Origin of the sequence: Dyadobacter crusticola DSM 16708, assembly GCF_000701505.1 — a bacterium.
GTDB lineage: Bacteria > Bacteroidota > Bacteroidia > Cytophagales > Spirosomataceae > Dyadobacter > Dyadobacter crusticola.
The window spans coordinates 313,482-371,152 of record NZ_KL370786.1; the positions used below are offsets into that span (position 1 = coordinate 313,482).

The window sequence follows — 57,671 nt, forward strand, 5'->3', positions numbered from 1 at the left end:
AATAACCGGCCAAAACTTTCAGGTTGTGGTCACCAAAAGCTTTTTCGTAGGTAAGTAAATTGTTGATCGTGTACTCGCGGAGGCTGTTCCGGACTTCGGTAAGCGAGTTGATCGCGATTGTTTTAGTGATATTGGTATTCTTGTCGACGTTGGTGTATGAGTTGGTGAAGTTCTTTTGAGACACAAAAGTACCCCGGCCTGCAATCTGCGTGGAGAATGTCAGTCCCTCGGCAAGGTCAATGTCCGCTTTGAGATAACCTGCCAGGTAATCGGTATTTTGTCGTGACTGGCCGCCTATTTCATTAAACATCAATGGATTGTTACCCTGCGTGCTCAACCCGTAAGTGCCGTCGGGATATTTGGGAACTGCCCATAAGGTACCGTGAAAAAAGTTGTTCAGCGGCTGCGGGTTGTTCGCTGCATTGTTTACAGTCGGGTTCAATGCGCGGCTGTACCGGTAATTGATATCGCCGCTTACACGGATCCTTTTTGAAACATCATAGTCGGTATTCAGCCTGAACTCACCGATCGTATTGGAATAACCCGCGATCACGCCCTGCTGGTCCTGGTACCGCGCGCTCAATCTGGTGCGCAGCACATCGGTACCGCCTGCAACGGAGATCGTGTGGTTTTGCTGCGGTGCCGTGCGAAGCATGGTTTCAAACCAGGTGTTGGGCAGTGGATACTTTTCCCGGTCGGTCGCATTCACATAAGCCTGGATGGATTCTTCGGTAAAACGGGCCGGCAAATTCACTCCTGCATTGGTATAAGCCGCTACCTGCTCGCGCATGTAAGCTTCTATTCCCATCATTTTAGGCACATTGTTTGACCTCTGCAACGCATAGTAACCGTGATAATCCACCTGCACTTTACCGCCTTTCGCTCTTTTGGTTGTGATCAAAATCACCCCGTTTGTTGCGCGTGAGCCGTAGATCGCCGTGGAAGAAGCATCTTTCAGCACCGAAACAGACTCGATATCGTCGGGGTTAATGTCGCTCAGCCGCTGCTCAATGCCGTCGACGATCACCAATGCATCATTTTTCCCCAAATCAAACCCGCTTGTACTGCTTCCATTGATGTTGAATGTGGTTATCCCTCGAACACGGATGCTGGCGTTGGATTTACCCGGGGAGCCGCCCTGATCGAGCACGGTCACACCCGGCATCAATCCCTGGAACGATTGCTGGATGTTGGAAACCGGTCGCCGCGTAATGGCTTCGCCGCTGATCTGGGAAACCGAGTTGGTAAGCGCATTGCGCTTTTGCGTACCGTAACCTACCACCACCACTTCTTCAAGCTGCTTGGTGTCGGCTGCGAGCTTCACGTCAACAACGCTGCGGCCGTTGACGGCCACTTCCTGAGTTACGTACCCGATACCCGAGAAAACAAGGGTAGCCTCGCCGGGTGTGCTGATTTCGTACTTTCCGTCGGCATCGGTGGAAGTACCGGTAAGTGAATTTTTAATAACAATGTTAACACCAGGTACAGGTGATTTGTCGGTTGCCGACGTGACCGTACCTGATACGGTACCATTTTGTGCGAAGGCAGAAGATGCAAAAAGCACCATAACCGCCAGCAGCACACTGCAGGGAAACAGGGATTTTCGGGATAGATTTTGATACATAAAATAAGTTGGAAATAGTGGCCGGCCTCTTGTACAAGGACGGTTCAGGTTGGTGGTTTTGGTTAAAAAATACTTTCTAGTCCATTTAGCCTACTAAGTAGGTAGACAAAGTAAGGTACAGTTTTTCGAACAAGCAACCTCTTGCACCCGGTTTTCACTGATTTTTGTTAAAAATGCCAGCTTGCGAAATGCAGCGTTTACATGTAGTTGTAATTACATCGTATCCAACCCTGGGGTTTTATCCGAATAAAATGCCTATATTCGGCTGAAATGCAAAACTTTTTATAACCGGCTTTTCATTGTAAATTCTTCTAAATGGCTTTTTTCGATTACGTGCTGCAAGTCCCTTCTTACGGATGGAAGGATGAAAAAGGGGATCTGGTCAAGCCAAGTGCCGGACAGATACTGCACGAATTCTTTTCCAGGCTGAACGTGTTTCGGGATAGGAGAAACTGGCTTTCATTTTTCAGCTGGGCGAGAGTGCTGCTGCTGCTGATGCCTTTCTTTTTTCTGTTTGTGTTCAAATTTTTTAGTTTGTGGATGCTCGCCGCTGCATTTCTGTATAGCATGATCATCATGGGTACGCACGGTACCATCTGGCACCACCGCTATTGTACACACGGTGCCTATAAATTCCGCAATTCCTTCTGGCGCTTTTTTACCAAAAACCTGACGGTATCAGTTGTTCCCGAAGAGATTTACGCCATTTCCCACCACGTACACCATTTAAAGTCCGACCAGCCGGGTGACCCTTACAATGCGAGCGCGGGATTTTTGTACTGCTTTCTGGCAGATGTAAATCACCAGCCTATCGCGAAAAATCTCAGTGAAGCAGACTATCAGCGCGTCACCAAACTGATGGAGCACACCGGCGTGAAAGGGAATACTTACCAGCAATATCTGAAATGGGGTTCTTATGTCAATCCGGGCGATGCGGTAATCAACTGGCTGTTCAACTGGTCATTCTGGTACCTTGCATTCTATCTCATGGGCGGACATGCGCTGGCCTGCACATTGTTCGGCGCGGCCGGTTTCTGGGCGATCGGTGTGCGGACTTTCAATTACGAAGGTCACGGGAAAGGAGAAGACAAGCAGCGGCCGGGTGTTGATTACAATAATAAAGACAAGTCCATTAACCAGCTTTGGCCAGGACTGGTAGCAGGAGAGTGGCACAACAACCACCATTTGTTCCCGCAAAGTGCGCGCAGCGGTTTCAAGCCCCACCAGGTCGACCTTGCATTTTATTACATCAAACTGATGCGTAAGCTCGGCGCTGTAAGCAGTTACAACGATTCGAAGCAGGTTTTTTATGATCGTTATTACAAGCCTGTTGCAAAGGAAAAACAAGTCCATTGATCTTCTGACAACAGCCCGGCGCACTCAACTCCTGATTCCGCCGCGCAATGTTCCTTTTTTTGAAATTGACTGACGTTTATTGGTACGGAAGTTTAGCAAATTCTTTGTCGCCTACGCGCCGACAGCGAGAATTCCCGCTAAAATCCAGATCATGACACCAATTTTTGCCCGCATTTCTTTCTTCAATTTACAAAAAGTCAGGGGCTTTGTCCATGCGACTGCATTCTTGCTGCTCACCTGTATGTGGCCGCTGCTTGCTCAGAAGCCTGCGGAAAAAGAGACCCCCACTGTGGTAATACCGGACACGCTCTTGTTTAAGATCGAGAACGCGCAGGCGGTTATCACGCAGATCAATGCAGCCAACAAAAAGGGATATGGAAGTGCCGAAATCCGGCGCGAGCTCATTACCGCCAAAGCGAATGTACGCCAGATACAGGAGGCAATCAGCGTGGAAAACTCCGTACCTGATAATAAAAATCTGTCCAATTACCGGCTGATGCTCACCGACATTCAGCAGAAAACAAGTGCCTGGCGCAAGCAGCTGTCACGCTATAATGCGGAGTTGCAGAGTATGTCGTCGTCCGTGATCGAGTTTGGCCGAGATTCGCTGCTGACGATCAACAATGGAGATTCCACCCAGAAAAAATTTTACAAAGGCCAGATAGCCGAACTGAGAAGGAAACTGCAGGAAGCAGGGGAGACTACCACCGCTAATCTGGACACAGTAAGTAACCTGCTGGCGGATGTTTCGGAAGTGTATTTCGCCGCAAACGACCTGAGTGGCACGATCAACGATTACATTAAGGAATCCGGCAAGAACCTGCTGGGGCAAGAATCGAGCTATATCTGGAAAGCCCGGCAAAAAGACGGGAACGACAATATGAACCGGCTGATCAAGGTTTCCTACGCCGGCCAGAACAAGGTTTTGCGGTACTTTTTGCAATCTACCTGGGACAACCGAGTCTTTTTGCTGCTGCTTTGCATCGGCTTTTTCGCCTGGATTTACATCAACTTCAACTTTGCCAAAAGTGCGCGGCTGAGCAAAGAGGTAGGCCCGACGGATTTCAAGTTTATCGGGCACAAACCGTTTCTGGCGACACTCATTTTACTATTCAATATTACGCCACTCTTCGAGCCGCGCTCACCTTCCATCTACATCGAGCTCAACCAGTTTTTGCTGGTGATCACACTTACATTCTTCTTTTTGAAAATGCTCCCCCGCGAGCAGCTCGCCTGGTGGTTTTCGGTGATCGTATTGTACCTGCTGACGGTCGGTGCCAATGTGGTTGTGGACGGATCTTTCCTGCTCCGTTTCGCATTTATGGGGCTTAGTGCGGCTTCTATTGTATTTGGCTGGTGGTTTTTCAAGATCGTCAAAAAAGCCAAACTGGGTGAAAGGCTGATCAAACCGGTTGTGATTATCTACATTGTACTGCACGTACTGGCGATCCTGCTCAATGCATTCGGGCGGCTTTCCTTGGCCAAGGCATTCAGCATCACGGCGATCAGCGGGCTGATACAGGTAGTGGGCCTCACCGTTTTTGTGCACATGCTGACCGAGGCGCTCGATTTGCATATCCGCGTTAGTTCAGCGGCGAAAATGCTGTTCTCGCGTGTCAGCGCGGAGCGGACCCGGCTCTATTTTCAGCGGCTGCTGCTGTTTCTTTCCATTATACTCTGGCTGATGGTATTTTGCATTAACCTGAATATTATCGGAGCGGTATTTGATTTTGCATTAGTGATCCTTGAAAAGGAGCGGACTTTCGGCAGCGTCACATTCACGCTGGAAAACGTCCTGTTTTTCGGTGTCACAATCTGGCTGGCCAACAGTTTGCAGAAGAACATCGGTTATTTCTTTTCGGGACACGATGTGAGTTTTACAGCAGATTCAAGCCACAAAGGTTCCAAGCTGGCATTGATCAGGCTGTTGATTATCGTCGTCGGCTTTTTGATCGCGGTAACCGTTTCCGGCGTGCCGCTTACCAGGATCACCGTCCTGCTCGGTGCATTGGGAGTAGGTATCGGACTCGGTATGCAGAATATCGTAAACAATTTCGTCTCGGGTATCATCCTGATTTTTGAAAAACCATTCACAATCGGCGACTACATTGAGCTGGCCGACAAAAAAGGAAAAGTGCTCGACATCGGTATCCGGTCCAGCAGGATGCTCACGCCGCTGGGCTCAAAGGTTATTATCCCCAACGGCGACCTGCTCTCCGGCCGGCTGGTCAACTATACTACGAGCGACGCAAGATTAAAGGCAGAGATCACATTTAAAATCAGCATTGAAGCCGACATTGAACGTGTCAAGCAAGTGATTCACGATATTGTCGACAATGCAGAAGGTACCGTCAAGAACGCGCCTCGGCAGATCCTTTTTAATGCGATCGCTGCCGATAACATCGAACTGAAAATTCTGGTCTGGTTAAATGATGTATACCAGGAAACTACATTCAAGAGCTACGTGCTGGAACAAACGCTGGTCCGGTTTAAGGCAGAAGGTATTAAAATCATGTAGCCTGCCGCCGTCGCTCAGATCGCCTCCACACAGGATGTTTCTTCTGCGACCTGCGTGAAAAAGTGGGCAAGTACATCGGAGAGATGCCAGAGGTGCAGCAGGCAGATCCTGATCTTAGTAGGCAGTATCCCGTAATACTTCTTGAATGCAGCCGTGAAATGCGTCGCATTCTTGTAACCCGCACGCTGGGCGATCTCAGCCACCCGGCTGCCGGGCTCTTTCAGCATTTGCATGGAAGTCTCCATTCGCAGATCGTGCAGGTAAACGAAAACGGGCTTTCCGAAAACCTCTTTGAAATACTTTTTGAGGCTGAATTCATTGGTGCCAACCTGGTGCGCCAGCTCGCGCAACGACCACGGTTTGTCCAGGTTTTCTGAAAGGATTTTCCGCGCCAGGTGCATTTTGTCCTTGTCTGATTCTTTCAGGTTAGATGAAATATCCGGTACGGGAAGATGCTCAAACTGTTCAAACTGAAAGGCAAGCAGCTCGATCACTTTGGCTTTGATGAAAAGACTTTTGTAGTAGCCGCTGTAAGTACAATTCAGTATTTCAAATAATGAAGAAAGCATTTTGGTAGTAACAGGCAGGTTCCTCCTGATCATAAAAGCGGGCAGCGATCTGCTGATCCCGTTCCTGAAATGCGTACAGATCGGGTGGGCGGCCGGCAGGTTTTCGAAGAAGAATCCCGTATCCAGGCTAATCGCAAAAGCCTCCACTTCTTCCCCCGGCTTCCATTGGATCATCACATTTTTATTCGGTAGTAGAAACAGGTTGTGCTGCTGCGGCTTGAAGCGGACGAAAGGTTTGGAAGCGGTTTCCTGAAAGTAGGTAGCGGCACCTTGCAGGCAAAACAGCATTTGAATCCGGTCACCGGTCGCCTTTATCACCACCGGCCCTTCTGAATGCACCCGGAACTTACCGTACCAGATGTAAAAATCCCCGGATATCAGCTCCCGGCCGCTGCCGGTAGTACGCGCATCTTTGTAAGTCAGTGGGTTGTCTGTTACCGCGTCTTCTCGCAGCGGATCAAATTCAGGGAACGTCCAGCTATTGTTTTCGGATGTTGATTTCGCAGTCTGTTCAGCATTCATTTCGCCCTGATTCGTCATTTATTTACGCTTTGTTCCTATATGTCTGCGCCCGGCAGTACAACGTCGCAAAAGTAGCTTGTATTTAGACTGTTTTTAAACAATAATATAAAAAGTTGCATGAGATCCGCCCGGGCCTGACCTGCAAATTCCATAACAAATGCATAATGCAGGCTTAATATCCAGGCAGTAAGCGTCTGATATCTTTGGGGTTTAATAAATCAAAATGCCGGACGTCTCGCGCCGGCTATCTCACTAACCTCTGATAGAAGAATATGAAAACACGGTTACTGCTGGCATTTTTTGCCGTGCTGATCGGACTTTGCATGCCTTTGCGTTTGTCCGCTCAGTCTTTCACCATTAACGGTAAGGTTACCGCCCCAACGGGAGACCCACTACCGGGCGTCAGCGTGCTTGTAAAAGGCACCAGCTCAGGTACTACAACCGACGCAAACGGCGCATTCACTCTTAACGTGCCTTCGTCTGCCTCTACGCTCATTTTCTCTGCGATCGGTTTTCTTTCGCAAGAACAGGCAGTTGGCAACAAAAGTGTGATTGACATTACATTAAAGGAAGATACCAAAATCCTGAACGAAGTGGTCGTGACCGCACTCGGGATCAAGCGCGAGGAAAAATCGCTGGGCTTTGCTGCGCAGACGATCAATGAAAATGCGGTTAAGGATGCCAAATCCAACAACTGGGTTAATACACTTTCAGGTAAAGTAGCAGGGCTCAATATCCAAGGCGCAGGCGCCGGACCTATGGGATCAGCGCGCATTACCCTCCGTGGCGAATCGTCTTTGAACCTCGATAACAACCAGGCGCTCATCGTAGTAGACGGTGTGCCGGTAAGCAGCCGGATCACAGGAACCGGATTCAATTCACACCTTTCAGCAGATAGCCCGGTGGATTACGGTTCCAGCCTTTCGGACATTAACCCGGATGATATCGAGAAAGTTACTGTGCTGAAAGGACCGGGCGCGACCGCATTGTACGGCAGCCGGGCAGCAGGCGGGGCGATCATTATCACGACCAAAAGTGGTGTGCGCAAAGACAAAGGCATTGGCATAACTGTCAATTCCAATTTCAGCGTGGAGCAGATCAATCGCTATCCTGATTATCAGTTTGAATACGGCGAAGGAAGAAGCGGCGCTTACTTTTCTTACCTCGATAGTGAAGACGGACCCAATACAGCTACAACCGTAGCAGCCGGAAGAGCCTGGGGCCCGAAGTTTGATGGTCAGATGTACTATCAGTTCAACCCGAATGCACCGGACGGAAGGCCGACCGAACGTACTCCCTGGGTCGCCAACAAAGATTATATCTCAGGTTTTTTCCAGACAGGTACCACGTTCTCCAACAGTGTTTCCATTGAAGGAGGCAGCGAAAACGGTTCTGCGCGCTTGTCGCTGACGCATTTAAAAAACAAATGGATCATTCCCAATACCGGTTTCGAAAGGTTGAACGCGGCATTGTCGGTCAGTCAAAAAGTATCGAACCGATTGAAGATCAATGGTAAAGTCAATTATACCAACAAAAAAAGCGATAACCTGCCGATGGCGGGATATAACAACCAGTCGCTGATGTACTTTCTGATCCTGGGTACAACTCCTAACATCAAACCCGAATGGTTTAAGCCTTACTGGGAACCGGGACTGGAAAACGTAAAACAGAGAAGCCCCTTTAACCCGACGCCGGACAACCCTTACCTCGGGATGTACGAAATGCTGAACAAGATGAACAAGCATGGGGTGATTGGTAATCTTTCGGCTAACTACGAGATATCCAAAAAGTTTGATCTGCTTGTGCGCACTGGTCTGGATATGGCTTTTGAATTCCGCTCGCAGCAGCGCCCGTTCAGCATGACGCGCTACCCGCGCGGGATGTACCGCGAGCAGAATGTATTTACCTATGAATCCAATACCGACTTTTTGCTCAACTACAAAGACAAGATCGGCGGGCTGATCGATGTGACCGCTTCTGTGGGAGCCAATGCAATGCGCCAGTCGTACGATTTCGCAGGGATGTATGCTGACCAGCTTGCTCAGCCCGGTATTTACCAGATTTCCAACAGCCTTGACCAGGCAGTAGCGGATCCTTTGAAAACCAAAAAGGCGATCAACAGTATCTACGCTGCCACTCAGTTTTCGTGGGACGAGAAGATCTTTGTGGACGTAACAGGGCGGAACGACTGGTCGAGTACGCTGCCTTATGCCAACAACTCTTTCTTTTATCCGTCCGTAAGTTCAAGCTTTTTGTTAAACGAGCTCTTCACATTGCCGACTGCGATCTCCTTTGCGAAGCTGCGCGCTTCCTGGGCACAGGTTGGAAATGATACCAGACCTTACCAGACTGCCCGCTATTACGACCGCATTTACGGTAACAGCTTTACCAATTCAAGTACCCTTTTCAATGCCAACCTGAAACCTGAGATTACGGCGAGCTACGAGTTTGGTCTGGATGTACGTTTGCTCAAAAACCTGGTGGGACTTGACGTGGCTTACTACAACAATAACAGCCGCAACCAGATCCTGGCGATCCCATTGGACCCTGTGTCAGGTTATTCCAATGCACTGATCAATGCGGGATTGATCAACAGCCGCGGCGTGGAGATCAAGCTGACCGGCAAACCGGTTACTACGAAAAATTTCACCTGGAATACTACGCTGCTCTGGTCAAGAAACCGCAGCTATGTAAAGGAGCTTGCCTCGGGCATTACCAATCAGGTGATCTATGCGCATAATACCAACGTGAGCATTGAAGCGCGGGTAGGAGGGTTAATGGGCGATATGTATGGACGTGGATTCCAGCGCGCGCCTGACGGTCAGATCATTTACTCCTCAGTGGGACTTCCGGCTGCATTGGACCCGACCGCCAAAAAGTGGGGCAATGCATTTGCAGACTGGAAAGCGAGTTTGTCCAATGAATTTACGATCAAAAACGTGCGGGTAAGTCTGTTGCTCGACGGGCAAAAAGGCGGCAGCATGTACTCGCAAACCAATCACAAGAATAACACGCTGGGTAAAACGAAAGTAACATTGCCAGGCCGTGAAGACGGGATCGTGGGACAGGGCGTGGTGAAGCAGCCCGACGGAAGTTTTGCACCTAACACCGTGAAAGTTCCTGCCAGCTCTTACTACGACAACTACTATCAGATCGCTAATGCAGAGACCAATATTTTCGACGCTTCCTTCCTGAAAATCAGAGAGCTTCGTGTGGAATTCAACTTGCCGCAGGCGCTTCTGGGCAAAGTCGGGGTGCGGCAGACGAGCCTGGCATTCTTCGGCAGGGACCTGTTCAACTTTACCAAATTCCCGGGCTTTGATCCGGAAGGCGGAAACCTCAACAATGGAACGCTCACGCCGGGTGTGGAGCTCGCGCAGTTTCCTTCCACCAGAACAATGGGTATGAACCTTACATTAAAATTCTAATTGAAAGTGACCATGTTTAAGAAAGCATATATTCCTTTTTTAATGCTGTTCAGTCTGCTGGTATCCTGTACCAACGGTTTTGAAGAGCTCAACACAGATCCAAACCGTCCGAAGGAGATCACGCCGGGCGTTATGCTGGGCCAGCTGCAGTACCAGATTGTAAACAGCACCGTGAATGCGAGCCGCAATTTTACGCACGAGCTCATGCAGGTAGACGCCCCCCGCGCCAGTGCAGGAGGAGGCGGGCTGCACAGGTACCTGGTCAATCCGGGTACGGGAGTTTGGAGTAATTTTTATTCTTATCTCAATGATATAGAGGATATTTACATCATTGCCGACCGGCTTAACGAGAACAACTACAAGGCGATTGCATTGATCTACAAAACGTGGAGCTACTCCATTCTGACGGATCTTTACGGCGACGTGCCTTACTCGCAGGCTACCAAGGCGATCGAAGGTAATTTCAAGCCAACGTTTGACAAGCAGAAGGATATTTACATTGCATTGCTGAAAAATCTTGAAACTGCAAACGTGCTGCTGGACGACACCAAAGCGCTGACTTACGGCGGCGATATGTTGTACAATTCCAATGCATTGTCGGGAGGTAAAAACCTGGGTATCCAGAAATGGAAGAAGTTCTGTAACTCGCTTCGATTGAGATTATTGCTGCGGATTTCCAAAAGAGAAGGCGAGGTGAGTGTAAAGGAGCAGATCTCGGCCATACTGGCCAATCCCGCTGCAAACCCTGTATTTACCACCAATGCAGACGAAGCTATTTTCAGGTATCCGGGTACATTTCCATTTTATAATCCATTCTTCAATGCACGGCAGGTTGACTGGCGCGACGGGACTTACTATACGAAGTTCTTCATGGATTTCATGAACCAAACGGGAGATCCGAGACGCGGACCCTGGGCGACACAGGTGAAAGCGGGTACTGAGAATGTGTACCGCGGCATTGAAAGCGGCTACCCGACTACCCTCGAATATGCAGTAGGAAGCAATTCCAGCTACTCCGACGCGCTCAAAACATTGCCGCAACTTGGTGTGATGATGACACTGGCCGAAGTGGAGTTCATCAAGGCCGAGCTCGCGCTGAAAGGATATAACACCGGATCAACGCCCGACAAACATTATGAGGCAGGTATCGCAGCTTCGATGACGCAATGGGGCGTGACAATGCCGGCGGGTTTTCTGGCCCAGCCAGGAATTGCATTCAATACAGCCGCTACACCCGAAAAGCAGCTTGAACAGATTATGCTGCAAAAGTATTACGCTTACTTCTTTGTGGATTATCAGTCATGGTTTGAAAAACGCCGCACAGGTTATCCTGCATTGCCCCGCGGTGCAGGTATCCCGGCGGAGAACAAATTTCCTTCGCGCGTACCGTATCCGACTTACCTGCAATCACTGAATCCGGAAGCGCTGGCAGGCGCGGTGGCTTCCATGGGCGGCGATAATAGTGATATCAAGGTTTGGTGGGATAAATAATGCGATTTCAACTGCTCGCAAGCTTTAAATTGAGAATGATGTTTAAAAAAGATTTCAAATATGTTGCACTATCCCTGCTGTTTGTGGCGGGGATAGCTGCGCATGCACAACAGGTTAAGATGCCCGAACGCGGCTTGTGTGCACACCGCGGCTGCATGGATTCGCACCCGGAGAACACATTGCCTGCATTCAGGGAAGCTGTTCGTTTAGGGGCGCAAATGATCGAGTTTGATATCCAGCTCACGAAAGACAGCGCGCTCGTGATCATGCACGACGATGGGGTAGATCGTACTACAAACGGTACCGGCAAAGTTTCCGAGCTAACCTTCGCGCAAGTCCGCGCGCTGGACGCAGGCGTGAAAAAGGCAGAGCAATTCAAAGGAACGCAGGTGCCTACATTTGAAGAAACCCTGGCTATGATGCCGAATAACGTCTGGCTGAACTGTCATTTGAAAGGAGACGAAGCAGTTGGTGCGAAGGCTGCATTGATGCTCGCGAAATCAGGCAGGTTGCACCAGGCATTTCTGACTTGCTCAGAAAAAGCTGCGAAAGCGGCCAGGCAGGCAGTCCCCGGCATTCAGATTTGCAATGGAGAAAACAGCTACCGCAAAGACACGCCCAAGTATGCTCAGGCGACCATTGCGATGCGCGCCAACTTCATTCAGCTGCTGCGCCACCAGCCCGGCGAAGACCGCAGGCAAGTAATGCAGGATTTGAAAAATAACAATGTAAAGATCAGCTACTTCTACGCCAAAACGCCCGATGAACTCGGTAAGCTGTTTGAAGACGGGGTAGACTTTGTTTTGGTAAATAACGTCGCTGATTTTCTTCCTGAGGCCAAAAAGCTTGGTATAACGCCGGTGGTACCTGCATATACAAATGCGAAAGCACCAGCCGGGAAGGTTTTCGCGAATGAGAAAGCCAATAAAACGCTGATCGTGTTTTTTGACGGCTTGCGGCCGGATTACATTACCAAAGAGCAAATGCCCAACCTGTTTGCATTCAAGCAGAAAGCTTCTCACGGAAAGCAGCACCACAGCGTTTTTCCTACTGTGACGCGCGTCAATTCTTCTTCCTACGCTACTGGCTCTTATCCTGGAACGCACGGTTTGCTGGGTAATTCCATCTACTTTCCGAAAGTGAGTCCGAACAAAGCGATTGGTACTACTTATGAAGATCTGATGAAAGTGCAGGAGTCGGAGTCGGGGCAGTTGCTGACAGCGGTTTCAATGGGTGAAGTACTGGAAAAGGCAGGCGAGCGGATGATGGTTTTCAGCTCCGGTACCACGGGACAGGCTTTTTTACAAAACCATAAAATCGGCAGCGGAGGGATTATCAACCACGAGCTGATCCTGCCCGAATCGCTGAAAACGCAGGTAATGGCGGAACTTGGTCCCATGCCCAAAGGCACCGGCGACGTTTTTATCAAGCACAAATGGGTGGCCGACGCATTGCTCCATTACGGTTTGAAAAATGGAGGTCCGCTGGTAAGCGCAGTGTGGTTTTCGGATCCTGACGGCGCGGCTCACCGGTATGGTATCGGCTCAGAGCAGGCTGTTGCGGCAATCAAGTACGTCGATACGCAATTTGGCAGGATCCTCGATTCGCTGAATGCAAGGGGTTTGCGGGAGCGGTACAATATCCTGATTTCAACTGATCACGGTTTTGTAACACATAGCGGCAAGCAAAATCTGAGCGAGCTGCTGATTGCGGAAGGTTTGAAGAAAGATAAAGAGTCGGATGATGTAGTGATATCGGAAGGTGCTGTTTATGTCAAAAACCACGACGAGCAAGTGATCAGGAAGATTGTGGCGGCTTTGCATAAGGAAGACTGGATCGGCGCTGTTTTTACAAAACCCAAAAAGAAGGGAAGTATGACCGGCTGGGTTGATGGTACGTTGTCATTCGACGCGATCCATTACAATCACCCGACGCGCTCAGGCGACATTCTGGTTGCGCCCAACTGGAATGATGATAAAAACGATAAAGGTTACGCAGGTACCGACTTTTCCGGCGGCGTGGCTGGTCACGGCGGATCCAGTCCGTACGAGATCAACATCGCATTTTTTGCCGACGGCCCGGATTTCAAGGATGCATTCACAGGTGAGCTGCCCACTTCCAATGTCGATATCGCGCCTACCGTGCTTGGCCTTTACGGCTTGCAGGTGCCGCCGCAAATGGACGGCAGGGTGATGAAAGAGTTTTATACAAAAACATCGAAAAGCAGCGGACCGTCTAAAAAGGAAAAAGTGCAGACAGAGGCCAGGTATCCCTGGGGTATCTACAAGCTTTCGCTCGAAATGTCGGTGCACGAGAAGTACAGGTACGTCGACTTCACCAAGACCGAGCGTACAAAGTTTGAGTCTGTTAAAAAGTGAACATTTCCGTTCGGAATCGTACAGCGTAAAATGTAAAAAACATACCCTGGATCGTTCCTGAATGCTTTTTTCGATTGGTATAAACTTTTACGTCATTGTAACAGGTTTATACCAATCCTTTTTTCATGCTGAGAAATTATACAAAGATCGCCGTACGGAATATCTGGAGGCAAAGGCTTTTTGCATTCATCAATATTTTCGGACTTGCCTCGGGTTTGATGGTCTGCTTCCTCGCCATTGCCCACATCAAAGGCGCATTGGAATACGATCATTTCCACGCGAAATCAGATCGCATTTACCGCATTATCACGGATGCAACCAGCAAGACCGGCGATAAAACGGCCTTTGCGACTTCTCCTTTGCCGCTGGCAGGTACCTTGGAGCAGGATTATGGAATTGTTGAAAACGCAGCGCGGGTGGTGCGTACATACGGGCCGGTACTGGGCAATTCCAAAGAGCTGGATTTTCTGACTTTTGCCGTTGATCATTCCTTCTTACAGCTTTTCGGTTATCCGCTTGTATCGGGCCAATATCCTTCCGGTGCGGGATATGCGGTGATCAGTCAGAAGACGGCCGAAAAGCTTTTTGGTAAAATGAACCCGATCGGTCAGGTGCTGGACCAGGGAGAAGCAGGTACCTCGATCATCACCGGCGTGGTCGCCAATCCGGAATCGCATTCGCATTTGCGGTTTGATATCCTGTTTGCTTTGGCTGACGAGCAAATGACTGCATTCAATGCGGGCGAGGGCTGGAAAGAGTTTTCGCGCGGGTACACTTATGTGCTGCTCAAACCGGGGACCTCGCAGGAGCAGCTTGGCAGTATCCTGCCAGCGGTAGCAAAGCGTGCGGGTGCGGCCCCCGGTACGGCCGCAAAGGCCTCGCTCGGCTTTCGTGTACAGGCGCTGAAAAGCATTTCTCCAAGCACAGAAGAGTTAATGAACAGCACCTACGAGCCGCAGATCAGTGGATTAATGGCCGAAATGGCGGTGGGATTAATTACCCTGTTGATGGCGGCTTTTAATTATATAAACCTCACCCTGGCCCGCTCCATGAGCCGGGCGCGTGAAGTAGGTATACGGAAAACTTCCGGCGCGCTTCGCTGGCAGCTGCTCGGGCAGTTTATGGCTGAGTCGCTCATTCTGTCCATGCTCGCCTTGGGACTGGCTTATGTCATGCTTGAAATCATCAAACCCATGAGCTTTGTACAGCAGTGGCTGATCGGCGGCGTGGTGTGGGACTGGAAGTTATGGGGCGCTATCGTTGCATTCAGCGTTGTTACCGGCTTGCTGGCCGGTATTGTCCCAGCCAGGGTGCTGTCGGGTTTTCAGCCGGCGGAGGTACTTCGCAGCCAGAACGGGCTTAAAGTAATTAAAGGGATTTCGCTGCGCAAAACATTGATTGTAGTCCAGTTTGCCATTTCGCTGATCGCGATGATTACTTTGGTAACCGTGCTGCGCCAGCAGAATTACATGGCAACTGGCGACTACGGGTTCCGCAGTAAAAACGTCCTGAATATTCCGCTCAACAATCTCCCTTACGAGCGACTTGCAGGCGAAGCAGGCAAGCTGGCCGGGGCTGAGGCTGTTTCCGGCATTTCGGAACCTTTCGGACATCACGGGCAAACTGAGCGCGTCAAAACGAAGAAAGGCGACGCAGCGCAGACCAGCACTTTTCTGTTCAATGTGGCGCCGGATATTCTGGCGACATTGGACCTGACTTTGCTCGCCGGAAAAGACCTTCCTGAGTCGGCATCGGGCCGGCTGGTATTCATCAATGAAGAGGCAGTCAGGAAGTTTAATTTCGGAAATAACAGCGAAGCAATCGGAAAGACTTTCTGGCTGAATGACAGCACGGAGGTACAGGTTGCGGGTGTGATCAGGGATTTCCGGTTTACCAGCTTCAACTGGAAGATCATGCCGCTCGTACTGCGCCAGCAAACCGACGGGCTCCGTTACATGCACGTGGCCGTAACGCCCGGTTCAGAAGAGCGCGTTTTGGCAGGGATGAAAGGGATCTGGAAAAAGCTGAGATCTTACGAGACCTTCGACGGCGAGTGGTACGACGATTTCCTGTACAAGCGGCACGCACATACCGACGATCTCAGTTTCATGGGTTTGCTGCTGGGGATATCCTTCTCCATTGCCTGCCTCGGGTTGCTTGGCATGGTCACTTACAACACGCAGACGCGCATTAAAGAAGTGGGTATACGAAAAGTAATGGGTGCAGAAGTGGCGCAGATCGTCTGGCTGCTATCACGGGATTTTGTAAAATTGCTCACGATCGCCGCGCTTGTCGCGCTGCCGCTGGGGTACCTGGCAGGCTACGCATTCCTGTTCAATTTCGCATACCATGTTTCCATTGGCTTTGAGACCCTGGGCCTGTGCGTGGGCGTGCTGCTGGTGTTGGGCGGGTTGATCATCAGCACCAGAACTTACCGCGCTGCGACCGGTAACCCGGTGGAAGCGCTCCAAAATGAGTAGCAAACAATTTTCCTTTAACATGAAATTCAAACTGGCATTTGCCACCGTATTCCTCCTATCGGTACTCACCTGTTTTTCGCAAAATTCAAAGCTGACCCTGATCGCGCACCGGGGCGGGGTAGTGGATAGTTCCTTTACGGAAAATTGTATTTCGGCGCTTAAAGCGGCAGTTCGGGACGGGTACAAACTAATTGAAACAGACGTGCGCGTCACGAAGGATGGTGTTTTAATCGCAAACCACGATGCGGATTTCAGGCGGTATTACGAGGTTGATAAGAAAGTGACTGAGGTAAATTGGGCAGAAATAAGGCTGATGAAAAGTAAGCTGGATGGAAACAGCCCCTTGCTCCTGGAAGACATTCTTCGCTTTTGCGCTCAGAATAAGCTGGGGATCATGCTCGATAACAAAATAGCAGGGTTTGATTCCACTGCTTTCACAAAGTTGATTGACCTTCTGGACAAATATCAGTTGAGAAAATCGGCATTAATGATCGGTACCGACGAGTCTACTGATTTTTTCACCGGGAAAATCAGGCTAAGCTGCTCCCGCGCCCAGCTGGAAGAGAATATGCGGAAATCCGGCTATCAGGTTACCAACTATTTCCTCTTTGAGCGACCGGCCAGACTGACCAATGCAGATGTACAATGGGCGCGTAAAAATGGAATAATGGTTGTGGCTGCGATCAACAAATACCATTACAGGCAATCCGCCGATATGATGGCCGACGCTGCACGGGATTGCCGGCGAATGCTTTCGATAGGTATAACCAGTTTTCAGATCGATTCGGAGTTCCGCAGGTTTCTTGTGGAAGATTCAAAATAATGGCTCTCTGCCCGCTACCAAGCGATAATCTGACTACTTATTATAGATAAATTCCATGATTACTTTCTTCGTTGCGGGATCGACCTGGTATTGCGGATAACCGTCGGGGCGGTAGGTATATTCGAATGTGGCAGTCTGGCTGTATTTTTGATTGTTAGTGAATTTGGAAGCGATCACGTTGTTGATATTCAGGTTGCTCCAATCGGCTGGGTCGCCTGTCGTGTAGTAGGGGTTCTTCTTGTCGTCGTAAGTGTAAACCGTCTGATTTCCTGACTTGTAATCTGAATAGTAGCGATTCTTAATTTTTACAATGTTCCCGTTGTCAGCTCTTTCTATTGCAGTATATGAGTAGTAATGGGTTTTGTCCTGCGTTCCTCCTTCCCAAACCAGTCTGCCGTTTTTATCAAAACCAAGTTCAAGCGGCTCGGGGGAATGGTAATTTCCCTGCCGTTCTGCACGCTGATTAACTTTGTGATAAGTTCCCTCAATATAACCATTCTCGAATTTTGTCGAACTATACAAGTACAGCTCATCGGTAGTCGGATAACCTTCCGGCATGATGCCGATTACATTGATCCAGTATTCAATCTTTGCAATTCCTGCATTAGTATGATACAGATACTTGCTTGATGCATAAACATGTTTACCATCACCTGCATACATTTTCTTTTCGGCCAGCTTCCCGGATTTATCGTATATGAATTGCTCGAACCGTAGCCCCTCGCGCTTCGTTGCTACCAGTCGGATATCACCGGAATATGCTTTTCCGGGTCCATAGGGAAACTGGCGCACTGTTGTAGCCGGATCGCCAAATTCAGGTTTGTCAAATCGGGTAGAATCGATTTCCACGACCGGATTACCTGAGCCGCCCGGCGTACCTGTACCGGAAGGTATAACGCTGTACGAAGGGCCGCTTTTGTCGCAGGATGCCAGTGCAGCAAGTAAAATGACGCAGAAAAATGATCTCATAGGTGCCTCTTGGTTAGATAGGTCAGGGGATGCACTACTTTACTGATTATTTGCATCTTACCAACCTAAATAGAAACAGGGTACGTCGGATCTTCCAGGATATTTACGTCAATTACATCCTGCGCATTGCTGAGCAATTTCCGGCAGTCGGGACTGAGGTGTTTCAGGTGTACCTTTTTCCCTGCCTGCTGGTACCGCCCGGTGATTTTGTTTAATGCTTCAATACCCGACATATCTGCTACCCGGCTTTCCGAAAAGTCAATGACAACTTCCTGCGGGTCTTTCTCTATCTCAAACTTTTCGTTGAAAGCAGTGACAGAACCAAAGAAAAGGGGACCATAGATTTTATAATGCTTCACGCCGTTTTCGTCCACCGATTTGTGCGCGCGGATCCTTTTGGCACTTTCCCACGCAAAAACCAGGGCAGAAATGATTACCCCGACCAGCACGGCAAGCGCCAGGTTATGCAGGTAAATCGTGATCGCGGCCACAAGTATCCCTACAAAAATGTCGTGTTTCGGCATTTTATTGATAATCCGGAAACTGGCCCATTCAAATGTGCCGAAAGCGACCATGATCATGACGCCGGTCAGCGCCGCCATAGGGACCAGCTCGATCACCGGCGCGCCAAAAAGTATGATCAGCAGGATCGTAAGGGAAGCGATAATACCCGAAAGCCTGGCACGCGCGCCGGCTGAAAGGTTCACCAGCGTCTGCGCGATCATCGGACAGCCGCCCATTCCGAAAAAGAATCCGTTAGCGATATTGGCGGTACCCTGTGCAATGCATTCCCGGTTACTATTACCGCGCGTGGCAGTCAGTTCATCTACGAGGTTTAATGTCAGCAGTCCTTCCGTCAAACCTACGCCAGCCATGATCAGCGCGTAAGGAAAGATGATTTGCAGGGTGGCGAGGGTAAATGGGACCTGCGGAATATGGAACGGGGGAAAGCCGCCTGCGACCGACGCAATATCGCGCACCGTTTTGGTTTCTATATCAAAGCCTAAAACAACAGCAAATACAATAATGATCGCTACCAGGGAAGGCGGTACCGCTTTTGTGATTTTTGGTAAAATAATGATGATTGCGATGGTAAGCAGCACAAGCCCCGCCATGATCAGCAACGGCGTGCCGCTCAGCCAGGTAACTTCCCCATTGCTGACGGTTTGAAACTGTTGCAGCTGTGACATGAAAATGATGACAGCAAGTCCGTTTACAAACCCGTACATAACCGGCTGCGGAACAAGCCTGATGAATTTTCCAAACCTGAAAATGCCAACCAGGATCTGCACAATGCCCGCAAGCGCGACTGCCGCAAACACGTATTCGATCCCATGTGACTGCATAAGCGCAATCAGCACGATCACCGTTGCGCCGGCACCTCCGGAGATCAGTCCCGGCCTGCCGCCGAAAACAGAAGTGACAAGCCCCATTATAAAAGCAGCATAAAGCCCCACGAGCGGGGGAAAGCCAGCCAGAATAGCAAACGAGAGCGACTCCGGCATCATGGTCATCGCCACAGTCAGGCCGGCCAGGATCTCGGTTTTGTAATTGATTTTTTGTGAGAAGTCAAAGAGGTTGAGGTAACCTTTCATAAATGGAGTGAGAATTTTGCTGAATGAACATGGTTGTGATCAGCTTCATTCAGCAAAATTTACCCTAACTATCGGGAAACCCAAATGCATTGTCAAAAGATGTAGACTATCTGCTTTTCAAAATGCGGATCAGCTTCTGGTGGATTTCCGTATTCTCGTATACGCCGCGGAAGTCCAAGGAATGCGGTCCGTAGGCAAAAACCGGCACCATGATCCCGGTATGGTCGTCGGTGCTGAAATGCCCGTCCACGTAGCCGGTTTTCAAATTTCCGTCGAGCAGGGTAAGTCCGCCCGTTTCATGGTCGGCAGTGACGATCACCAGTGTTTCTCCATTGGTATCGGCAAATCGCAGCGCTTCGCCTACGAGCTGGTCAAAATCGAGCATTTCATTTACCGCGTAGCTTACAACATTGGCATGCCCGCCGTAGTCGATCTGTGCGCCTTCGGCCATGACGAAAAATCCGGGCTTGTGGCCGGCAAAGCTCTGCACGGTTTTTTTGAATGCGGCCGAAAGGAAATCACCTCTTCCTTTGCTCATAGAGCGGGCATTCTGTTCATCCAAAAGAACAAACGGCGCTTTGATCGAAGCAAGATCCTTCCATTGATCGGAAACCGACACGCCCGATTTGCGAAGCGCTTCGGCAGCGCCCGTACGCTCGAAATGCGCAAAACCGCCGCCGATGAGAATGTCTGTTTGGCAGCTCAGGTAGTCTTTGGCAATGCTGTCCTGCATACTTCTTTCCGGCCGGTGAGCGTAAAAGCTGGCCGGGGTGGCGTCGGTGATATCGCCCGAGGAGATCAAAGCGGTCTTTTTACCCGCAGACTGTAAATCCAGGATGATCGATCTGGCCGGGACGAGGTTGGAATCTACTCCTATCGCGCGGTTCCTGGTCTTTTTGCCCGTTGCAAAAGCAGTAGCGCCTGCTGCTGAGTCTGTAATGTAGTTATCCGACGAAGCGGTTTTGGAAAAGCCGATATTGAGAAAGTTCGCCAGGTTAAGCTTACCCGCATTGCCCGTCAGTCCGGCGTGAATCTGCGCAAGTCCCATTCCGTCGCCAATCAGTAAGATGATGTTTTTGACAGTTCCTCTGGTATCGTTGTTCTTGTAAGTTGGTTTGTAAGGTTCATAAAACCCCTGCGCTTTGAACTCCGCATTCTGGCGGCCATTCAGAAAAGCACCCAGTTCGGTTACCTTATCTGTGTTAATGTAATCCGCGCCGAGGTTCATCAGTACTTTCCACGCATTGATGTTATCGGGACTAGCCCAGAATCGGAAAGGCTTTCTGTTCGCATGCGCTTTCCCGATCACGGCGGTCAGCTTTTCGCGGTCTGCCTCCACGGGGATACCTTTTCCATTCCATTTGGAATACGCTCCGAAAGCCTGACTGATCAATCCTACGCGCTCCAACTGCTCAGGCGTGTAGCTTACCTCAGGGCGGCCATCGAACGACACAAATTCGGGGTACTGGTTAAATGCGGGGGGCGCAGGTGTATTCCCGCTGATCACGAGATGAACGCCGCCGCCGCCCTCACCAAAGAGCTGCCGGTGCGGTTCAAGCAGTTTGACCAATGCTTTCAGCGTAGGTTCGCCGGAGGTTTTCAGGTCGACGAGCAGCTGATATTTTTTGTCCTTGTAAATCTTACCTCCATTTTTAGCGGCCACCCGCAGCAGCGGCGCGAGGTACAGTTTTTCAAACGTCCGTTCCGGCTCGATTTCTTTGAGCGTGTGCGCTACGAAAAGGCTGTCGTTGCGAAGAAACACATCGGCTTCAACAGAGCCGAACTGCTGCTGGTAAGCCAGCGTGAAAGGAGCGGCTTGCAGGTAATCGTTATGAGAGTGCCCCTGCGGAAAAGCGCCGGATAGTTGCTGGGCGTTTGTTCCGGTGCAGGTAAAAAGGCAAAGTAAAAGAAGGACTTGGCTGAATTTGTGAATGGTCATTTACAGGCGTATTTTGCTTTAATGCCGGTAAAGTTACAGTCGCAGCACCTTCGTGCATGAGGGTTAACAATAAGATAACATGATGCAAGCGCACTGAAACACTTAAAGCGGCGACTTCCTGAAACTCACCACGCCGTTCTGATCTTTGGTGTAGACAGCCTGGCAATTTGCCCTGAAATCCGGATCGAAGTTCGGTTCAATGGGGATCAGCTTGGTTGGTGCGGGCTTTGAAGCGTCGAAAAAGTAAACCGTCGTACTGCCGTATTTCGTGTAGGGCATCAGGTCTCCGTACTTCTCCATTTCTTCCCAGGGGGTACCTTCCACAGTCACTGCGTATATCCGCATAATGGGGCCGGTGTTGTTTTCATTTCTGTAAACAGCTACCTCTTTGAAGTTTCCGGCGAGGTCATTTACGCCCGGCTGCGAAGTAGAATCGTAAACGATGTAGCCCAATACAACAGCCAGTAGCAGAACGAATATGAGTTTCTTGTTTTTCAATTTCGGGCAAAAAAGTTGGTACGCCGGTAAAGTTAAGACAAGTACCGCGAATGTAACAACGCACCCGGTGGGTAAGGTGAAATAGGAGGGGATATTAACAATTTTTGATGACGAATTGCAGCGGCTTTTATCGCTTCAATAAGTTAAATTTTCGCGCAAGGTCAATGATGTTATTGACATCGAGTTTCGTGAAAATTCTTTGTTTATGTGTACTCACAGTTGACGGAGAAATATCCAGTATTGCACCGATTTCTTTCAGCCATTTTCCTTCCAATAACAATTCGGCAACGCGCGCTTCGATCGGCGATAATGCAATTGATCCTTTAATTCTGATTAAATTAGGTTCACTGTTGGGAGAGTAAAGTAATTCGGGGTTAATGTATTTTTTCTTCTTCGCCATTAACACCAATGCCTGTTTTAAAGTCTCCGAATCTGCATTCTTTGAAATAAATCCATCGGCGCCTGCACGAAGATAAGTTGCGGCATATACTTTCTCATCAAAACCTGTATTAATGAGAATTTTCACCTCTTTGTCAATCCTGTTTATCTTATTAATCATTTGCTCATTTTCGCCATCCGGAATACCAATATCCAGCACAATTAAATCCAATTTATTTTCGGATAAAAATGCTAGACCTTCTTCGAATGTTGAAGCCTGAAATACTTCCGATTGCGGGTAGATTTCGGTGATGATTAATTTTAATCCAAGATAAACCAAATGATGGTCATCGATGATCAGTACTCTCATTGCGAAATCAAAAGAAACATGTGGGTTAATCTAAAATGTACAAAACACCTCCTAAAAAGCTTTCAGGAGGTGTAAGATTTTACTCAACGTTAAAATTGGTGTCTCGGTCGCCCGGGATTATTTTGTAACAATCACTTTTTGAGTATTGTAAGATCCATTATCCGAAACTGTTTTGACCATATACAAGCCGGGCGACAAGCGCGACATGTCGATTTTGTTATCCCCGTTCGCTACTTTTTTCGAGAATAGCGGGATACCCGACAGGTTGTAAATAGTCACTTCGGAAACATTACCGGAAGAGAGGTTTTTGACAGTCAGCATATCCGCAACCGGGTTCGGGTGCAGCAATACGTCACTTGTCTTTTCAAATCCAACATTTCTCACAGAGCTCAATGAAAATGTTCCATCGAAGTCTACCATTTTCAGGCGGTAAAGGTTTTCTCCTGCAAATGGATTTGCGTCTACAAATTCATAGTGTGTGATAATGTTGCTTTCACCTTTGGCAAGCACGGTACCGATTTGCTCCCATGCTTTTCCATCGTTACTCCGCTGAATTTCGAAACGGTCGCTTTGACTTTCGGATGTGGTTTTCCATTCCAGCTTCGCACTTTTCACGTTCTCACCCGATTTTTTAGCTGAGAATGAAGCTAATGTGACAGGAAGCGGGTCTGAATTGTATATATAAGTTAGACAAACACCCGCGGAAGCGAAAGTGGTCACGTCGCTGGCAGTATTACCGCCTTGAATATTGATGATATATGCGCCCAAAGCTTGTGCATCAAATGTGACATTACCCTCGCCGGCATATGCTTCCGGTACACCTCCTAAATCTTCGCTGGATGATTGTGCCGAGGAAATATCATAGTACGTCAGGGTTTGTCCCTCAGCCAGGACGAGGTTTTGAGCATTAGGCGATGCTGCAAAGGTTTTCAGCGCCGGTAAAGCCTGGAAATAGTCGCCGGGTCCGTTCAGGAACACCTCGGCTCCGATCTGCAAAGTACGTATTCTCGCAGCAGTCGTGGCCGTTATTCCGATGGTTGGATTTGACGCGAAGGTTGAGCCAAATACCACAACGTTGTTCAGGACAGCGCTCGGGTTGAGCTGTACAGCCTTCGGAACTTCAATGGTGGAATTCCACTCCGTCGCTTGAACGCCTTTTACATTACAGTTTGTGATTGTATTGCTAACCCTGACAAGCGTTATGCCGCCCCCGGGTGCTGTGTTGCCGCCTTCAACCGCGGTGAAATCGGCAGAGGTACTTCCCTGTGGAGCCGTAAAGCCAGCTGTCGGGAATGCATAGTCAATGCGATAAGTTACGCCAGGCTGGCCTGTCAGGACGAATTCTCCGTTTGTATTGGTTAGTGCGTAGGAAACCGGCACCAGCGTGGAAGAACCGCTCACTACTCTGCTAAGCCGAACAACTACGGCTCCGACCCCTTGTGTGCTTCCTTCGACATTTACAACGCCGGTGATAGTCGCCGTATGATCGACATCGTGGTTAGGTGCTGGCAGGAGCGGAAGTGTCTGAGCAATGATATCGGAACCGGCTGTAAGCAAGCCAAATGAAAGGGCGAGCTTTAACATTAATGATTTTGTAGATGTTGTTTTCATAACTAGTTGAACGTGTAATACAATAAAGAACTGTGTAGCATGTAGAAATACATTGCGAGTTACTTTGATTGCCAAAACTAGTTTTTTTTTAGCCACAGAGACAGTATGTGATACCGGAAATGTCCAATTTGGACACATCTCTAAAACCACTAGAAGTTTTACTACACCTTAGCTGTTTAAAAATTTATACTGATTGTAGAAAGAAGCTGATATTGCGAATATGCCCTTGTAAGTCGCTGATAAAAGTGTATCAAAGCGGGGCGGCAATTTTCCCTTTAAAACACAAAATCTTGTAAAAAGGAATTCTTTTGGCGAGTGACATGGAACAGATAAGAAGAAGTAATGATAATGAGAATAGATGGATATTCAATATCGAAATGAGTGTATAATATTTAAATATCAGTTCGCTAGTAGAATGAATTTATAATCCGATTAGCTGAATAATTGAATGCATTAATTGAACATGGAAGTATTATTACTCAGCTATATTGAACATTAAAATAAAAGTTGTTGTCGCGTGAATAGAAGCGCATTAAACCACAGGTTATTTTATTTGCATTTACCGGGCTGATGCCACGTCGGCTGCGCTGATTTCGCCCGCGGTTTTTGCAAATTTTTGCCGCGCATAGCTGCTTACCGCAGCAAGCTGCGCGTCTGTCATAAAGCCGAAGGCGGGCATTGCTTCGCCGGTGGGCGATTGCGAACCTTTCAGGATAAAACGGATCAATGTAGTCTTGTCGCCCGCGAGGCGGCCGGAAGTGAGCAGCGAAGGAAACGAACCCGGAACACCCTGCCCGTCGCTCTTGTGGCAGGACGCACAGAAGTTAACATACAATGCAGCCGGGTCGCTGCCCTCGGATTCGGCGGTTTTCCTGGCTAGTCGCGCAGCTTTCGGGATGGTACCTGCGCGGGTGATCCGAATAATGCGGTCGTCGGTTTTGATCGGGAAATTAGGGGCCGGGTTCCAGTCGCGGTTGCTGGTGGAGATATAGATGTCGCCTGATGGAGAAACGCACACATCCCGCAGCCTGCCATACTTTTTACTGAAAACAATGTCCTCGCTGGTAATTTTCTGCTGCTTCTCGTCTAGTCTGAGCACGCGCAGACTTTGGTCTTTCAGCGTCGTGAGCAGCAATGCATTGTTCCACTCAGGGATATTACCTTTAAAATAATCCATTCCGGCGGGGGCAATCGTGGGAGTCCAGGCTTTTACCGGCGTAACAGCCGAATCCGGACAGTTATCCCGCTCTTCGGGCAAGTCGCAAAAACCGGCAACAGCGGGCCAACCGTAACTTTTTCGCTCTTGTACCAGGTTCACTTCGTCGTCGGTTGCGTCGCCGTGCTCGGCAATGAAGAGATTTCCATTGGCAGTATAGGTAAGTCCCTGCGGCACGCGGAAGCCCATTGCCCAGGCAGGGCTGCCGGGATAGGGGTTGTCTTTGGGAATGCTGCCGTCCAGGTTGAGTCGCAGCACTTTCCCGTTTGCAAATGCGGGATCCTGGATCGTTTCCTTATGTTTCAGATCGCCGGTAGCCCAAAGTATTTTCCAGTCTTTGCTGATCACCAGCCTCGATCCATTGTGGCCCAGATAACCCGGGATCTGGTAAAGCAGCTTGGGCTGAACAAGTATTTTCCCATTGTAAGTATAGCGGACCAGCTTCGATACAATCGTCGAATCACTTTCGATGTGACTGTAATTGATAAAAACGTGCGGGTACTTCTGCCAGTCGGGATGCAGTACCATGCTCATTAGGCCAAGCCGCTTGCGGTAGTAATCTTTGATCTGTAAAATGTCGATGAGCTGGCCTGTCTTCGGATTGAGCCTGGTTACTTTCCCGTCCTGGTCTGTAAACCAGATCCAGTTATCGGGTCCCCAGGCCATATCCCAAACCACATTCAGGTTTGTGGCCACTGTTTCCAGTTTCAGGAGCGTAGAATCCAGCTTGTAATTTTCACTTTCAAACTGCGCAGGTAAGTCGCTTCTGAATGCGCGGTAGCCGGCAGAAAACAGGCAGGTCGCGATCCCGCCCGCTACCACGCATAAACCAAAGATCCATTTTCTCATTTCGCCGGGTTTTCTTCAAAATAATCATAAAAAACATTCGGCAGCTGACTTCCCAGGAGAAGCCAGTCCTTGGCCACTGGCGCTTTTTTCAGACCTTCTACCCACTCGTAATTCAGCTCATACACGGCGGCTTCAATGCCGAACCTTTCCATAAAACCTTCGCCCAACGTGCCGGGATTGCGGAAGCCAGGTTTGGTAGAGCCTTCGGTGAACCAGGTATGCTTTCTTAAGAGTGCATCCAGTCTCGCCATATTGGCCAGGTAGGCAGTGATATCACCATCCGGGCGGCTCACGTGCAGGTTTCCGCCATTGTCATTGTGTACATCCAGGGCGAGATCAGGTTTCTTCTTTTCGTTGACCATTTTGTGCAGCCATTTTTCCAGATAAAAGTTTTCCGGCGCGATCAGTGAGTCGGCGGGTTTGTCCCATTTTCGGTTCAAATCGTAGCCGTTTGCATTGAAACGCGTCTTGCCGCGGGCTACCCCGTCTTTATTCGCCATTGGTAAAATGTACACGCAATACCTTTTCAGCCACTTTCTGGACGCTTCATCATTTTGCAAAAGCCTGTTCACAAAACCTTCCAGCGTCCAGTTGCCGCCTGCTTCAAATGAGTGCGCGCGGCCGCGGAGAAACAGCTTTTTAGGCGCTTTCTCGTTTCCGATCGTGATAATTTCAAGCGAGCGGCCCTCGGCAGTTTGCCCGATGCGATCAATTTTGACCAGCTTATTGGTTTTAATTTTGCCCAAAAACCTGTCGAGATCACTAATGCGATAAGGCTCGATACTGGCAATGTAAACACTTGGTCCGGTCATCTTAATCTTGATCTGCAGGCGGTTGTCAGGCAGGAATTCGGCAGGGCGGGTTTCCCAGGTTTTGTTGTCAAAAGAAACCACGATCGGCGACTGTTTGGAAATCGGGCTGGCGTGGGTATTGTTCCAGATATTGTCGAAGTTTTGAAGGATCACCGTCACTTCCATTCCCGTTTGCGCCTCCACTCTGAAATGCCAGTGGTTATTGGCCCGGTTCTGTGCAAAGCGCTCGTAGTCGTAAACCAGACTGCCGAGTACCCGTCCCTGCGCATCGATTTCCCAATTCATAGGAGAGGCGTTTTCGAAGCCGGTATTGATGAATACTTTGGGCATTGCCACTGTGTCTGTTTGCGCGGCCCGAACGCCCGATTCCAAATTTGCAGCGGGCGAAAGCTTGGTTGTAAATGCAGCCGAAACGATCAGCAACATGCGTAATAATGCATTACTATTCATATCATAAATGTTGGTCTGAGATCAAAAATCAGAATGTATAACCGGGATTTTGTTTGATACCTGCCGGGTTCACATCAATCTGTGTTTGCGGTATAGGGAAAACAGCATTGAATTCGGCAACGACGGGCGCATTGAAATGTGCATTCATTACCGCTACCGAGCGACCGGTACGAACGAGGTCAAACCAGCGGTGGCCTTCAAAAGCAAGCTCCACCTGCCGCTCGCGCTCAATCGCAAGTCCAAATGCAGCCTTTGACAACCCTGCGGGCAAAACCGCCAGCTTGGCGCGCTTTCTCACTGCATTGATCGCCTCGTAAGCTTCGGCAGTAGGTCCGTTATTCACTTCATTGAGCGCCTCGGAGTACATTAGAAGTATGTCTGCATATCTCAAAACGACCCAGTTGTTATCCGCGTCACCTTCGGCAAATGGGGTGTCGCGATATTTCAGAGTGTAGGGGTCAGCGACGAATTTACCGGTGGTATTGTCTGTATACCCTACCGCTAGCGATGCAGCCTTTCTCGCGTCGCCGGGTTCGTACGCATTGATCAGGTCGGTAGTGGGAATGTTCCGTCCGCTTGCAAAGCCGATCTGGATCACCGAGCTGCCCGAGTTACGCGGGGCGAAGTTGTTGTAAAAACTACTTCCCGTACCCGTTCCGCCTTTTTTAAACTGAACCTCGAAAATCGACTCTTCATTGTTCGCATTCGCAACCGGCCATAATGCAGCATAATCGTCAAGCAGCTTGTAAGTACCCTGCGCAATCACTTCTTTCAGGATATCCCTTGCCTTTACATAATCGCGGACCGTGAGATATACTTTGCCAAGCAATGCCTTCGCGGCGCCTCTGGTGGCTCTTCCAACATCATTTCCCGAATAGGAGAGAGGCAGCTGTGCACTCGCTTCCGTCAGGTCTGTGATGATCTGCGTGTAAACTTCCGACTGCGGCACGCGCGCCTGGCTGTAACCTTCGTCCACGGACTTGGTCTCAGATAAAACCAGAGGCACATCGCCGAAAGTACGCACCATATTAAAGTACATCAGCGCACGCAGGAATTTCGCTTCTCCGATAAACCGCTGGCGCAATGCGTCGTCCATCGTTGCACCGGCAATATGGCCCAGAACCGCATTGCAGGCCAGGATCCCGCGGTAAGTATCGATCCACATCAGACGGATAATCTCGTTTGTCGACGACATTTTGAATTGATCGAGCTCCGCATCGGGCAGGTTGCCGCCACCTTCCCAGTTCATCGTATTGTCCGACCTTACTTCCGAAACATTGTAGTAGGCATACCCATATTCTCCGGGTGCAGCGAGCATTCCGTAAGCCGCCGTAAGGGCAGCCTGCATATCAGATGCATTTTTATAAAAATTACCAACGTTGGCTGTGTCCCTTGGTGAAAGATCAAGGAAGTCGGAACAACCGGCTGACAAAAATACCAGTGAGGCAAGTGCTATTTTATGAATTTTCATATCGGGTTTAGTTAAAATGTGAGGTTTACGCCGAGGGTGTAGGTACGTGCCAGCGGGTAGCCGTTGAAATCCACGCCGGGCGTCAGCGAGCTGCTTCCATTCAGGCTTTGCTCGGGATTATAACCCAGGTATTTGGTAAAAGTCAACGCATTTTGAACCGAGAGACTCACGCTGACCTGCTGCATGAAAATGGCTTTTGAAGCTTTCTCAGGCAATGCATAGCGCAGGTTGATGTTCCGGATGCGGAAGAAAGACGCGTCTTCCACGAGCAGGCTCGATACGTAACTTACATTGCCGCCCGTAGGTGACACATTGGCACGGGGCGTGCGGCCGTCGCCGGGATTCTCGGGAGACTGCCAGCGGCCAAGCACATCCTTGCGGCTGTAACTTCCATTCACCAGACCGATATTCCTGCGCGATCCGTTCAGCAGCTGGATACCTTCCACTCCGTCGGCGAGAATGCTGAGGTTAAGCCTGCCGTAGCTGAAATTGTTGGTGATACCATAGAAAAAGTCAGGACTGTTGTCGCCGATGATGGTCACGTCGCTCGGTGTGATCACGCCGTCGCCGTCAATGTCACGGAATTTGAGGTCACCCGGGCGCGAGCCTGTGCTTCCCTGCACCACCGGACTGTTCTTAACATCTTCCGCATCGCGGTACACACCGATCGCATCGTACCCCCAGAAGCTCCCGATCGGCGATCCGATCCTGGTAATGTGCGTGTTGGGACTGAATGAGGGACTTTTTGAGATAATCGCATTGCCCGACGGACCAAGTTTGACAACCTTATTCTTGTTGAAAGAAATGTTGAAGCTCGTCGACCATTTGAATGCGCCGGTGAAGTTTTTCGAATTTACGCTGAACTCCCAGCCGCGGTTGTTCAGCTTGCCGATATTCTGCAGTGCGGTTTCGTAGCCGGTAGAGGCAGGTACAGGTACATTCAGCAGCAGATCGGTGGTGTTTTTGTTGTAATAATCAATTGTAAATGTCAGCCTGTTTCTCAAAACGCCGAAGTCTACGCCGATATCCAGCTGGTGCATTACTTCCCAGCCGAGCTGCTCATTGGTGATGGAGCCGGGGTATAATCCGTAGGCAACTGTACCTGTGCCTGCGCCCAGGCTGTACCGGCGGTTGGAAAGCAAACCAATGTGATTGTAGTTCCCGATGGTGTTGTTACCCGCCAGTCCGTAGCTCGCGCGAAATTTCAGGTCTGTTACCACCTGCTGGCCTTTCATGAAATTTTCTTCCGACAAATACCAGCCCACTGACGCAGAAGGGAATGTACCCCATTTGTTGCGTGCGCCAAAGCGGGAAGAACCATCCCGGCGAACGGTGGCCGAAAACAGGTATCTGCTCGCGAAAGTATAATTTACACGCCCCAGGTACGACAGCAGCGACCATTCTGAAATGCCTGTGCCGCCGGAAGTAACCTGGCCTGCATTGAGCGTAGGTACCAGGTCTGTCGGGAAGTTGGTAGCGGACATCGAGGAGTATTCCGACTTTGCTTTTTGCGACGTAAAACCGCCCAGCAGATCCAGCTCGTGTTTTCCACCAAACGTCTTTTTATAGGTCAGGATGTTTTCATTCAGCCAGTTCAGGTCACGGATACTGCTGGCCGTGGCCCTCGCCTGCACCGGCGCAGGAACTCCATTCCACCCCAGATTGGAAGGATAAAAAGCGGCCTGCCGCGAGTCGGCATAATCCAGACCAAATGATGTACGGAATTTCAGCCCATCAATAATGTCGATCTCCGCGTATACATTACCCAGCGTCCGGAAAAAAGACTTTTTGTCTTTGATTTTGCTGGCAATTGCAACGGGGTTGTCGATCACACCAATGTTATAAGGCGAAGGTCCGAGTAATGTAGTAAATGAACCATCGGGATTGTAAACGGGGACGGTAGGAGGGAGCGAAAGCGCTGAGCCAAGTATCCCGCCTGTGAATACCTGGTCTTCTACCGGGAGCAGCTTGTTGGATGAAAATGAAGGCGACAAATTCATACCTACTTTCACGTTTTTGGAAACGCGGTGGTCGAGATTAATGCGTGCCGAGTAGCGGTCGAAGCCCGTATTCATCACGATACCATCCTGGCGAAAATAGGCGCCTGACATAAATAGCTGCGTTTTGTCTGTGCCACCAGCAACCGAGAGCTGGTAATTTTGAATGGGCGCTGTTACGAAAACCTCATCCTGCCAGTCGGTTCCCTTGCCGAGCGACTGCGGGTTCTGGAACATTTCGGGGATCTGCAGATTAGCCGGACGTGCGCTGTTCGGGTCTGTTGCCTTGCCGCCGCGGTCTACCCAGGCATTGTTCCGTGCCTCCGTATTGTACTCTGCATACTCTCTCGCATCGAGCATTTCAATTTTGTTAGCTACTTCCTGAACACCGTAGTAGGCATCAAACTGGACGATCGACTTACCCGACTTACCGCGTTTGGTAGTCACCAGCACAACCCCGTTACTTCCCCGGGAACCGTAAATGGCAGCCGCAGAAGCATCTTTTAATATTTCAATGGATTCGATGTCGCTGGGATTGATGGTTGAAAGCGCATTGAAGCTGCCATTAAAATCCGCTGATACCGGAAACCCGTCAATCACATACAGCGGCTCATTTCCCGCGCCGATTGAGCCTGTGCCGCGCACCCGTACTGACACCCCGCCTCCGGGTGCACCTTTGGTTTGTGCTACATTCACGCCGGCAATTTGTCCGCCCAGCGCCTGGTCGAGGCTGGTCAGTGGCTGATTGGAGATGCTCTTCATCGGCAGCGACGCCACAGAGCCTGTGATGCTGCTTTTGTTCTGGGTACCATAGCCGACTACGACTACGTCATTCAGCGACTTGGTGTCCACTGACATGCCGAAACTGATCTCCTGCCTGCTGCCGACAGCAATTTCCTGACTTTTATAACCGACAAAGCTGGCGATCAGAACCAGCGCTTCTTGGCTTGCCGACTCCGGTATATACAGCCTGAATTCTCCATTCGCGTCGGACGTGGTCCCATTCTGGGTGTTTTTTACGAGAATGCTCACGCCGGGAAACGGATTGCCGTTTTCGTCGGCTACCCTTCCTCGGATCAGCCGGTCGAGGCTGTGCGGCGGTTCTTCGATGCTGCGGTAGTTAAGCTGAATGTTCGGCTTGATCTCCGGTGTTCTCACCGGCAGTACCTGATCCTGTGGCTGTCGTTTGGGTATCGCTTTCAGCACAATGTTTTGGTTAAAAATCCTGTAAGACACGGGAATGTCCTGGAAAACAGCGCCCAGTGCCTGGTCGATATCTGCATTCTTCACTTTCACAGACACCTTTTGCGATTCCGGCAGGTCCAGCTTATCGTACAAAAACAGGTAGTTGGTTTGCTTTTCAATCGTTTTTAAGACGCTTTTCAGCGGCGTGTTTTTGGCATGGATCGAGATCTTCTGGCCGAATCCGTCAGCCGTGACCTGCGAGAGTGTTACGATCAGCAAAAGCATTATCCGGGTCATCGCGAAACAAATTTGGGCAGCAGGATAAGGCCGCTTACGACCTGCCGCGCAGGGTAAGTAGTGGTTTTTCATAATATGTTAAAGGTTTAGGATAGTTTCAACGCAATACTATATACGCACTCATTGATCAATGATGATCTGCTTGTTTTCCACGCTGCAATTGACGCCGGCATACCGCAGCATACCCACAATTTCCGAAAGGCCGACCTGGCGCGAAATGCGTCCCGTGAACTGTTTCACCGGGATTTTTCCATTGTATTTGATCCGGACATCATACCAGCGGGATAGCTGGCGCATTACTTCCTCCACACTCGCTTCCTGGAAATAGAACTCGCCATTCTTCCACGCAACTGCTTCTTCCACAGGTGTGTACTTCGTCTTGATTTGTCCAGTCGCTAAGATCGCGGCTTGCTGCCCGGGTTTGAGCCGGGCATTCCGGCCTACATTTTGAATGGCGACGGAACCTTCCACGAGCGTGGTTTTGGAAGCGCCTTCTTCTGGATACGCCATGATGTTGAAGCTCGTGCCAAGTACCAGTACTTCCGACTCGTTGAACTTCACCCGGAATGGTTTGCGCTTGTCTTTTGCGACTTCAAAGTAGGCTTCGCCGGTAATTTCAACCTTCCGCTCAGCGGCGGCAAATACCGACGGAAAGCGGATGGACGAAGACGCATTCAGCCACACTTTACTGCCGTCAGGAAGTCGCACCTGGTACTGGCCGCCTTTCGGGGTGGAAAGCGTGTTGATACTTACCGCGCCCGGCCGCTCATTTGTTTTGGCATTATATACCAGGATACCTTCCTGCGCTTTCCGGATCTCTGCATTCCCCTGGCGCGCCACGAAGCCACTTTCCACCTGGTCCAGCGCGATAGCAGAACCGTCGGAGAGGGTGAGCAAAGCTTTGTTGCCGCCAGGTTTTACGTCTGTTGATTTTGGAATCTCGGCAATGGAATTGCTTTCTTCCCGGCTGTTTTGAACATGATACCAAATCCCAAAGCCGGTCAGCAAAAGAATTGCTGCGGCTGCATAACGTAGCCAGTTTAAGCGAACCACCTTCTTTTCGGGAGCGGCTGACTGACTGGCTGCATCAAGGATCGCGCTCAGCATCGCATTGCTTTTTTCTTTTGTAAACAACGTATCATCGCCAGCCTGGTCGAGCCAGTTGTGTTTAAGGTATTGTTCCAGAAGTGCATCATACCTGCCAGAGCGCACCAGGTCCATCAGCTCCTGTTTTTCGTCGTCAGTAGCATTCCCGTGGTAGTAGCGGTCAAACAGATCCTGCAACCTGCGTTCGGTATTATCCATTGTAAATTGATTGTCGGACTTCAACAACAGGACAATACCGTCGCGCGAAAAGGGGCTATCGGAATGTAATTATTTTGAAAAAAAATATTGCGCAACAAGTACAAGGCTCGTTATCAATTTGTTACGGATGTGTGAAGAAATCGACCCGGTCGCGATCTGCAGGTATTTTTTGACAGTTTCCCTGGATATATTCATCTGCCCGGCGATCTCTGCATAAGACAGTCGCTGGTGACGGCTCAGGAGGTACACCTGTTTTTGCTGTGGCGGGAGCAGATCTATCGCCTCGTCGATCAGCAGGTAGCGGTGATCTTCCTCGGCGGTTTCGGCGATGGGAAAATGTTCGGAATGCAGGTCAATATCGACGGTTCTCGCACTTTCGCTGGCTACTTTTTTCAGGCAATTCAATGCGGCGTTTTTGGAGACCACGTACAGATATACCGGGAAACTTTGCACTTCTGCAAGCAGCTCTTTATTGAGCCATATTTTGAGGAAAACATCCTGGACAACTTCCGCGGCAAGCTCTTCGGACCTGGTAATGCGGAAGATATGGACACCGAGCCGCTGGTGATAATGGTTGAAAAGTGATGCAAAAGCACGTTCGTCGCCCTCGGACACCCGCCGCAAAACTTCGCTTTCCCGATGCATAGCAGTGAGGTAGGGCATTTTGGTCGCTGGACGATGAGGTTTAAAGAATTGGGTCAGTGGCGGAAGTTAAACAAAGAGCACGGATTTTCTATTCTACTCCTGAGCCATTGTGCAGCTTATCTTCTTATTTTTGTTTGAAAAAATCATATAAACAGCCAATATGAGCAAGTCCAAATTCGAGATCTCACTGGAGTCCGGCATTCACCAGCACATTCATGCAATGGTTGGTAAGTGGGAGGGGGTTACCAAAACGTGGTTCGAGCCCGGTGTACTCGCCGATGAATCCCCGATGTCAGGCAGTATCCAGCCTATTCACGGAGGCCGGTTCCTGTTATACCAATATCAGGGCACTTTGAGCGGCGAACCGTTTGAAGGTTCTGCCACGATCGGGTATGACATTGGTAATGAAAAGTTCCAGGTCGCCTGGGTGGACAGCTTCCATATGGGCACTGCGATTATGCTCTCGGAAGGGGAGTCTGTCGAGCACGGGTTTTCGGTGCTGGGCTCTTATGGCGGGCCTGGTATCCCCGTTCCCTGGGGCTGGCGTACAGTGGTGCAGCTCAATGACCCCGATCAGCTTACCATTTCGGCATTCAATATCTCACCGGAAGGCCAGGAAGATATCGCAACCGAAACGGTTTACCACCGGGTCGGCTAGTCTGAGATCAGGCGTTTTCGCTTATACAAGTAGCACCGCCTGATTTTCCAGCTCTTCGCCTTTGCTGAGCTGGTCAATGCTTTTGAGCGTTACCTGCGCGATTTCGGACAATGCTTCTTCGGTAAAAAACGCCTGGTGGGCAGTTACAAGCACATTTGGAAAGCTCATCAAACGCTGAATGGTATCGTCCTCGATTATGCTGCCCGACAGGTCTTTGAAAAAAAGCTTGTCTTCCTGCTCGTACACATCAATGCCGAGGTAAGCTACATGCTTGCTTTTCAATGCGTGGATTACGTCAGCCGTGTTGATCAGCCCGCCGCGGCTGGTGTTGATCAATGTGACTCCCTTTTTCATGATCCCGAGTGATCTCTCGTCGATCATATAGTGGGTATCCGCGTTCAGCGGGCAATGCAGCGAAATGATATCACTGGCAGCGAGCACCTTGTCAAGCGGCGCATAAGTGATCCCGGCCTCTTCCAATGCAGCGCTCGGGTAAAGATCGTAGGCGATCACTTTGCAGCCAAAGCCTTTCATAATGTGGCAGAATGCACTGCCGATTTTTCCGGTACCGATTACACCTACTGTTTTGCCATAGAGGTTGAAACCCAGCAATCCATTCAGCGAAAAGTTCTGTTCCCGCACCCGGTTATAAGCTTTATGCGTTTTCCGGTTGAGCGTGAGCAGCATCGCCACGGTATGTTCCGCCACCGCCTGCGGGGAATATTCGGGTACCCGGCAAACCTTCATGCCGTGCGATCGCGCAGTTTCCAGGTCCACATTGTTAAAGCCTGCACAACGCAATGCAATAATTTTCACGCCTTTTTGAGCCAAAACAGAGATAACCTCCGCATTGACCTTGTCATTTACAAAAACACAAACCGCCTTTTCGTCCTGAACCGCATTGACAATGTGCGGGCCGAGGTGGGTTTCCAGGTATTCAATTTCAAAACTAAAAGACTGGTTGTAAAAGTTGAAAAACTGCTTGTCGTAGGGTTTGGCAGAAAAGAACAGGATCTTCATGTGGCTGGTTTTTGTAAATGAACAGGTGCAAAACTGCTGAGAAAGCGCATAGCAGGCTATGAGCAAGGTCAGGAATAAAGGTGTGAAACAATCAGGTATCGTCTAAATAGCAATGACATTCTTAACAAAGTAAATTGACGTTCTTAACAAAACGGGCCGCGGGCTGACCAGGTAATTTTGTCCTATCACTTTTAAACATACAATCAAAATGGGACAAAGCAATTATCAGGGCGCATTACAACAGCCACTAGGCTCAGGGTTCAATGCAACATCAACAGCAGCTGAGGTGATCAGCGGCATTGATCTGACAGGCAAGATCGCGATCGTGACTGGCGGAAATGCAGGGATCGGGCTTGAAACGACAAGGATACTGGCTGCGGCCGGAGCTACTGTGATCGTACCTGCCAGAGACCTGGAAAAAGCACGCAAAAACCTGAACGGTATCCCGCATGTTGAACTTGCGGAGATCGACTTTATGAAACCCGCTTCCATCGATGCATTTGCCGCTGCTTTCCTGGCTTCCGGCCGGCCGCTCCATCTGCTGATCAACAACGCAGGCATTATGTGGGTACCTTTGCGAAGAGACAGCCGCGGGATTGAGTCGCAGCTCGCCACTAATTACTTAGGGCAGTTTCAGCTTACAGCCAGGTTATGGCCCGCGCTTGTTGAGGCAGACGGGGCAAGAGTTGTGAATGTATCTTCTCTGGGGCACCAGATGGCGCCATTCAACTTTGAAGACCCCAACTTTTTGCATCGCGAATACGAGACGCTGCAAGCTTACGGACAGTCCAAAACGGCGAGTAATTTATTCGCACTCGAACTGGACCACTTCGGAAGGGAGCACAATGTGCGGGCGTATTCGCTTCATCCAGGTTCGATCCACGGTACCGAGCTGGGCAGAGAGGCTTCGCTGGAATTGTTCCAGCAAATGGGCTTTCTCGATTCGGAAGGTAACCTGTTGCCCGAAGTAGTGGCCTCTTTGAAGACAATCCCGCAGGGTGCTGCCACGACGGTCTGGTGTGCGACGACTCCGCTGCTTAATCACATTGGTGGCGTCTACTGCGAAGATGCGGACGTGGCTGAGCTGAGCGGCACAGAAACACAGCGCGGCGTTAGGCCCTATTCACTCGATGAGAACAATGCTAAAAAGCTGTGGAAGTGGAGCGAGGAGGTGACTGGCCTTTCATTCGGATCGCAAATGAACGCAGCAAATGCGCAGCAGCTCTAAACCGGACTAGCTTTGCTGCCATTGTTTTTGCTATCTTGATTCAATCGTATATGTACAGCCGGCGGAAACCTGCTAGTTATGGAACACATTTCAAAATACCTTACCAAGGAAATCAAGCTTTCCAGTTACGACGACAAGCTTTTTAAGTCGGACCTGATGTTTGACGATCACATGCTGATCTGGTTTATTTTGGGTGAAACCAAGATTATCCAGGCGGATGCGACTTACTACTTCAAGACAGGCGACATATTCCTGATCCCGAGAAATCAGCTGGCTACTATTGTAAATTATCCTAAAAACGGGTTGCCACATAAGACCGTTGTTATGCATCTGGCAACCGAGCGGCTCAAAAGGTTTTATGAGAAAATAGATGTGAAGCGAAGTGCAGCCCGGGATCAGAAGATATTCAGCTTTAACAACCATCCATTGCTGGAAAGCTGCCTGACTTCATTGATACCTTACTTTGATGTGAAAGGTGAGTTTCCGGAAAATATCGCCTCGCTTAAAATTACCGAGGCGATTACAATCCTTCGGGAGATCGACAGGAATGTCGATAGTGTACTGGCAAACTTCGATGATCCCGGCAAAGTCGATCTGGTTGATTTCATGCAGCGCAATTTTATGTTCAATATGCCAATGGAAAAGCTGGGCTACCTGACAGGGCGGAGCTTGTCGACTTTTAACCGGGATTTCAAGCGGATATTCAATGTAACACCACAAAAATGGCTTACAGAAAAGCGGCTTGAACTGGCACATTACCAGCTGGCGGAGAAAAGGAAACGGCCGACCGAAGTGTACCTGGAAGTGGGTTTTGAAGATCTTTCGCATTTTTCATTTGCATTCAAAAAGAAGTACGGAGTCGCGCCCACGCAGGTGTACCAGGTGTAGCATCAACCAGCTGCGGTTTTTGAAACAGTCTGAGGCGGTATTATATTTGGGTAAAGTCAATTGTTAACTGGAATGGAAAACGCAACGATCCCCCGGCTGGAACTGGAAACTTTCGCGCAGGACAGCTACGAAGTCCCTCTACTGAACGTGACGCATTATCCTGTTGATTCCAGTTATTTTATCATTGAAAACCGCGAAAACTACCCCGTGAGGAACTATATCTCGCCGCACCGGAGGAAGTTTTACAAAATATTTCACATGACTTCCGGGACAGGTGTGCTGACGATCGGCTTGCACCGGTACGAAATGGGGCCGAATGAAATCGCATTCCTTCATCCCGATGAAATCATGTCGTGGCAAACAACGTCCGAGGAGACGGGCGGACATTTCTGTTTGATTCACCCCGGCTACTTTGGCCGCGACGCAGACCACGTGCTTCAACTATTCCGGCAGTACCCGTATTTCGCGACCGACAAAGCTGTCATTCAGCTGACAAATGAGCAGTCTGGTACCATTGATGCGTATTTCAGAACTATGCTCGAAGAAGAACGGGGCAATAGTGACGATAAAAAGCAGGCAATTTTGCTGCATTTGCAAATGTTGCTGCTGGAAAGCCAGCGGGCCGGGAAGAACCGGGTTATTGCCGGAACTCCCGAGGGATATGGGCATATCTATCGTTTTCTGTCGCTGCTCGAATCCGCATTTCAGGTGGAGGAGCGAAGTTCGTATGTGAAGCTGAAAACCGCGGCGGAGTTTGCAGACGAGTTGCAGGTACATCCCAATTATCTGAATGCATTGGTAAAAAGTCAGACAGGGAAAACACTGCGGGAACATATCCAGGATCGTCTGCTGCACGAGGCCAAATCCCTGCTGGTCCAAACAGACTGGGGAATCAACGAGATCAGTGACGGGCTCGGGTTTTCGGGACAGGCGGCATTTACCTCGTTTTTTAGAAAAAAGACCAATATATCGCCTTCTGCTTTCCGGAAAAGTACCTCTGTTCCGCTCCATATTTGAAAATCGCAAATTCACCTGCGATCTGAATAAGTGCTCCCACGCGGGTTGTGGTCAACTTTGTACTGTACAAATCAAACGATCACAAACATGGAAACACAAAAAGTATGGTTCGTAACAGGAGCCTCGAAAGGGCTGGGTTTAACACTGGTAAAAAATCTGTTAAGTAAAGGGTACAAAGTTGCCGCTACTTCGCGGGATGTAGAGACACTTCGCGCCGAGGCAGGATACGCAGGTAATAATTTTCTGCCGCTTCGCGTCGACCTCACTGATAACGCTGCGGTGAAAGCCGCAGTAGCCGAAATTATTGCCAAATTGGGCGGCATTGATGTGGTGGTAAACAATGCCGGCTACGGACAGCTCGGCACGCTCGAAGAGCTGACCGACGAAGAAGCCCGCCAGAATTTTGACGTGAATGTATTTGGTTCCTTAAACGTGATCCGCCATGTAATGCCGCATTTTCGCGACAAGAAAGCAGGTGCATTCTTCAACATTTCTTCGATTGCTGGCTTTTTGGGTACATTTCCAGGGTGGGGGATCTATAATGCAACCAAATTTGCTGTCGCCGGATTTACCGAGGCGCTGTCGGCGGAGGCGAGCTCACTGGGAGTGACCGCCACGGTGGTATATCCCGGCTATTTCAAAACCAATTTCCTATTACAAGGTTCGCTGCATACCGCCGCAAGCCCGATCGCGGCTTACAAGGAAGCGCGAGACCTGGAAGTGCTGCACAATGAACAGATCGTAGGTAACCAGCCGGGTGATCCCGAGAAGGCGGCCGCTGCACTGATACGGGTAGCGGAAATGGAAAATCGTCCATTGCACCTTTTCCTGGGCTCGGATGCATTTGCGATGGCCCACAACAAAATCGAGGCTGTTCAGAATAATTTGTCAGCCTTTGAGGATCTGAGTAAATCAACCGACTTCTGAGAACGTGCATTTAGCATGCTGAAAGCAACCGGGCGCCGTGTGTCCGGTTGCTTTTTGTTTGTACAGAACGATAAGGAAGCGCAAAGACAGAATTGTCGCCCATAATTGTTTAATCAGTTACACAGTGCTTCCCCATACGAAGCTTTTGTAACCGGTCGCTGAGTAGGAATACCGCAGGTCTGCCAGTGAGACGCACACTGACAATGTTCTGACGCGAGCTTAAATCTGTTGACTTTTGCCCCGAAAATATTGGACGTGTGGACGAAATTGGTCTGACAAGCCCGTTTTTGGCATATTTTTTGCGTGCCTTTTTTCTTGGAAATAGGTTATAGCCCGGCGTCAGACTCCTCGTCAGTCTTCTTGCTACAACCCGGTTTGAAAAAATCGGGAAGCTGGAAAAACGATTTAAACGTATAGTAGATTAATGAAGAAGGGACATCATGTAGAAGCTCCTACCCCCTGGGAGAGACTAGTGGGAATGCTTTATGTTGAAAGAACGACCATCAACTTTATATTCATCTATGCCATTCTGATTGGTCTCATCGGGCTCACCCTACCGCTCGGAACAACAGCCGTTTTTAACTTCCTGTCAAACGGCGCGATATTCAGCTCTACGTATATATTGATTGGTATGGTACTGCTCGGCGTTGTCGTTGGCGGTCTTTTGCTGATCGCGCAGCTGACCCTCGTGGAAGTGCTCGAACAGAAGATATTTGCCAAAGCGGCCCTTGAATTCGCCTACCGTTTTCCCAGGATCAAAAAAGATGAACTAACCGGAGAACACCCGCCTGAGCTGGTCAACCGCTTTTTCGACGTCACTACGATCCAGAAAGGGCTTACCAAGCTGCTCGTCGACGTTGTCGCATCCACAGTGCAGATCTTTTTCGCAGCGATCCTGCTTTCCTTTTATCACCCCGTATTTATCGTCTTCGGAGTTGTTACCGTATTGGTGATTCTCCTCATGCTCGGACTTTTTTATAAAAGAGGCGTAATGACAAGTATCGAGGAATCGGAATACAAATATGAGGTGGTGGCCTATCTCGAAGCAGTGGCGGCGGATTTGGACGCATACAGAAACCAGCCTGCACAGCTTAAAAAAGTAATTGCTGAAACAGATAAGCTTACTTCCAAATACCTCAAAGCCAGGAATGAACACTTTCGTATCCTGCGGAAATTTTTTGCAAGTTCAGTGGCGCTGAGGACTACATTGATGGGTGGGCTTCTGCTTCTGGGGTCGCATTATGTGATAGAAAGACAAATGACACTCGGGCAGTTCGTAGCCGCCGAAGTGATCATCGTGCAAATCAGTTATGCAGTTGAAAAATTCATGACCAGTCTGAATACACTCTTTGACATGGTGACCGGCAGTGAGAAGCTGGCGGTTGTAACAGATCTTGAACTTGAAGAAAGGGAGGTGACAAATGGCTAGTGAAATTCTCGAACAGAACAGGTGGGAAGAAATGGGAAATCTTTCCCGTGATCAGATACTCACCACGAGAGGACCCAGGCTCCTGGGCAAAATCATGCTCTTGCTGCTGCTGATCTTTATTATTGTATTGTTCCTGCCCTGGCGGCAAACCATTCCCGGCCGCGGCTATGTGACTGCATTGAGGCCCGAAGACAGGCCCCAAACCGTGCAGAACCAGATAGGAGGGCGCATTGAGCACTGGGCTGTGCGGGAAGGACAGCAGGTGAAGAAAGGGGATACGATCCTGATCATTTCCGAAACCAGCCAATCCTACTTTGATCCCGAGTTGCCTGTGCGCTTGGAGGAGCAGCTATCTGCCAAAAAAGCCAGTGAAGATGCCGCTTCTCAGAAAATGGAAGCAACAAATGCGCAAATGCGCGCATTGACTACCGCATTGTCTATAAAGCTGAATGCAGCCCGGAACAAGGTTCTTCAGGCAGAAAATTATGTGACGATCGACAGCGCGGACCTGGTAGCAGTACAGCGTTTCTACGAGATCGCCAAGTCGCGTCTGGAACGGTATGAAGCAGGTTATAAAAACGGGCTTTTCTCGCTGACCGACATTGAATCCCGGAGATTGAAGCTACAGGAGGATAATGCGAAGGTGATCAGTCAGCAAAACAAGCTCAATAACTCTATTCAGTCCCTGCGCATTGCGCAGATTGACCTGGAAAATATCAAGGCGGAATATGACCAGTCGCTTGCAAAAGCGCAGTCTGACCTGAGCTCGGCACTGTCGAGTAAGGTGAGCACGCAGGGAGAGATCGCGAAGCTTCGTAACGAAATTTCAAACATCAATATCCGCCGCGGCTTGTACGTGGTACGTGCGCCGCAGAGTGGTTTTGTGGTCAAAACACTGAAAGCGGGTATTGGCGAGAATATCAAGGAAGGAGAGTCCATTGCTACGCTCCAGCCTGATTCGCCATTGGTGGCTGCTGAAATTTATGTAGATGCAATGGACGTACCGCTGATCCTGAATAACAGCGATGTGAGGCTGCAATTCGAAGGCTGGCCCTCGGTCCAGTTCTCCGGCTGGCCTTCTGTTGCCGTAGGGACTTTTGCGGGCAAAGTATCAGTGATAGACCTGGTAAGCAGCCCGGGAGGGAAATACCGATTGCTGGTCAAACCTGCCGATCCGGTTCCCGAGAAGGATCAGCCCTGGCCCAAGCAGCTGCGGCAAGGTTCAGGGGTTTATGGGCGCGTAATTCTGCGGTCTGTGCCGCTTTGGTATGAGATCTGGCGACTACTTAATGGATTTCCACCGAGCCTGCAAGCTGAGCCGGATGTTCAGGTAGGAGTGAAGTGACGAAAATGTGTGAGGTAGTAATGCTGTTGAACATGAAGTACTTAATGAAAGGTAAACGGGTATTCTTCTTGCTATTTGTGCTTGTGGCCTGCCAGATTACCTGCCAGGCGCAGAGCGACACGATCCCACGGAATGCGCAGGTGTTCGCATTGAAGGATTTTGAACAGATCGTGCTTGCCAATCACCCCATTGTCAAACAGGCCGGGCTGCTGAGCGACGAGGCCAGGACAAAAGTACAGCAAGCCTGGGGCGACTTTGATCCCAACCTGAAAAGCTATTTTGGCAGGAAGACTTTTGGCGGTACAGATTATTATAACAACTGGTCCAATGAGCTGAAAGTGCCGCTCTGGCTTGCGGGAGCCGATTTGAAAGTAGGTTATGACCGGTATGTAGGTACCTATACCAATCCTGAAACAAGGACCGGGCAGCCGGGGCTGGCGGGATTGGGGTTAAGCGTGCCGATCGGACAGGGTTTTCTGATCGACGCACGCAGGAATACTTTGAGGCAGGCGCGGGTGATGGTCAATTACGCCGAGGCAGAAAAGATCAAGCAGATCAACGAAGTGTGGTATGAAGCGGTAAAGGATTACTGGAACTGGTTTTATGCTTACCGTCAGTTTGCATTGATCCGCGAAGGTACCGACCTTGCTCAGAGAAGGTTTTTGTTTGTAAAAAACCAGACTTTGATCGGCGATAAACCTGCCATTGATTCTGTGGAGGCAGCGATCACATTTCAGGAGCGGAGCTTGCAGCTCGAAAAGATCCGGGTTGAGCTAAACAATGCGCGACTGGTGATGTCCAACCATCTTTGGAGTGAGCGAGAAGAACCACTCGAACTGCCTGAAAATTCAGTTCCTCAGGATACCGAGCAGCCGAATGCGGAGTTTTACAGAAACCAGCTGGAAACATTGATAAGTAATGCAGCCAGCTCACATCCGGAACTTTTGAAATTAAAAAACAAAGGGTTACAGCTTCAACTGGAAAGAGACTACCGCAGGGAAATGCTGAAACCTAAGCTCAATCTGAGCGCGTCGCTGATCACAAGCAGAACAGACTTTGGTTCATACGTGCCTGAATATTACGATCTGCAATGGAGTAACTATAAATTAGGCGTTGATTTTTCCTTTCCATTGTTCCTGAGGGCACAAAGGGGAAAGTTGAATGAGATTAAAGTCAAACAACGCGCTTTGCAGTTTGATGTCCAGCAAACCGGCCGCGAGATCAATACCAAAATCCTGAGCTCTTTCAACAGCCTGCAAGCCTATGAATCACAGCTGGCTATCCAGGCAAAGAGTATTGAAAACCAGGAAGTCCTGCTCAATGGTGAACTCGCCAAATTTGACCTGGGTGAAAGCACGTTGTTCCTGATTAACAGCCGCGAAACCAAGCTGATCGACATGAGAATAAAGCTGGCGGAGCTTGTAGCCGGCTACCAGAAAGCGGTCGCGCAGCTTTACTACTCAGTCGGGACGGTGGCAGACAGATAAATTGTCGCCTTCGGTATAATTGTCAAAAGCTGCAATAAAGCTCAGAATCGCGTAAAATACACTTATTCGCTCTTCAATACCTCGGCCGGGTTGCTTCTGGCTGCTTTCGCAGTTTGCCAGCTGATCATCAACAAAGCCAGCAACATCACTGCCAATGCACCGCTGATCAGTTCGATCATGCCAATGGGCTTGTGGTAGACGAAATTGGCCAGGAATATCTTATCAAAAAGCAGGTAAGTAACGGGCAGTGCGACAGCTGCTGCGATCGCGAGCAACAGCAGAAAGTTGCGGCACAGCAGAAATACAAGTCCGGCCTGGCTCGCACCCAATACCTTGCGGATACTGATTTCTTTCAGTTTTGTTTCGGTTGTGAAAACCACCATCCCGAACAATCCGAGTGAAGCAATGCAAATCGCCAGAAATGCAATGAATCCGATGATTTGGATCATGACTGAAAAATGGCTGTAAGCTTCCTGTATCTGGTCGTCGTAAAAACGGGCTTCGAGCGTATGTACCTTATCAAACTTCTTCCAGATACGCTCTACTTTCTCCATCGTGGATTCCAGATCAATGGAAGCCACTTTCAAATTGAGATATCCGGTCGGCTCGCTGGCTGAGTAGAGCAGCATAACAGGGTCGATCTTGCTTTCCATTGTTCCGTAATGGAAATCTTTCAATACCCCGACGATCGAAAGCTTCTTTCCACCTACTGTGATGATCTGTCCCAGTGCTTTCTGAGGGTCATTTTGGGCGATATTGAAGCGCTTTAATACCTGCTGATTTACGATCACCTCGCTTTCATTGCCTTTTTCTGGCCGGAGGGTAAAATTGGTCCCCGCCAGCACTTTGTGCTGATGTACGGGCAGGTAGTTTTCGTCTACTGTATTGTGCCACACCAAAGCGGAATCTGCTGGCTGGTACTTGACTGTTTCTCCATAGAAGCTGCCCACACTGGTGATCATTTTTGACGTGGAGATTCCTTTTACTTCCGGCAGCTCGGCCAGTTCTTTTTTCAATGCATCAGCTTCGGCCCCGCGAAGTTTGATATTCAGTACATTTTCTGTTGAAAAGCCGAGGTCGAAGTTCAGAAAGCCTTTGTATTGCTCATAACCTACCATGGTAGTGGCGATAAAGATTAGGGAAAGGACATACTGCACCACGATGAGCGATTTACGCAGTCCGATGCGCTTGAAAAGTTTGAGGCCGCCATTGTCTTTCATCACCGACAATGCACTGATTTTGGAAAAAAACAATGCAGGCAATACACCCGCCAGCAATCCCGTAACTGCGGCCAATGCAAAAAAGCAGAGTACCGTAACCAGCGAAAGGTCTAATGTGAATAGTTCGGCGATGTTCTTATCCAGGCCCAGAAACTCTTTTCTGAGAAATACATAAAATCCAAATGAGAATAGCAATGCAAGCAACGCGATCATGACCGACTCGGCGATAAACTGTCCCATCACGTGGCTCCGGTGCGCGCCGATCAGCTTTCGCACGCCCACTTCTTTCGCCCGGCGCAGCGATCTTGCAATGGACAGGTTTGTGTAATTAAAGCAGGCAGAGAGGATAATCACAAATGCGAGCCCGCCCAGTGCCCAGAGGATCATTGGATTAGTTTTAGGGCCGATATTGTTGGATAGATCCTGTCCCATTGCAATATCAGTCAGCGGTTGCAGCGAAACGGTTGCCTTTCGGTTTTGCAGTGCTTTGTTCTCTTCTGCGCTCAATTTGTCGAACGCCCGCTGCATACCGGCAGTAGAACCTTCCTTTGGAATTGTGATATATACGTAGTTGGACCAGACACTGTGCCACGCATAAAAGTTATTGTCTTTTTTACCGATCAGCGCGTCCGCTGAGGCGAAGGAAATAAGGGCATCAAAACGGATGTGCGACAAATGCGGAACGTCTTTCGCGATGCCGGTCACCTGGTAATCGAGGGAGTCAAAACGCACGGTGCGGCCAATCGCATCTGTGCTGCCGAAGAGCTTTTCTGCGGTTTTTGCTGTAAGTACAAGAGAATAGGGCTCTTTGAGCGCAGTAGCGGGGTCGCCTGCCAGCAATGGAAACGTGAAGACTTTGAAAAACGACTGGTCAGCCCAGGTCGCTTCCAGCGGAAATACGTTCTGGCCAACTTGTGCGTCGCCCGAAAAGCCGGTCCGCATTAATGTGAAATTTTCGATGCCGGGAACTGCCTCTCGAAGCCGCTGCGCTACTTTCACCGAGGTGGATGCCAGGTTAATCGGCGATTGTCCTTCATTCTCAAAATGCGTGATTACCCGGTAAATGCGGTCTTTCTTTTCATGAAAATTGTCATAAGCAAGCTGGTCGCTTACAATGGAAATCACCAGCAGTCCTACTGACATACTTACAGCCAGGCCGATGATGTTGATCAGTGAGAACAGTTTGTTGCGCACCAGGCTGCGCCGCGAGGTTTTGAGATAGCTGCCGATCATGATGAAATGGGACAAAAAGGTGAGTGGTTCTATTTTACGAACGGTATAAGGCCGAAGGAACTTGATCACGTCAATGATATAGATAAGGCGTGCCCGCCTTGCTCCTTTGTCGCGGACATTTCGCGTGAAATACTCAAATAAGTCTCCTTCCAGGTCCTCAGCCAGTCCCGGCCGGCAGTACCATCTCAGAAAATCGGTTGCCCATTTGGGGGGCATGGGGGGCTTTTTCATATAGAGCCTTCGAGGTTAAAGCCAGGGATGTTACGCCAGATGTTTTCCCGTACTTCTTTGGCACGGGTCAATGCCACTTTGCCCGCGTGAGTTACTTCGTAAAATCTTTTTCGCTTTCCGCCCCGCGTTGCACTCGCGTCACCGAGGTGACTTTTGGTCAGGCTTTTTTCTTCCAGTCGGTTTAGTACTGAATGCACCACGCCCAGTTTGGCGGAGCGCCCGGTATATCTTTCCAGTTCGTCGCAAATGGCCACGCTGTAAGCTTCCTGCCCCAGCGCGGCAATGGTCAGCAACACCAGTTCCTCGAATTCACCCAGGTTGGTCCCTTTCATTGAAGTAAAGGCTTTGTTATATTAATTCCCTAAATGTATGTATAATCGCATTATGAATTCCAGTTTTGTATGTAAAATAAATTTTCGAAGGAAGTTACAGGCTCCATTTGCTAGCTGGTAGGCTTGGCAGCTGGCAAATGCAGGCTAGTGTTTACCCAAGGGAACTACCTTTTTGAAGCCGCTAATTACCAGGAAAACGAGCAATCCCGCAGCCAGGCCCAGTATGAGCTCCTTGATAATGGAAGGGAGGTTTGGAAGAAAGTGGTGGAAGTATTCAATGTTATGCACGAAGATGCCGCCCGCGACGAGGATCAATGCGACTGTTCCGACCACTCCCAGTACCTTGATCGTTACTGGAAGTGCCTTTACCAGCATGTGGCCCAGCTTGGCCAGCAATCCTTTGCCATTTGAATTTTTGATCAGCTTGTACCCGGCATCATCGGACCTGACAATCAATGCGACAATACCATATACGCCAACCGTAGCCAGCAATGCAACAGCGGAAACGGTCAGGATCTGTATGGTCAGGCTCTCTTCGAGAACACTGCCGAGCGCGATAATGACGATTTCGACGGAAAGGATAAAATCGGTCGTTACTGCCGATTTCACCTTCGCTTTTTCATTAAGCTCGGCTTCTTCACGGCTTAGCTGCACCCGTTCCTCAACTGCTGAATGTTCCTTTTCATGGCGATGGAAAAGGAATTCGATGATTTTCTCGACACCTTCAAAGGCCAGGTACAAACCGCCTAAAATCAGAATGTACTTGATAGCCACCGGCAGGAATACATTCAGGACCAAAGCCACCGGGACTATAATGAGCTTGTTGAGCAGTGAGCCTTTTGTAATAGCCCAGAGAACCGGCAGCTCGCGCTGTGACAAAAAACCTGTTGCTTTTTCCGCATTCACCGCCAGGTCGTCCCCGAGGATACCCGCTGTTTTCTTGGTAGCCACCTTTGTCGCCAGCGCGACATCGTCCATTAAAAACGCTATATCGTCTAAAATCGCAAAAAATCCAGATGCCATATTGTTGTTTAGATCTTCAAATTGAGTAACAAAAATTGATCCAGGATCTTCGAAATCACAGCCCGGTCTTCGTTTTTGCACGAAGGTAATAAACGGGCGGAATGCTCGGCGTGCTCCCTCAAAAGTTAATGTAACAATTTTAAAGCGCGTCGAGGAAATCCATGTAGCGGGAGACACTTTGCTCGATGGATTCCGCAGTAGAATTGTACTCGATTCCATAATAGGCAAAAAATGGTCGGTAATCGGCTTTCACGTATTCGAAAGTAAGTTCGAAAGGACGGAGCAGTGCTTCGAGCGGGTACTTGTAAATTCCCTCCGGCTGATAATCCTTTTCGTCTGCACCCAGCGAAATGGCCAGGGCGATCTTCTTGCCGGCCATCTTGAAGCCGCTTTTGCTTCCATAGGCCCAGCCGTGGGTGAGGACTTCATCCAGCCATTTCTTGAAAAAGCCCGGACAATTGAACCAATAGTAGGGAAACTGGAAGACGATCTTGTCAAAGCTTTCAATCAGCTTCTGCTCCGCAAGCACATCTATTTTTTCGTCAGGATAAGCTTCGTGGAGCTGGTGAACTACATATTTGTCAGGATACTTATCAAGTTCTTCAATCCATCTTTTGTTAACCACCGAACTCTTGATGTCGGGATGGATAACGATTACCAATGTTTTCATTTCATCAAAACTTAGTTACTAAACTGATGCAAAATTAGAATGCATAGCACTAGTTTTGTACGTTAGCTACCAAATGTGAGGTACTATAAAAAATGTAAGTAATGACGAGAATAAAGGAGACTTCGACCAATTTCGCCAACAAAACTGCACTCGCCGACGAGTGTCCGGAGGTGTATTCTGCAAACATCATCGACGGGCAATGGGGCCTGGTGATATGCTCGTGGTTAATGAGCGGGAAGCTCCGGTTTGGGGAATTAAAAAGGGCTTTACCCAACATAACAGAGCGAATGCTGACGTTGCAACTACGCAAGCTGGAAGCTAATAACCTGGTAAAGAGAACCGTTTACGCGGAGGTACCGCCCCGGGTGGAATATGAACTGACCCCGATCGGATACGAATTGGCGCCCATTATCAAGCAGCTGGAAAGGTGGGGTGAAAAGCACAAAAGTCTGGTACAGCAATGAGCGGATTATTTTCAGATGAACTCAGCTTGGAAAGCCAGGTTACTTCAGTGTTATGGTAGCGCCCTGATATCTGCGGCAACGGCTTTTAAATCATTGTTAAACTGGTGCCCGCCGGTTTCGAGCTGCCGGAATGTAGCCCAGGGAAGTAGTTGTTTGTAAATCTCAAAATGGGCAAATGGTACTTCTTCATCATCGCGGCAATGGTAAAAGAACAATGGAATACCGGGATTCAGCTTTGCTGCAAAACCCGGCTGCAACCTGAACGCTTTGACCCAGTCTGCGTCGCCATTCCAAAAGGGAGCAGCCAGCAGGAAAATGCCGGCAATGGGTTTGGTGGGCTGGTTTTCGGAAAGGTACGCGAGTAACATGGATGCGCCCAGGGAATGTCCGACCAGGATCACATCGTCGGTGCTTTTTGTAATTTCCTGATGCAGCTGTCTGCGCCTGCCCAAGTCCGGCGTGCCGTCGTTTGGCAGGTAAGGGTAATGGACCGGGTTCCCTGGACCGAGTGCCGCGCTCAGCGAATCGACCAGCTTTTGATCTGCGTCATAATCTTCTATGGATCCGCCGCCGTGGAAAAATACGATTTGCGTTTTCATCATGCATTTGTTGAATTGATTTTGATACCATTTACATAGATCAAAATTACACCTTGTATCAGTCTGCTATACAGGGCAATCCGGCCAGCGTAAGGGGGGAGCCGTGCCAATATTCAGAACAAAGCCGCAGCGCGCTCCCTGGATGATTTATGTCCGGAAAGTTCACTGCGGCTGTTCTTACAGGAGCCCTGCTGATAGAGAGCTGTTACAAATTCATCCCGCCCGTCAACTCAATACGCTGTCCGTTCACCCACCTTGCTTCTTCGCTGCAGAGGAATGCAACTACGCCGCCGATATCCTCGGGCGTAGCTACGCGTCCCAGCGCAGTAGCGCCTGCGACAAATGCGCGCATTTCCGGGCTATCCTCCATCGTGCTCCCGCCAAATACAGCGCCGGGCGCTACCACATTGGCCGAAATGCCGCGACTGCCAAGTTCAAGTGCGAGGAACCGGGTGTACACATCTATCGCGCCTTTCATGATGGCGTAAGCAGATACGCCTGGAAAGCTGACGCGTGCTACCGCAGAAGAAATGTTAATGATCCGACCGCCGTCGCGCAGCTGTGTCAATGCTTTTTGTGTCAGGAAATAAACACCTTTTAAATGGATGTTCATCATTTCATCAAACTGTGCCTCAGTCGTTTCGGTGATTGGCGACGTCAGGCTGGTTCCGGCATTGTTGATCAGAAAGTCAAACTTGTCGGTGCCGAAGGTAGCCTGCAATGTGGCTGCCGCTTGCTCAAAGAATGGAGCGAATCCGCTGATATCAGTGGTGTCGAGGGGTAATGCAACGGCCTTTTGGCCCAAAGCAGCGACTTCGGCGACGGTTTTTTCGGCTTCGGTCTGGTTACTGCGGTAGGTGAATATGGAGCCGATTCCCTTTTTAGCAAGACTAAGTACAATGTCTTTTCCGATTCCGCGGCTTCCGCCGGTTACTAATGCTATTTTCTGCGTTGTCATGGTAATTTTTGTATTGATTAAAAACAATACAAATGTCCCCCGCCAACCCGAGTGCACGTTTGTCGCGACCAATCAAATTTATGTATAATTCAAACTTTTCGCCTGACTGCGGTAAGCGCCTGGCGCGATGGAAGTTTCGGCTTTAAAGAATTTGGCAAAATGCGCGAAGTCTGAAAACCCGAGGCTTTCGGCAATTTCGGCTATTGTCCAGTCCGTGTGCCGCAGCAAAGCTTTGGCTTCCTGGACAATCCTTCCGGCGATGAGCTCCGTGGTGGTTAGGCCGGTGGTTTCTTTAAGTACTTTGTTCAAATGGTTGATGTGCACGGCCAGATGATCGGCGAACTGCTTGGCGGTGCGGAGCATTACTTTCTGTTGCGGACTTTCGAGCGGAAACTGTCTTTCCAGCAATTCAAGGAACAGCGAGGTAGTCCGCGCAGACGCGCTGTGATTAGGGTGAAGCATGACGGTCGATTGCAGCTTCTGCCCGAGGTGGATCAGTTCGAGCGTATACGCGCGGAGCAAGTCGTATTTATAAGCATAATTCGAGTTGATTTCTTCATTCATATTATCGAAAATACGCTGTGTTCTTGCAATATCTTCGTTGGACAAAGCATAAACGGGATGCTCGGGCGACTTGAAAATGGGGAGCTCATCGAGCATCACACCACTTTTTGCGGGGTGAAGGAATTCGGCTGTAAAGACGCAGAATCGCCCGGTCTGCTGCCCGGCAGGTGACCAGTAGAACGGACTTTTGGGTGTTGTGAAAACGAGCGTAGGCTGCGAAATCTCAATGGTTTGATCCGGGTAATCGGCTTTGGAGCGGCCCGTCAGAAAGCTGATCTTGTAGAATGCGCGGGACGCACAGGATACCGTCGGCTTTTCTCGCGCGGTCGGCATGATTTCGTCGAGGTTGAATACATTGAAATGTCCGACTTCCTCCTGGATTCCCTCAGGAAGCAAGGCGCTCAGGTCGGCCGAATCGCCATCCGTAAAGCGCGCGCATAATTCTTCGAAAGTGCTTTTGTACATGAGAGTATATGTAAAAAACAAATATAACCTGCATTGGAATTAATTAGTGCAATTCTGGTTTTAGTTGATGTAAAATAATTAACAATGCGGGACACTACGGGATTACTGGATCAGATTAAACATCACGAAAAATTGTCGCTTGCGGTCAATGAAAATTGCGCAGTTCCATTGCCGGAAGATGTTCTTGAAAAGCTTTTCAATCCGCACAGGCTGTCGTTTTATTACCTGATGTATGTGGATCAGGGTTCTGCCAGTTTCAAGGCAGACTTACAGGAGATCACCCTGACCGACGGGCAGCTGGTATTTGGTTTACCCAACCAGATATTTACCAATATGCCTTTCAATGCGGACGACCAGCATTACGCGGTGTCTTTTGACGAGCATACATTGGCGCTGCTTCCGCATGCTTATTCATTTCTTGTCAATCCTTTTGGAACCAATACCGTGTCTTTTGATGCAGAAGCGAAGCTCCGGGTTAAAGCGCTTTTTTCTACTTTGTTCAAATTGCTCCATTCGTCCGGCAGGCAGCGGAACGCCGACATCATTTTAGCGCATTTGCATACACTGCTTACCGAGATCAACAGTGCATACCAGCAGCAGGGCAATCCTGATAGTATCAGTAACACAAAACTGTCGAAGTACGTAGCCTTCAAACTCGCCGTAGAAACGCACCTGACCGAACAGCAGGATGTGCATACGATTGCTGATCAGCTCGCTATGACTACCAGTAATTTGTATAGTGTAGTAAAGGAATTTTCAGGCTTTTCACCAAAAGAATGGATCACGCACAGGCTCATGCAGGAAGCGCAACGTAAGCTGCATTATGCCCCCGTTCCCGTGAAGGAGCTGGCTTACGAGCTGGGCTTTAATGACCCTGATTACTTTTCCAGACTTTTCAAAAAGAGTACGGGCAAAAGCGTAAGCGCCTTTTTAGAGGATCTGCGCGATTTGTCCAGCAAGTAAGATGATTCGTCCATTCCCGCATTTTGCCTGGCCGCTACTTTTGACCTGTTAATCAAAAACAGGCAAAAACATGAAATCAGCACTAATAACAGGCGCAAACAAAGGGATCGGGCTGGAAGTAGCCAAACAGCTCGCGGAAGAAGGATTTTTAGTCTATTTAGGAAGTCGGAATATAGCTAACGGACTTGCGGCGGCAGAGAAGCTCAAAGCAGAAGGGCTTGGGAACGTGCGCGCTATACAGCTTGATGTTACGGACATGCGTTCCATTGCTGCGGCACGGGAGTTAGTGGCGGCAGAAACGAGCACGCTGGATGTGCTCATCAATAATGCTGGTATTTCGGGTGGATTTAAGCAATCGGCACTTGAAACGGGGAGCGACGTTTTTAAAACCGTGTTTGAGACGAATGTATTTGGCGTAGTCGACGTGACGCAGGCCATGCTGGAACTGCTAAAAGGTTCGGCTGCGCCTCGCATTGTGAATGTAAGTACCAGTATGGCTTCACTCAGCCTGGCAGCAGATTTAAGCAACGATAATTACCCGACCCGCTTTGTAGCATATCAATCCTCTAAAGCCGCGCTGAACATGTACACCATCAACCTTGCTTACGAGCTGCGTGATACTGCTTTCAAGGTCAATGCAGTTTGCCCCGGCTGGACAAAAACCGACTTCACCGGACACCAGGGCAGCAGCACAGTAAAAGAAGCCGCACAACGCATCGTAAAATTCGCATTGATAGATCAGGACGGCCCCACAGGACAGTTTTTCAGCGAAGAATACTTCCCTGCGCCTGCGAATTGTCCGTGGTAATAATGGGAAGTAAAGTCCGGCATCATAGAACGTAGCTTCTATAGGGAGATGTTTCACCAATAGTTATCGACATTCGCGCTATCTTGGCAAATGAAACATCCAGCGATCTCGCCGTGAAAAAAAGACTTCTCCTTGCCGCCATTCTCATTTCTCTGATCGCTGTACTGACATACATGGTTATGTCGAAAAAGCCTGTTGCGGGAAAGCCTCAGGAGCCGGTACTTCCTTACCCTTATCACAGTGAAGATGTATCATTCAGGAATCCGAAGGCTGGTATTACGCTTGGGGGCACGTTAACAATGCCCAGGAACGGAACAAAGCTGCCGGCAGTGATATTGATATCCGGCGGTGGGCCGCAAGATAGAAATTCACAGTTCTTGGGCCACAAACCATTCCTCGTTATCGCTGATTATCTGACCCGCCAGGGCTTTGCCGTTTTGCGGTACGATGACAGGGGAGTAGGGAAGTCCAGCGGGGATTTTGCGTCTGCTACTTCGCTTGACTTTGCGACTGATGCAGAAAGCGCCTTGGTATATCTGAGGTCAAGAAAGGAAATTGATCCGCAGAAAATCGGTTTCGCTGGACATAGTGAAGGAGGGCTTATCGGCGCGATTGTAGCTTCCGGATCGAAGGATGTTCACTTTCTTGTTTCGTTGGCGGGACCGGGTGTGGTTGGTATTGATGGGATGATCCTGCAAACTGAGCTGATTTCCCGGGCGGGAGGTGTTGATGAAGACGGAATGGCGAGGATCAGGAAGCTCAATCAGGAAACTGCCGAAATAATCATGCAATCGGCAGATACGATTGTTTTAAGGGAAAAGCTAACAGCTTACACGAAAGCCAATCTTGAAAATTATCCAGATAAGATGTTTCCGCCAGGTATGCCGAAGGAGCAGTTGTTAAAAGATCAAATTGACAGAATGTGCACGCCCTGGTACCAGTTTATTTATAAAACAGATCCCGCGGTGTATTTCAGGAAAGTTACCTCTCCGGTACTCGCACTGAACGGATCCAAGGACTTGCAGGTCGACGCCCGGCAGAATTTGCCTGCCATAACAAAGGCTGTAAAAGAGGGAGGTAATCCCAATGTGACGGCTTTGGTGCTTCCTGATCTGAACCATTTTTTCCAGAAAAGCAAAAACGGACATCCAAGTGAATATGCAGACAATCAGGATACATTTTCGCCAATTGCGCTGACTGCAATGTCCGACTGGCTTCATGCACAAACCAAATAATAAAACAACCCGGATCAGCGCCACGGCATCCTGCGGCGCTGAGCTGGGTTGTTTCAACTAATCCCATTCATTGCCGTCAAAATAAGCGGGGCTTTGTCGGTTACTACGATGGTGTGTTCGTGCTGGGCCATAAAGCCGCCTTTGTTTCCGACCATCGTCCAGCCGTCGCTAAGCTGGGTCGCGAAGGAAGATGTAGTTGAAATAAAGGTTTCAATCGCAACGACGGAGTCCTTCTTGAATCGTCTTTGGTCTGATTTATTTCTGAAATTCAGCAGTTCATTCGGTTGTTCGTGCAATGCGCGGCCTATGCCGTGACCTGCCAGGTTTCTGATCACTTTATACCCGCGTTTCTTAGCTTCCGACTCCATCAGGTGACCAATATCCGCTATTTTGACACCACCCCTGATATTCTTAATGGTTTTAAGCAGGATCTCCTTTGATGCATTGACAAGCTTTTGGTGCGCGTAAATGTCCTGTCCCAATACAAAAGAACCGCCGTTATCTGCCCAAAAACCATCCAGTTCAGCAGAAACGTCGATGTTAATGAGATCACCTTCCTGCAATCTCCTTTTAGCGGAAGGTACCCCATGGCAGAATTCATTGTTGACACTAATGCAGGTCCATCCCGGAAATCCATAAGTTGAATGTGGTGCAGATTTCGCCCCGAACTCGCTCAGTAGCTTCGCTGCATACTCGTCGAGTTCTTTCGTAGTCATTCCCGGTTCTGCGTATTCAGTTGTTTTTTTCAATGTATATGCAACCGCCTCGCTCGCTTTTTGCATTCCTTGTAAGTCGGTCTCTTTGGTAATGGACATAATTGTGTTTTAATGTTGAACAGGTATTTCTCTTACTTCTTTTCATTCATTTCCCTCATTCGCATGGGCATTGCGTCGATCAGACCGAACAGTTTATCTTTCTTCACAAGCTCGCCCGAACGCAGCTTTTCACCGCCGTCGCGACCGATCAGGATAAAAGTAAATGCCTCGGAGCTATTGACCTGCCATTTCTCCCACTTTTCGGCATTTTGTGAAGAAAAAGCAATGGACTCTACTTCAATGTCTCTTTCACGAAGTCCGTCCTGAACTGCATCCAGCTCTTTCAGTTGCGATTTCCAGCGTTGCTCGCCCGCGGCGTTGTGAAACAGCAGAACCTTTCGCGGCTGCTCGTTGATATTGACCATTATAAGAAAAATCAGGATTATAGTTTTCATAATATCAATTTCAAAAAAATGCTGCCAGCGACAATGCTTTGTGAAATATACTTCATCTGCCAGTTATTCAAAGAGCAGCACGGGTTCCACCTGGTAACCTGCCGAGCGCAGTAGCGAGATCAGGCCGGTTTCAAAACGCAAATGGGCGAGGCCGACGGCTATCAGTGTTGGTTTCGCTGTAATATTTTCGATGATTTTCGGCATCCAGTGCCTGTTACGTGCTTCCAGTGGGATAAAGCTAAAATCTGTAAGCGTCTGCAATCCCGTAGCTGGCTGGTCCAGCTGGTATTCAAATCTCATCTGTTTATAATCGCTGATCGCCTCATCGACATTATTCATCTGGTAAAGGTTCCAGTCTGGCTTGTCGCTGTTTTTGATGCGGTCAATGGCGCGTGCAAGATATTGGCGGGCGTGATCGATCCTGGAACTATCGAAATTGGTATCGATAACCCGGTCCAGCCGGTCGCCTTTTCTTCCACGGCTGACGTACAAATTGAACAGGTCCAGGTCCATCATCGGCTGTGTCATAAACTGGTCTCCTGCAAGCAATGTAATAAGCATTGCTCCCTCCATTTCGCCCACTGTCAATTTTGCTGCCTCAGGATTGTCGCGGATTCCTTGGCCTACTCTCGCGACAAAAAAGGAGTCCAGTGTACGAAATTGGGTTTCATCAAGCAGGCCCAGTGCCTTCAATACCGCACCTGCCGGTTTGTCCGGCCGGACCGCTGGCGACGTGCTAAATACTTCCGTAAGAATGAATTCTGTGCTGTCCACTGCTTTTCTTACCTGGGGATATTCCAGCAGCCAATCAGCACCGGTCAGGTGGAATGTGCCAAGCAGGTACGAAGGTTTCGAGCACTGCGGCCCCGTTACCTTCCAGAGGCACGTCCTGGGATTTTCCGAATGCGGCCTGGTATTGGT

General features: G+C 49.4%; 44 protein-coding genes (2 of these 44 cut by a window edge). 19 read left to right on the top strand and 25 right to left on the bottom strand.

The window, feature by feature from the left end; all coding sequences use genetic code 11:
• A protein-coding gene (locus Q369_RS0123385; RefSeq protein ID WP_031530148.1) for a SusC/RagA family TonB-linked outer membrane protein crosses the window boundary here: on the bottom strand, positions 1-1,624 show its 5' portion. 1,472 nt of this gene lie to the left of the window's left edge; 1,624 of the gene's 3,096 nt are visible here — the first part of the coding sequence; it begins with the start codon at positions 1,622-1,624; the stop codon falls past the left edge of the window.
• A gap of 315 nt (positions 1,625-1,939) precedes the next feature.
• Between Q369_RS0123385 and Q369_RS0123390 the strand changes: the two genes are divergently transcribed.
• The gene (locus Q369_RS0123390) at positions 1,940-2,980 is read left to right on the top strand and encodes a fatty acid desaturase (protein ID WP_031530149.1); all 1,041 of its coding nucleotides are present in this window, start codon (positions 1,940-1,942) and stop codon (positions 2,978-2,980) included.
• 151 nt (positions 2,981-3,131) lie between these two features.
• Complete coding sequence (locus Q369_RS0123395) at positions 3,132-5,498, top strand: mechanosensitive ion channel family protein (protein ID WP_157488291.1); 2,367 nt, start codon at positions 3,132-3,134, stop codon at positions 5,496-5,498.
• A gap of 14 nt (positions 5,499-5,512) precedes the next feature.
• On the opposite strand, the gene Q369_RS0123400 is transcribed toward Q369_RS0123395, so the two are convergent.
• Complete coding sequence (locus Q369_RS0123400; RefSeq protein ID WP_051664244.1) at positions 5,513-6,607, bottom strand: helix-turn-helix transcriptional regulator; 1,095 nt, start codon at positions 6,605-6,607, stop codon at positions 5,513-5,515.
• A gap of 254 nt (positions 6,608-6,861) precedes the next feature.
• On the opposite strand from Q369_RS0123400, the gene Q369_RS0123405 reads away from it, so the two are divergent.
• The 5 genes from Q369_RS0123405 (at position 6,862) to Q369_RS0123430 (ending at position 17,189) form a co-directional block, all read left to right on the top strand.
• On the top strand, positions 6,862-10,017 hold the full coding sequence (locus Q369_RS0123405) for a SusC/RagA family TonB-linked outer membrane protein (RefSeq protein ID WP_031530152.1): 3,156 nt from the start codon (positions 6,862-6,864) through the stop codon (positions 10,015-10,017).
• A gap of 12 nt (positions 10,018-10,029) precedes the next feature.
• Entirely contained in the window at positions 10,030-11,508 is a 1,479-nt protein-coding gene (locus Q369_RS0123410; protein ID WP_031530153.1) for a SusD/RagB family nutrient-binding outer membrane lipoprotein, read from the top strand.
• A gap of 35 nt (positions 11,509-11,543) precedes the next feature.
• A complete protein-coding gene (locus Q369_RS28915) occupies positions 11,544-13,886 on the top strand; it encodes an alkaline phosphatase family protein (protein WP_169739283.1) in 2,343 nt (780 codons plus the stop codon).
• Positions 13,887-14,011: 125 nt separating this feature from the next.
• Positions 14,012-16,366, top strand: a complete 2,355-nt coding sequence (locus Q369_RS0123425; RefSeq protein ID WP_031530155.1) for an ABC transporter permease — start codon at positions 14,012-14,014, stop codon at positions 16,364-16,366.
• 19 nt (positions 16,367-16,385) lie between these two features.
• Positions 16,386-17,189 (top strand): glycerophosphodiester phosphodiesterase, encoded by an 804-nt coding sequence (locus tag Q369_RS0123430; protein WP_031530156.1) that lies wholly within the window; start codon positions 16,386-16,388, stop codon positions 17,187-17,189.
• Between the two features lie 33 nt (positions 17,190-17,222).
• Here the strand turns inward: Q369_RS0123430 and Q369_RS0123435 are convergent, their stop codons facing one another.
• The 12 genes from Q369_RS0123435 to Q369_RS0123490 all read right to left on the bottom strand — a co-directional run bounded on the left by Q369_RS0123435 (position 17,223) and on the right by Q369_RS0123490 (position 34,794).
• Positions 17,223-18,158, bottom strand: a complete 936-nt coding sequence (locus tag Q369_RS0123435) for a hypothetical protein (RefSeq protein WP_031530157.1) — start codon at positions 18,156-18,158, stop codon at positions 17,223-17,225.
• A gap of 65 nt (positions 18,159-18,223) precedes the next feature.
• Positions 18,224-19,753 (bottom strand): SulP family inorganic anion transporter, encoded by a 1,530-nt coding sequence (locus Q369_RS0123440; protein WP_031530158.1) that lies wholly within the window; start codon positions 19,751-19,753, stop codon positions 18,224-18,226.
• Between the two features lie 106 nt (positions 19,754-19,859).
• Complete coding sequence (locus Q369_RS0123445; RefSeq protein ID WP_035333778.1) at positions 19,860-21,692, bottom strand: alkaline phosphatase; 1,833 nt, start codon at positions 21,690-21,692, stop codon at positions 19,860-19,862.
• 102 nt (positions 21,693-21,794) lie between these two features.
• Positions 21,795-22,190 carry a hypothetical protein gene (locus Q369_RS0123450; RefSeq protein WP_031530160.1) on the bottom strand — a complete coding sequence of 132 codons (396 nt, stop codon included), beginning with the start codon at positions 22,188-22,190 and terminating at the stop codon, positions 21,795-21,797.
• A gap of 127 nt (positions 22,191-22,317) precedes the next feature.
• The gene (locus tag Q369_RS0123455) at positions 22,318-22,938 is read right to left on the bottom strand and encodes a response regulator transcription factor (protein ID WP_031530161.1); all 621 of its coding nucleotides are present in this window, start codon (positions 22,936-22,938) and stop codon (positions 22,318-22,320) included.
• A 117-nt stretch (positions 22,939-23,055) separates the two neighbouring features.
• Positions 23,056-24,522, bottom strand: coding sequence for a T9SS type A sorting domain-containing protein (locus Q369_RS28570; RefSeq protein ID WP_169739284.1), 1,467 nt, complete (start codon positions 24,520-24,522; stop codon positions 23,056-23,058).
• A 586-nt stretch (positions 24,523-25,108) separates the two neighbouring features.
• Positions 25,109-26,614, bottom strand: coding sequence for a PQQ-dependent sugar dehydrogenase (locus tag Q369_RS0123465; protein WP_035333779.1), 1,506 nt, complete (start codon positions 26,612-26,614; stop codon positions 25,109-25,111).
• Positions 26,611-27,876 carry a M14-type cytosolic carboxypeptidase gene (locus tag Q369_RS0123470; protein WP_229206930.1) on the bottom strand — a complete coding sequence of 422 codons (1,266 nt, stop codon included), beginning with the start codon at positions 27,874-27,876 and terminating at the stop codon, positions 26,611-26,613. Before Q369_RS0123470 ends, Q369_RS0123465 begins: the two co-directional genes overlap by 4 nt.
• A gap of 28 nt (positions 27,877-27,904) precedes the next feature.
• Entirely contained in the window at positions 27,905-29,347 is a 1,443-nt protein-coding gene (locus tag Q369_RS0123475) for a RagB/SusD family nutrient uptake outer membrane protein (RefSeq protein WP_031530165.1), read from the bottom strand.
• 11 nt (positions 29,348-29,358) lie between these two features.
• A complete protein-coding gene (locus tag Q369_RS0123480) occupies positions 29,359-32,898 on the bottom strand; it encodes a TonB-dependent receptor (RefSeq protein WP_031530166.1) in 3,540 nt (1,179 codons plus the stop codon).
• Positions 32,899-32,946: 48 nt separating this feature from the next.
• Positions 32,947-34,131 (bottom strand): FecR family protein, encoded by a 1,185-nt coding sequence (locus Q369_RS0123485; protein WP_031530167.1) that lies wholly within the window; start codon positions 34,129-34,131, stop codon positions 32,947-32,949.
• Between the two features lie 69 nt (positions 34,132-34,200).
• Positions 34,201-34,794: an RNA polymerase sigma factor gene (locus Q369_RS0123490; protein WP_031530168.1), complete on the bottom strand. Its 594-nt coding sequence runs from the start codon at positions 34,792-34,794 to the stop codon at positions 34,201-34,203.
• A 142-nt stretch (positions 34,795-34,936) separates the two neighbouring features.
• Here Q369_RS0123490 and Q369_RS0123495 point away from each other — a divergent pair, with 142 nt between their 5' ends.
• On the top strand, positions 34,937-35,434 hold the full coding sequence (locus Q369_RS0123495) for a DUF1579 domain-containing protein (RefSeq protein WP_031530169.1): 498 nt from the start codon (positions 34,937-34,939) through the stop codon (positions 35,432-35,434).
• Positions 35,435-35,455: 21 nt separating this feature from the next.
• Here Q369_RS0123495 and Q369_RS0123500 read toward each other — a convergent pair whose 3' ends face one another.
• On the bottom strand, positions 35,456-36,454 hold the full coding sequence (locus Q369_RS0123500) for a 2-hydroxyacid dehydrogenase (protein WP_031530170.1): 999 nt from the start codon (positions 36,452-36,454) through the stop codon (positions 35,456-35,458).
• A gap of 208 nt (positions 36,455-36,662) precedes the next feature.
• Here Q369_RS0123500 and Q369_RS0123505 point away from each other — a divergent pair, with 208 nt between their 5' ends.
• The 7 genes from Q369_RS0123505 to Q369_RS0123535 all read left to right on the top strand — a co-directional run bounded on the left by Q369_RS0123505 (position 36,663) and on the right by Q369_RS0123535 (position 44,775).
• Positions 36,663-37,682 carry an SDR family NAD(P)-dependent oxidoreductase gene (locus Q369_RS0123505; protein ID WP_031530171.1) on the top strand — a complete coding sequence of 340 codons (1,020 nt, stop codon included), beginning with the start codon at positions 36,663-36,665 and terminating at the stop codon, positions 37,680-37,682.
• Between the two features lie 78 nt (positions 37,683-37,760).
• Entirely contained in the window at positions 37,761-38,570 is an 810-nt protein-coding gene (locus Q369_RS0123510) for a helix-turn-helix domain-containing protein (RefSeq protein ID WP_031530172.1), read from the top strand.
• Between the two features lie 72 nt (positions 38,571-38,642).
• Positions 38,643-39,587 carry a helix-turn-helix domain-containing protein gene (locus Q369_RS0123515; RefSeq protein ID WP_031530173.1) on the top strand — a complete coding sequence of 315 codons (945 nt, stop codon included), beginning with the start codon at positions 38,643-38,645 and terminating at the stop codon, positions 39,585-39,587.
• 87 nt (positions 39,588-39,674) lie between these two features.
• The gene (locus Q369_RS0123520) at positions 39,675-40,514 is read left to right on the top strand and encodes an SDR family NAD(P)-dependent oxidoreductase (RefSeq protein ID WP_031530174.1); all 840 of its coding nucleotides are present in this window, start codon (positions 39,675-39,677) and stop codon (positions 40,512-40,514) included.
• 424 nt (positions 40,515-40,938) lie between these two features.
• Complete coding sequence (locus Q369_RS0123525) at positions 40,939-41,943, top strand: ABC transporter transmembrane domain-containing protein (protein WP_031530175.1); 1,005 nt, start codon at positions 40,939-40,941, stop codon at positions 41,941-41,943.
• On the top strand, positions 41,936-43,288 hold the full coding sequence (locus Q369_RS0123530) for an HlyD family secretion protein (RefSeq protein ID WP_031530176.1): 1,353 nt from the start codon (positions 41,936-41,938) through the stop codon (positions 43,286-43,288). Before Q369_RS0123525 ends, Q369_RS0123530 begins: the two co-directional genes overlap by 8 nt.
• Positions 43,289-43,332: 44 nt before the next feature.
• Positions 43,333-44,775, top strand: coding sequence for a TolC family protein (locus Q369_RS0123535; protein WP_035333780.1), 1,443 nt, complete (start codon positions 43,333-43,335; stop codon positions 44,773-44,775).
• A 62-nt stretch (positions 44,776-44,837) separates the two neighbouring features.
• On the opposite strand, the gene Q369_RS0123540 is transcribed toward Q369_RS0123535, so the two are convergent.
• The 4 genes from Q369_RS0123540 to Q369_RS0123555 all read right to left on the bottom strand — a co-directional run bounded on the left by Q369_RS0123540 (position 44,838) and on the right by Q369_RS0123555 (position 49,484).
• A complete protein-coding gene (locus Q369_RS0123540) occupies positions 44,838-47,459 on the bottom strand; it encodes an ABC transporter permease (protein WP_084165837.1) in 2,622 nt (873 codons plus the stop codon).
• Positions 47,456-47,791, bottom strand: coding sequence for a PadR family transcriptional regulator (locus tag Q369_RS0123545; RefSeq protein WP_031530179.1), 336 nt, complete (start codon positions 47,789-47,791; stop codon positions 47,456-47,458). Before Q369_RS0123545 ends, Q369_RS0123540 begins: the two co-directional genes overlap by 4 nt.
• A gap of 144 nt (positions 47,792-47,935) precedes the next feature.
• Positions 47,936-48,814, bottom strand: coding sequence for a DUF808 domain-containing protein (locus Q369_RS0123550; protein WP_031530180.1), 879 nt, complete (start codon positions 48,812-48,814; stop codon positions 47,936-47,938).
• Between the two features lie 139 nt (positions 48,815-48,953).
• Positions 48,954-49,484: an NAD(P)H-dependent oxidoreductase gene (locus Q369_RS0123555; RefSeq protein WP_031530181.1), complete on the bottom strand. Its 531-nt coding sequence runs from the start codon at positions 49,482-49,484 to the stop codon at positions 48,954-48,956.
• 101 nt (positions 49,485-49,585) lie between these two features.
• Between Q369_RS0123555 and Q369_RS0123560 the strand changes: the two genes are divergently transcribed.
• A complete protein-coding gene (locus Q369_RS0123560) occupies positions 49,586-49,948 on the top strand; it encodes a winged helix-turn-helix transcriptional regulator (protein WP_031530182.1) in 363 nt (120 codons plus the stop codon).
• 50 nt (positions 49,949-49,998) lie between these two features.
• Here Q369_RS0123560 and Q369_RS0123565 read toward each other — a convergent pair whose 3' ends face one another.
• From Q369_RS0123565 to Q369_RS0123575, 3 genes are all read right to left on the bottom strand, one after another.
• The gene (locus tag Q369_RS0123565) at positions 49,999-50,550 is read right to left on the bottom strand and encodes an alpha/beta fold hydrolase (RefSeq protein ID WP_051664245.1); all 552 of its coding nucleotides are present in this window, start codon (positions 50,548-50,550) and stop codon (positions 49,999-50,001) included.
• A gap of 202 nt (positions 50,551-50,752) precedes the next feature.
• Positions 50,753-51,505, bottom strand: a complete 753-nt coding sequence (locus tag Q369_RS0123570) for an SDR family NAD(P)-dependent oxidoreductase (protein WP_031530184.1) — start codon at positions 51,503-51,505, stop codon at positions 50,753-50,755.
• A gap of 78 nt (positions 51,506-51,583) precedes the next feature.
• Positions 51,584-52,534, bottom strand: coding sequence for a helix-turn-helix domain-containing protein (locus Q369_RS0123575; protein WP_031530185.1), 951 nt, complete (start codon positions 52,532-52,534; stop codon positions 51,584-51,586).
• An 84-nt stretch (positions 52,535-52,618) separates the two neighbouring features.
• Here Q369_RS0123575 and Q369_RS0123580 point away from each other — a divergent pair, with 84 nt between their 5' ends.
• The 3 genes from Q369_RS0123580 to Q369_RS0123590 all read left to right on the top strand — a co-directional run bounded on the left by Q369_RS0123580 (position 52,619) and on the right by Q369_RS0123590 (position 55,540).
• The gene (locus Q369_RS0123580; RefSeq protein ID WP_031530186.1) at positions 52,619-53,497 is read left to right on the top strand and encodes a helix-turn-helix domain-containing protein; all 879 of its coding nucleotides are present in this window, start codon (positions 52,619-52,621) and stop codon (positions 53,495-53,497) included.
• A 70-nt stretch (positions 53,498-53,567) separates the two neighbouring features.
• Complete coding sequence (locus Q369_RS0123585) at positions 53,568-54,305, top strand: SDR family oxidoreductase (RefSeq protein WP_031530187.1); 738 nt, start codon at positions 53,568-53,570, stop codon at positions 54,303-54,305.
• A gap of 113 nt (positions 54,306-54,418) precedes the next feature.
• Complete coding sequence (locus Q369_RS0123590; RefSeq protein ID WP_031530188.1) at positions 54,419-55,540, top strand: alpha/beta hydrolase family protein; 1,122 nt, start codon at positions 54,419-54,421, stop codon at positions 55,538-55,540.
• A gap of 53 nt (positions 55,541-55,593) precedes the next feature.
• Here Q369_RS0123590 and map read toward each other — a convergent pair whose 3' ends face one another.
• The 3 genes from map to Q369_RS0123605 form a co-directional block, all read right to left on the bottom strand.
• Positions 55,594-56,355, bottom strand: coding sequence for a type I methionyl aminopeptidase (gene map / locus Q369_RS0123595; RefSeq protein WP_031530189.1), 762 nt, complete (start codon positions 56,353-56,355; stop codon positions 55,594-55,596).
• Between the two features lie 32 nt (positions 56,356-56,387).
• Complete coding sequence (locus Q369_RS0123600; RefSeq protein WP_031530190.1) at positions 56,388-56,750, bottom strand: DUF4174 domain-containing protein; 363 nt, start codon at positions 56,748-56,750, stop codon at positions 56,388-56,390.
• 63 nt (positions 56,751-56,813) lie between these two features.
• Positions 56,814-57,671, bottom strand: partial view of a TraB/GumN family protein gene (locus tag Q369_RS0123605; RefSeq protein WP_031530191.1) — the 3' portion only. 72 nt of this gene lie beyond the right edge of the window; 858 of the gene's 930 nt are visible here — the last part of the coding sequence; its start codon lies off the right edge, out of view; the stop codon is at positions 56,814-56,816.

What these genes read in the sequence shown, in the direction of transcription:
- Q369_RS0123390 (WP_031530149.1), top strand. Translation starts at nt 1,940, where the DNA reads ATGGCTTTTTTCGATTACGTGCTGCAAGTCCCTTCTTACGGATGGAAG.
- Q369_RS0123395 (WP_157488291.1), top strand. Translation starts at nt 3,132, where the DNA reads ATGACACCAATTTTTGCCCGCATTTCTTTCTTCAATTTACAAAAAGTC.
- Q369_RS0123400 (WP_051664244.1), bottom strand. Translation starts at nt 6,607, where the DNA reads ATGACGAATCAGGGCGAAATGAATGCTGAACAGACTGCGAAATCAACA.
- Q369_RS0123405 (WP_031530152.1), top strand. Translation starts at nt 6,862, where the DNA reads ATGAAAACACGGTTACTGCTGGCATTTTTTGCCGTGCTGATCGGACTT.
- Q369_RS0123410 (WP_031530153.1), top strand. Translation starts at nt 10,030, where the DNA reads ATGTTTAAGAAAGCATATATTCCTTTTTTAATGCTGTTCAGTCTGCTG.
- Q369_RS28915 (WP_169739283.1), top strand. Translation starts at nt 11,544, where the DNA reads ATGATGTTTAAAAAAGATTTCAAATATGTTGCACTATCCCTGCTGTTT.
- Q369_RS0123425 (WP_031530155.1), top strand. Translation starts at nt 14,012, where the DNA reads ATGCTGAGAAATTATACAAAGATCGCCGTACGGAATATCTGGAGGCAA.
- Q369_RS0123430 (WP_031530156.1), top strand. Translation starts at nt 16,386, where the DNA reads ATGAAATTCAAACTGGCATTTGCCACCGTATTCCTCCTATCGGTACTC.
- Q369_RS0123435 (WP_031530157.1), bottom strand. Translation starts at nt 18,158, where the DNA reads ATGAGATCATTTTTCTGCGTCATTTTACTTGCTGCACTGGCATCCTGC.
- Q369_RS0123440 (WP_031530158.1), bottom strand. Translation starts at nt 19,753, where the DNA reads ATGAAAGGTTACCTCAACCTCTTTGACTTCTCACAAAAAATCAATTAC.
- Q369_RS0123445 (WP_035333778.1), bottom strand. Translation starts at nt 21,692, where the DNA reads ATGACCATTCACAAATTCAGCCAAGTCCTTCTTTTACTTTGCCTTTTT.
- Q369_RS0123455 (WP_031530161.1), bottom strand. Translation starts at nt 22,938, where the DNA reads ATGAGAGTACTGATCATCGATGACCATCATTTGGTTTATCTTGGATTA.
- Q369_RS28570 (WP_169739284.1), bottom strand. Translation starts at nt 24,522, where the DNA reads ATGTTAAAGCTCGCCCTTTCATTTGGCTTGCTTACAGCCGGTTCCGAT.
- Q369_RS0123465 (WP_035333779.1), bottom strand. Translation starts at nt 26,614, where the DNA reads ATGAGAAAATGGATCTTTGGTTTATGCGTGGTAGCGGGCGGGATCGCG.
- Q369_RS0123470 (WP_229206930.1), bottom strand. Translation starts at nt 27,876, where the DNA reads ATGAATAGTAATGCATTATTACGCATGTTGCTGATCGTTTCGGCTGCA.
- Q369_RS0123475 (WP_031530165.1), bottom strand. Translation starts at nt 29,347, where the DNA reads ATGAAAATTCATAAAATAGCACTTGCCTCACTGGTATTTTTGTCAGCC.
- Q369_RS0123480 (WP_031530166.1), bottom strand. Translation starts at nt 32,898, where the DNA reads ATGAAAAACCACTACTTACCCTGCGCGGCAGGTCGTAAGCGGCCTTAT.
- Q369_RS0123485 (WP_031530167.1), bottom strand. Translation starts at nt 34,131, where the DNA reads ATGGATAATACCGAACGCAGGTTGCAGGATCTGTTTGACCGCTACTAC.
- Q369_RS0123490 (WP_031530168.1), bottom strand. Translation starts at nt 34,794, where the DNA reads ATGCCCTACCTCACTGCTATGCATCGGGAAAGCGAAGTTTTGCGGCGG.
- Q369_RS0123495 (WP_031530169.1), top strand. Translation starts at nt 34,937, where the DNA reads ATGAGCAAGTCCAAATTCGAGATCTCACTGGAGTCCGGCATTCACCAG.
- Q369_RS0123500 (WP_031530170.1), bottom strand. Translation starts at nt 36,454, where the DNA reads ATGAAGATCCTGTTCTTTTCTGCCAAACCCTACGACAAGCAGTTTTTC.
- Q369_RS0123505 (WP_031530171.1), top strand. Translation starts at nt 36,663, where the DNA reads ATGGGACAAAGCAATTATCAGGGCGCATTACAACAGCCACTAGGCTCA.
- Q369_RS0123510 (WP_031530172.1), top strand. Translation starts at nt 37,761, where the DNA reads ATGGAACACATTTCAAAATACCTTACCAAGGAAATCAAGCTTTCCAGT.
- Q369_RS0123515 (WP_031530173.1), top strand. Translation starts at nt 38,643, where the DNA reads ATGGAAAACGCAACGATCCCCCGGCTGGAACTGGAAACTTTCGCGCAG.
- Q369_RS0123520 (WP_031530174.1), top strand. Translation starts at nt 39,675, where the DNA reads ATGGAAACACAAAAAGTATGGTTCGTAACAGGAGCCTCGAAAGGGCTG.
- Q369_RS0123525 (WP_031530175.1), top strand. Translation starts at nt 40,939, where the DNA reads ATGAAGAAGGGACATCATGTAGAAGCTCCTACCCCCTGGGAGAGACTA.
- Q369_RS0123530 (WP_031530176.1), top strand. Translation starts at nt 41,936, where the DNA reads ATGGCTAGTGAAATTCTCGAACAGAACAGGTGGGAAGAAATGGGAAAT.
- Q369_RS0123535 (WP_035333780.1), top strand. Translation starts at nt 43,333, where the DNA reads ATGAAAGGTAAACGGGTATTCTTCTTGCTATTTGTGCTTGTGGCCTGC.
- Q369_RS0123540 (WP_084165837.1), bottom strand. Translation starts at nt 47,459, where the DNA reads ATGAAAAAGCCCCCCATGCCCCCCAAATGGGCAACCGATTTTCTGAGA.
- Q369_RS0123545 (WP_031530179.1), bottom strand. Translation starts at nt 47,791, where the DNA reads ATGAAAGGGACCAACCTGGGTGAATTCGAGGAACTGGTGTTGCTGACC.
- Q369_RS0123550 (WP_031530180.1), bottom strand. Translation starts at nt 48,814, where the DNA reads ATGGCATCTGGATTTTTTGCGATTTTAGACGATATAGCGTTTTTAATG.
- Q369_RS0123555 (WP_031530181.1), bottom strand. Translation starts at nt 49,484, where the DNA reads ATGAAAACATTGGTAATCGTTATCCATCCCGACATCAAGAGTTCGGTG.
- Q369_RS0123560 (WP_031530182.1), top strand. Translation starts at nt 49,586, where the DNA reads ATGACGAGAATAAAGGAGACTTCGACCAATTTCGCCAACAAAACTGCA.
- Q369_RS0123565 (WP_051664245.1), bottom strand. Translation starts at nt 50,550, where the DNA reads ATGATGAAAACGCAAATCGTATTTTTCCACGGCGGCGGATCCATAGAA.
- Q369_RS0123570 (WP_031530184.1), bottom strand. Translation starts at nt 51,505, where the DNA reads ATGACAACGCAGAAAATAGCATTAGTAACCGGCGGAAGCCGCGGAATC.
- Q369_RS0123575 (WP_031530185.1), bottom strand. Translation starts at nt 52,534, where the DNA reads ATGTACAAAAGCACTTTCGAAGAATTATGCGCGCGCTTTACGGATGGC.
- Q369_RS0123580 (WP_031530186.1), top strand. Translation starts at nt 52,619, where the DNA reads ATGCGGGACACTACGGGATTACTGGATCAGATTAAACATCACGAAAAA.
- Q369_RS0123585 (WP_031530187.1), top strand. Translation starts at nt 53,568, where the DNA reads ATGAAATCAGCACTAATAACAGGCGCAAACAAAGGGATCGGGCTGGAA.
- map (WP_031530189.1), bottom strand. Translation starts at nt 56,355, where the DNA reads ATGTCCATTACCAAAGAGACCGACTTACAAGGAATGCAAAAAGCGAGC.
- Q369_RS0123600 (WP_031530190.1), bottom strand. Translation starts at nt 56,750, where the DNA reads ATGAAAACTATAATCCTGATTTTTCTTATAATGGTCAATATCAACGAG.